Origin of the sequence: Niveispirillum fermenti (assembly GCF_048066175.1) — a bacterium.
GTDB classification, from domain to species: domain Bacteria; phylum Pseudomonadota; class Alphaproteobacteria; order Azospirillales; family Azospirillaceae; genus Niveispirillum; species Niveispirillum fermenti.
Genome location: NZ_JBLTXA010000004.1, coordinates 113245 through 170731 on the forward strand (window position 1 = coordinate 113245; position 57487 = coordinate 170731).

Sequence of the window (57487 nt, forward strand, 5' to 3'; positions counted from 1 at the left end):
GGGCTTTGCGGCCAGAGGCTTCGCGTTCAGGGAAGGTGTCGCCGGCGGGGAGTTCTGCCGGCCGGTATCCAACGGTGCGGTCACGGGGTGTCGGGCTCCAAAAACAGCAAGGGATGTCTTATAGCATGCCGTGGGCGTCAACCCTCGGGACAAATTCACGCGGGCATGCAGGCCGGGCCCCGTGGCCGGCGGTTCTTATGGTCAGGTCGGGTCCGTCACGGCCGCCGCTGCCGCCAGCCCGTGCCCGCCCAGCGGAACGGTTTCGGACCGGCTGTCGAACCCGGCGATCAGCGGCCGCCCGCGGGCGATGGCGGCCTGCACGGCCGGCAGCTTCAGGCTGGCGGCATGGCTTTCCCGGCTGTCCCAGGCCTCGGTGATCCAAAGGGCGTCGGCATGCGCCGGGTCGGCCGCGATGATATAGGACAGGCAGCCGGGCATGCCGCCCGTACCCTCCAGCAGGATGGCGGCCAGTTCGTCGCGCTTGCCCGGGGCCGCGATCATGCGGCCGATCAGACCATACATTCCTTGATCTCCCTTGTGTCCTGGCAGGGTTTGCTGGGCGGCCGCACCGGGGGCCAGGGCGAACAGCATGCCCGCCGCCATGAAGGCGCGCCTGTCGGGCAAGGCGGGCCGGTCCCGTGGCGGGGTGGGGATGTCGTCCGGTGCCATGGCTGGTGTCCTGTGCGATCGGAGGGCTGACAGATGCCGGCCCAGCATAGGTCCGCCCCTATCAATCCGGCCAGCGCCGATGCTGCCACATCCATTGTCCGGGTTGTTCGCGCACCCATTCGCCCAGCAGCGCATTCACCTGGGCCATGGCGTCCAGCGTGTCTGCCCGTGCATCGCCCGTGCGACGGAACATCAGGGGGGGCAGGGCTTCCACCCGGAACCGGGCCGGTCCCAGCCGCGTGACGCGGATCGGCACGGCCGGCGCGTCATAGCGCAGGGCCAGGTCGGCCAGCACGGTGCCCGTATGCGCCTGCCGGCCCAGAAAGGGCAGGGCCGGCCCCTCGTTCAGCTTCTGGTCCACCAGAAGCCCGACATGGCCGCCGGCCCGGATGGCGGCCATCAGGCCGCGTGCCGCCTCCCGCCCCTTGGGTACCATGGTGCCACCCAGCGGCGCGCGGGCGCGGGCCAGCATGTCGGCCACGAACGGGTTGTTGGGCTTGCGGAACACATAGGTCAGGTCCAGGCCCAGCCGGGCGCAGGTCATGGCGCACAATTCCCAGTTGGCGAAATGACCCGTGAAAACGATGCCCGGCCGCCCGTCATCGACCAGCGCCCGCAGATGTTCCGCCCCCAGCAGTTCGACATGGGCGTCGTATCGGGCGGCGATGCGGTCCAGATGGACATATTCGGCGAAGGTGCGGCCCAGATTGTCCCAGGCCTGCGTGATGATGGCGTCGATGCCGGCCGGTTCCAGATCGGGCAGGGCATGGGCGATGTCGCGGCGCATGCGGCGCGAGCGGGAAAGAAGCGGCCCCAGCCGGCGCAGCAGACCGCCGCCCAGGCCGGAGGCCCGCTCCACCGGCACAATCCGCATGGCGCGGATGAACAGCCACACCAGCGCCGCCTGCAGGCGGTACCCGATCAGGCGGTCGAACCGGCGACGCAGCCGGCTATGCCTGGCCATCGCCTGCCCCCGTTTCCAGCCGGTCCAGCAGGCGTTCCACCGCGTCCGGATCGTCCCAGTCCAGGGCGACGGGCAGGGCGGTGATCCCTGTCCGCAGGCCGGGGGGCAGGCGCATGGCGTCCTTTTCCGTTGTCACAAGGATGGCGTCCCTTTCATGCGCGCGGCGGGACAGCATCTCCAGCGCCGCTGCGTCATACACATGATGGTCGGGGAATGAATGTTCTTCCACCACCTGCGCGCCGATGCCGCGCAGGGTGGCAAAGAACTTCCCCGGCCGGCCGATGCCGGCGAAGCCCAGCACGCGCCGGCCGGCCAGGGCGATGGCTACGGCAGGGTCCGGCCGCAGCCGCGCCGTCAGCACAGCGCATTCACCGCCGGCGGCACGGGCGGCGTCCAGCCCCGGCCCCTCCCCGATGACCACCAGTGCATCGGCCCGCGCCATGCCCGCCGCCACGGGTTCGCGCAACGGGCCGGCGGGGATCAGGCGGCCATTGCCGAAGCCGCTGGCGCCATCGACGACGATCAGTGACAGATCCTTGCGCAGTCCCGGATTCTGGAAGCCGTCATCCATGACCACGACCTGAAGCCCGGTCCCTGCCATCGCGCGGGCCGCGGCCACCCTGTCGCGGCCGATCCAGGCCGGGTTGCGGGCTGCCAGCAGCAGGGGTTCGTCCCCCACGTCGCCGGCGCCGTGCCGTCCGGGGTCCACGGCGACGGGACCCGGCAGCCGGCCCCCATGCCCGCGTGACAGCGATGCCGCCGCCAGGCCGCGCGCCCGCAGCCGGGTCACCAGATCGATGACCACGGGTGTCTTGCCGCTGCCGCCGGCCACCAGGTTGCCGACGCACAGCACGGGCACGGACGCTGTGCGTGGCTTTGTCCGCCAGGCCCGCCACGCCGCACCGGCCCGCCACAGCAGGGCAAGGGGCGCCAGCAGGGTCGCAGCGGCCCCCGGCGGTTCGTACCAGAAGGAAGGTGTCCGCATCAGCCGATCCCCGCCTCGGCCAGAAGCGGGTCCAGCGCTGCCATCACCCTGTCCGCGGCCTGGGCATTCCGCCGGGCCACGGCCAGGGCGGCATCCGCCCGGGTCTGCCGGACCGTTGCGTCGGACAGCAGCCCCGCCACGGCCGGTGCGATGCCGGCCGGGCCGTCCACCTCCATCAGCCCGCCCTCGGCCTGCATGGCCTGCGTCACCTCGGCGAAGTTGAACATGTGGGGTCCGTGGATCACGGCGCTGCCCAGCAGGGCCGGCTCAATGGGATTGTGTCCGCCGACCGGCATGAAGGACCCACCCATGACGGTCACTGGCGCCAGCCGGAAGACCAGCCCCATCTCGCCCAGCGTATCCATCAGATAGACGGCGTCCCCCGGCCCCGGCAGGTCACCCGCGCGGCGGCGGGCGAAGGGCAGGGCGTCGGCGGCGGTGAGCAGGCCCGCCACCGCTTCCCCCCTGTCCGGGTGGCGGGGCACCAGCAGCAGCAAGGCTGCCGGCAGCCGGGTGCGCAGCGCCTGCTGGGCGGCGATGGCCATCGCCTCCTCTCCCGCATGTGTGCTGGCGAAGGTCCAGACGGGCCGGTCGCCGATGGCCTGGCGCAGTGCCGCCATGGCCTCGTCCGCGGCGGGCAGCGGCGCGCTTGAATATTTCAGGTTGCCGATGGCCCGGCAATCCGCGATGCCCAGGCGGTGCAGCCGTTCGGCCTCCACCGCCGTCTGGGCCAGCGCCAGGCGAAAAACGCGCAGCAGCCGCCGGGCCGTGTGCGGCACACGCCGCCAGTTCATGAAGCTTTTCTGCGACAGCCGGGCATTGACCAGGGCGCAGGGAATGGCGCGGTCGCGGATGCCGGCCAGCAGGTTGGGCCAGAATTCCGATTCGATCCACAGCACAAGGTCGGGGCGCCAATGGTCCAGGAAGCCATCCACCGCGGCGGGCAGGTCCACCGGCACATACTGGTGAAAGGCCGCCGGTCCCGGCAGCCGCCTTTCCATCAGTTCGGCCGATGTCACCGTGCCCGTGGTGACCAGCACCGACAGGCCCGGCCGGCCGGCCAGCAACCGTTCCACCAGCGGCAGCACGGCCAGCGCCTCCCCCACCGAGGCCGCATGCACCCAGACCAGCCGCCCGACGGGGCGCGGGCGGCGCGGCCGGCCCAGCCGTTCATGGCGGCGGGCGGGGTCTTCCTTCCCCCGCCGGGCGCGCCTGTCCAGCAGGCGGTCGATCGCGGGCCCGGCAAGGCGGGTCAGGCCACGGTAAAGGCTTTCCAGCATGAAGGGTCGGGCTGATGTTCGGTAGCGAGGTGATCATCCTACCTAGCATGCGGTCCGATCCGGCCGCCAGCATGCAGGCGCCGGATCGGACCGGGACCCGAGAAATGCCCAGCCCTTGCCCCAATCCGGCCTTGTTCGCCCAACAGGATCGCGTCCAGAAATGGTGCCGGCCCGGCCCGACAGTGCCGGCCCGCTCCCCGGATCAACATCAGGGATATCGACCCATGCGCAGTTCCCTGCCGCTCGCGGCCGTCACGGCCGTTCTTCTGGCCCTGGCGCCGGCCGGCGTGGCGCTGGCCGACCGGGACGACCATCGCGGCCGCCACGGCCATGATCGTGGGCGCGATCACGATCGGGGCCGCGGGCACGACCGGCATCATGACCGGGGCCGCAAGGACCACCGGCATGATCACCACCGGCCGGCCCCGCCGCCCAAGGTGCATTACCACCACCATCATTATCACAAGCCGTCGCCCCCGCCGCGCGTGGTGCATCGCCACTATCATCGCCCGCCGCCGCCCGTGGTGCATTACCATGTGGTCCAGCCACAGCATTGGCATGGCCATTACGGCCGTCGCTGGCACCGGATGCCTGAATTCTATGCCCTGAATGCCGGGATCGACCGGGGTCGCTGCGACCGCCGGCTGGTCGGCAACAATGTCGGCACCCTGCTGGGCGCCGTGGCCGGCGGGCTGGCCGGGTCGCAGTTCGGTGGTGGCAGCGGACAGGTGGCGGCGACGCTGGGCGGTGTGCTGGTTGGGGCGGCCATCGGCAACAGCCTGTCGGGCGGCTATGGCGCCGCCGACCATGGCTGCGTCGTGCAGACGTTCGAACGTGCCCCGACGGGCCAGCCGGTGGTCTGGCACAATCCGGACCTGAACACCCATTATACCCTGACGCCCACCCGCACCTATCAGGCCTCTCCCGGCCGCTATTGCCGGGAATATACCAGCCAGGCCGAAATCGGCGGGCGGCGCCAGTCCGTCCATGGCACCGCCTGCCGCCAGCCCGACGGCAGTTGGGAGATTGTGGGCTGATCGACCAAAGGGGCCTTGACGCGAGCGCCCGCAGGCATGACCTTATAGGCATGTGCGGGCACCTGCTGTGTGGCCCGGTCCCTCCTGTACGCGGCAGATGCCGCCTGGTAGTGGAGAATCCTGATGCGTAACGTTGCCTCCTGCTCCCGCTCCGCCGGTCTGGCCGCCCTGCTGGCCGTACCGCTGGTGGTGATGCCGGCCGCGGCGGCGGAAGCTGACCAGCCGGTGAACGGTTTCAAGCCGATCGCCCGCGAGATGACGCCCGGCGAACGTGCCGCGGCGCAGTCCTATGCCCGGCCCACCAGCGAGGTGAATGCCGCCGCCGCTCTGGCCCTGACCCAGGGCGGTAGCGGTGCCGCCAGCCGTTCCGGCGTGACCATGTCCGTGGGCGGCAACATGCCGGCCTTCAGCAGCGGCTATGGGGCCCGCCGGTCCAACCAGCTTCTGGGTGATGGACAACTCGGCTATGACGCGGAACCGTTCTATTCCAACAATCGCGGCTATTACACGCCCTATGGCTATTCCGCCGCCACGCCGCGCCTGAACTACAATGAAAGCTTCCTGCGCCACATGTATGACGGGAATATCGCCGGCCTGCCGTCGGTGTCGGCCCCGCTGCATTTCTGGGATGGCCGCCGCTGACCGGCCTTTCCCCGGATCGGTTGTGACGGGCCGGGGCGCCGCAGTCGGGCGCGGCCGGCCCGTGCCCTTCCCGGCGAATTACCATTCTTGATGGATTCACCTCGGGTTTCCGCTGTGCTAGACTCGTGCCCGGATTTTTGTTCGGCCCCGGTTTTCCGGCCGTCCTGGCGTTGGAGTTGCCACCATGGCGATGCGTGTCCGTGAGGATTATCGCGGTCTGACCGGACCCGAAAAGGCCGCCATCCTGATGCTGGCCCTGGGTGAGGAAATCGCATCCAAGCTCTTCTCGCTGATGGGCGATGATGAGATCAAGGAACTGTCCCAGACCATGGCCAACCTGGGCTCGGTCAGTTCCAACCTGGTCGAACGCCTGTTCGTGGAATTTGCCGAACAGATCAGTTCCACCGGCTCGCTGGTCGGCACCTTCGATTCAACCGAACGCTTGCTCACCAAGGTCCTGCCCAAGGACAAGGTCGACCAGATCATGGAGGAAATCCGTGGTCCCGCTGGCCGGACCATGTGGGACAAGCTGACCAATGTGAACGAGCAGGTGCTGGCCAACTACCTGAAGAACGAATATCCGCAGACCGTCGCCGTGATCATGTCCAAGATCAAGGGCGACCATGCCGGCCGCGTGCTGCAGCTTCTGCCGGAAAGCTTCGCGATGGAAGTCATCATGCGCATGCTGCGCATGGAGGCGGTGCAGAAGGAAGTCATCGACGATATCGAGCGCACGCTGCGCACCGAATTCATGTCGAACCTGGCCCGCACCAACCGCCGCGACGCGCACGAGATGATGGCGGAGATTTTCAACAGCTTCGACCGCAACACCGAAAGCCGTTTCCTGGCTGCCCTGGAAGAACGCAACCGCGACAGCGCGGAGCGCATCCGCGCCCTGATGTTCACGTTCGAGGATCTGTCCAAGCTGGACCCCAGCGGCATCCAGACCCTGCTGCGCAATGTGGACAAGCAGAAGCTGGCGACGGCCCTGAAGGGGGCGTCGGATACGCTGAAGGACCTGTTCTTCACCAACATGTCGGAACGCGCGGCCAAGATCATGCGCGAGGATATGGGCGCCATGGGGCCGGTGCGCCTGCGCGACGTGGACGAGGCGCAGATGTACATGGTCCAGCTTACCAAGGACATGGCGGCCCGCGGGGAAATCGTCATCGCCAGCGGCAAGGGCGAGGACGAACTGGTCTATTGATGCATCGATCCTGATGCAAAAATGCCAGGACCGGCCGGCGGTCCCGACAGGGGACAGAATCCCCCTTCCCAACACCCCCCGGCATGGCGCATAAAGAAGTGCAAACTCCAAGGAGCTTGCACAGTGATTTCATCCAACAATTCAAACGATGAACCGTCGGTGGAAAGCTTCGCCGACGCCGATACTGCTTATGCCCGCGTCCGGGCGCTGTATGATCAGGCCGTTGAATATCTGCGTGACCGGTTTTCAGCCTTTGCCCGTGGCGAGGATCTGGGGGGACGGGTTCGCGCCTTCTATCCCTTCGTGCAGATCCGCATCGATAGTGAGCCGCGCATCGACAGCCGGCTGGCCTATGGTTTCGTGCATGGCATGGGTACGTTCCGCACAACCGTGACGCGGCCGGACCTGTTCGATTACTATCTTCACCATCAATTGACCCTGCTGGTGAAGAACCATGGCGTCCCGCTGGAGGTCGGCGTCAGTGACACGCCCATTCCCATACAGTTCGCCTATCCGGAGGGCATGCATGTCGAAGGCGACCTGACGCCCGAGCGGCTCTACCAGCTTCGCGACCATTTCGACCTGCCCGATCTGGTCTATATGGATGACAGCATCGTGAATGGCACGCATATCACGCCGCCCGGTGCGCCGCGGCCGCTGGCCTTGTTCACGGCCCCGCGCGTCGATTACAGCCTGCATCGGCTGAAACATTACACGGCGACGAAGCCCGATCATTTCCAGAACTATGTCCTGTTCACGAACTACCAGTTCTATATCGACGAGTTCGTGCGCCGGGGCCTGGAGATCATGGAGCCGTCAGACGATCCCGCCACCCAGGCCTATCGCCGGCAGTACGAGGCGTTCATCGAACCGGGCGACCATGTCACCTGGAACCAGGCCGTGCATCCCGACCGTGGCCCGGAAGGCCAGAAGGTGGCCCGCCTGCCGCAGATGCCCGCCTATCACCTGAAGCGCCGGGACGGCAACGGCATCACCATCGTCAATATCGGCGTCGGCCCCTCCAACGCCAAGACGATCAGCGACCATATCGCCGTGCTGCGCCCGCATGTCTGGCTGATGCTGGGCCATTGCGCCGGACTGCGCGATACCCAGCGGCTGGGTGATTATGCCCTGGCCCACGGCTATGTGCGCGAGGACAAGGTGCTGGACGCCGATCTGCCCACCTGGGTGCCCGTCCCGGCCCTGGCCGAGGTGCAGGTGGCCCTGGAAGGGGCCGTGGAGCAGGTGACAGGGCTGAAAGGCTGGGAACTGAAATCGATCATGCGCACGGGCACGGTGGCCACCATCGACAACCGCAACTGGGAACTGCGCGACCATAGCGAGCCCGTGCAGCGGTTCAGCCAGTCGCGCGCCATCGCGCTGGACATGGAATCCGCCACGGTGGCGGCCAACGGCTTCCGCTTCCGCGTGCCCTATGGCACCTTGCTCTGCGTGTCGGACAAGCCGCTGCATGGCGAGATCAAGCTGCCCGGCATGGCCAATCATTTCTATCGGGCCCGGGTGGATCAGCATCTGGCCATCGGCATGCTGGCGATGGAGAAGATGCGCGACTATGGGCTGGAACGGCTGCATAGCCGCAAGCTGCGCAGCTTCGCGGAGGCGGCGTTCCAGTAGGAAGGAACAGGGGACGGGCCGGCCCCGCTGCGCCGCCCGTCCCCTGTCCGGCGCCATTCGACAGGGCGAAGAAAGCCCTCGCCGCCATGCCGGTGCCGGGATATGAAGGCGCCATGGAACAGACCGACGATCTTGAAATCTATGTCGTGACCACGCCGGGGCTGGAAATGCCCCTGGCGGCGGAGATGAAGGCGGCCGGCTTCACCAAGCCGCAACCCGGCAAGGGCGGGGTGACGACGCGCGGCACCTGGGCCGATGTCTGGCGCGCCAACCTGGAACTGCGCGGGGCGGCCCGCGTGCTGGTCCGCATCGGGGCCTTTCGTGCCCTGCACCTGGCCCAGTTGGACAAGCGGGCGCGCAAATTCCCCTGGGCGGACTTCCTGCGCCCGGACCAGCCGGTCCGGGTGGATGCAAGCTGCAACAAATCCCGCATCTATCATGCGGGCGCGGCGGCGGAGCGTATCGCCCGCGCCATCCAGGAGGAATTGGGGACCCCCATCGCCGATGATGCCGTGATCGTGGTCAAGGCACGCATCGATGATGATCTCTGCACCCTCAGCATCGACAGTTCGGGGGAGGCGCTGCACAAGCGCGGATACAAGGAGGCCGTGAACAAAGCCCCGATGCGCGAAAATCTGGCTGCCATGTTCTTGCGCCAATGTGGATACAAGGGGGGCGAGCCCGTGGTGGACCCGATGTGCGGGTCCGGCACCTTCGTGATCGAGGCGGCAGAGATCGCCGCCGGGCTGAAACCCGGCCGGGCCCGCGCCTTCGCGTTCCAGCAACTGGCCGGTTTCGATGAGGCCGCCTGGGTCGCCCTCCGCGACCGGGCGTCGGCGGTGGATGCGGCTCCCGCCCGCTTGCGCTTTTACGGCAGCGACCGTGACGCCGGTGCCATCCGCATGAGCCAGTCCAATGCCGACCGCGCCGGCGTGGCCGCCCTCACCGATTTCAGGGCGCATTCGATCAGCGACCTGAACCCGCCGGACGGCCCACCCGGCCTTGTCATCGTCAACCCCCCCTATGGCGGCCGCATCGGCGATACGCGCCAGCTCTATGCCCTTTACGGCACGCTGGGCAAGGTGCTGCTGAACCGTTTCGCCGGCTGGCGCGTCGGCATCATCACCAACGAGCCCGCCCTGGCCCGGGTGACCGACCTTCCCTTCCTGCCACCGACACCTGCCATATCCCATGGCGGCCTGCCGGTAACGCTGTACCGGACGGGGGTGCTGGGCGGGGGGTGAACCGCGTGGTCGCCTTGCCGGCCATTGGGGGGCCGGCCATTGGGGGGCGTAACGCGAATGAGGGGCGTAACGCAAAAACCCCGCCGGAATGCGGCGGGGTTTTTGAGGCGCTTGGCGTCCCCAAGGGGATTCGAACCCCTGTTACCGCCGTGAGAGGGCGGTGTCCTAGGCCTCTAGACGATGGGGACTAGAGCCGTGCGAGGCGCGCTTTGTAGGTGAGGGCGGTTTCAAGATCAAGCGGTTTTTTCATCCGGCCGACAATTTCGCCGCCGTTGCCACCAGGGCATCCACATGGGCCTGTTCGGTGTTCCAGGCGGTCACCAGGCGCAGGACGGAGCCATTCCAGCGGTAGAAGCCGAAGCCGGCCGCTTCCAGCCCGGCGATCACCGGTTCGGGCAGGGCGATGAACAGTTCGTTGGCTTCCACCGGATGCACCGGTTCGGCCCCGGGCAGGGCCGACAGGCCATCGGCCAGACGCCGGGCCATGCGGTTGGCATGGCCGGCAAGGTGCAGCCAGAGCCCGTCGGTCACATAGGCTTCCAACTGTGCCGACAGGAAGCGCATCTTGCTGAACAGATGGGCCGCCCGCTTGCGGCGATAGCCGAAATCCGCCGACAGGTCGCGGTCGAAGAACACCACGGCTTCCGCCCCCAGCGCCCCGTTCTTCGTCGCGCCGAAGGACAGCACGTCCACCCCGGCGCGCCAGGTTACATCGGCCGGTGAGCAGCCCAGCGAGGCCACGGCGTTGGCGAAGCGGGCCCCGTCCATGTGAACGCGCAGCCCGTGACGGCTGGCGATGGCCGACAGGGCGGCCACCTCGGCCGGGCTGTACACGGTTCCGGCCTCTGTCGCCTGGGTCAGGGACAGGGCGGCAGGCTGCACGGCATGCACGAAACCCTTGGGCGCCCGTTCCAGGGCGGCAGACAGCGTGTCGGGGGCCAGCTTGCCATCGATGCCGTCCAGGGGAACCAGCTTGGCCCCGCCCGTGTACATCTCCGGTGCGCCGCACTCATCGGCATGGATGTGGGCTTCTGCGTGGCAATAGATGCTGCCCCAGGGCGGGGCCAGCGCCGCCAGCGCCAGGGCATTGGCCGCCGTGCCCGTGGCCACGGGGAAGACCGCCACTTCGCGCTCGAACAGGGCCGACAGGCGGGCCGTCAGGCGCCGTGTCCATTCGTCGGCCCCATAGGACGGGGCGGTCCCCTGGCTGGCGGCGGTCAGGGCGGCCAGGATTTCCGGTGCCGCACCCGCCACATTATCGGACATGAAATTCATTTAACGTCCATTCCGCCTTGATTTGGGGTTTATTGTGACATGCATCACGGCAGCGTGGTCAGCAGGGCCCCATTCTCGCCCGTGGCCGGATCGATGAGAAGGACCTGTGTCCGGCCATCGGACAGCCGCACCTGTACGGCCAACCGCCCGTCGATGGCGGCGATGCCGGGTAGCAGCGCCGCCCCCGCCGGCAGGACCGCGGGGGTGGTGGGCAGTGGCGCCCGGACGGGTGCGCCCGGCAATGGTGCCTGGGCGGAGGCGCCGGCCGGGTGCGGTGCGACAGGCACATCCGCCGGCTTGGGTGCAGCGGTGCCGAAGCGATCGGCGAACTTGCGCGGATGGCTGGGGTCCGTGGAACGTTTGTAGACTTCATAGCCCAGGAAGGCGAAGCCGGCCGCGATGATCACGGCCCCCAGGATAAGGATGATTTTCAGTGCGCGCACGTTCGACATATCCCCAGTTGAAAGCCACCGGACGGACGGATACCCCGCCCGCCGGCCTGGAATTCGACCTGGATGACGATCTGTGCGACGAGGATTTCCTGTCCCCCGCCGCCGATGGTGCCGGCATGGGCCCGACGGCCGCCGCCCATCATCAGGTCGACATCGCCGCCCCCCAGGATGGCGACCGGCTGGACAAGGCGCTGGCGGATGCGCTGGCCGGTGCTGGCCTGTCACGCTCCCGCCTGCGCGCCCTGATCGACCAGGGCCATGTCAGCACAGGCGGACAGACCATAGACGACGCTTCCCGCCGGGTCAAAGCCGGCCAGCGTTACGACATCCATGTTCCGGCCAGCGCGCCGGCCCTGCCCGTGCCACAGGACATCCCGCTATCCATCATCCATGAGGATGCCGATGTGCTGGTCATCGACAAGCCGGCCGGCATGGTGGTTCATCCTGCTGCCGGCAATCCCGATGGCACGCTGGTCAATGCACTGCTGTTTCATTGCGGTGACCGGCTGTCGGGCATTGGTGGCGTGCGCCGGCCCGGCATCGTCCACCGGCTGGACAAGGATACCAGCGGCCTGATGGTGGTGGCCAAGACCGACCGGGCGCATCAGGCCCTGTCAGCCCAGTTTGCCGACCGGTCCCTGTCGCGGACCTATCAGGCCGTGGTCTGGGGCGTGCCCAATCCGCGTGCGGGGGAAATCGACGCCAATATCGGCCGCCATCCCAGCGACCGCAAGCGCATGGCCGTGCTTGAACGCGGCGGCAAGGTGGCCATCACCCGCTATGCCATGGTCCGCCCGCTGGGCCCGGCGGCGGCACTGATCGAATGCAAGCTGCTGACGGGCCGCACCCATCAGATCCGTGTCCACATGACCCATGCCGGCCATCCGCTGGTCGGCGACCCCGTCTATGGCCGTATCCGGCCTGGCCGCACCCGCGGGCTGGGCGACGGGCAGCGCCGTGCGTTGGAGGGTTTCCCCCGCCAGGCGCTGCATGCGGCCGCGATCGAGTTCATCCATCCGGCAACGGGCCGAAAGGTCGGTTTCACGACTGTGTTACCGGATGATTTCAAGGACTTAACGTCTGCGCTGGAGATGGTATGATGGCCATCGCGCATGACATCCGTGCCTTGATGGACGGGCGCCAGGCGCCTGTGTTCGTGAATTGCATGTCGTTGCCGGTGCCTGTCGGGCCGGTGGCGCTGACCAGCCTTATGTGAAGGGGGTAACCATGACCGCTTCTGTTCCCGCCATTCCCGTCGTCAGTTCGGAAAGCAGCCTCAGCCGCTATCTCCAGGAGATCCGCAAGTTCCCCATGCTGGAACCGGATGAGGAGTACATGCTGGCCAAGCGCTGGCGCGAGCATGAGGACACGAAGGCCGCGCACAGGCTGGTGACCAGCCATCTGCGCCTGGTGGCGAAGATCGCCATGGGCTATCGCGGCTATGGCCTGCCTGTGTCGGAACTGATCTCGGAAGGCAATGTCGGCATGATGCAGGCCGTCAAGCGGTTCGAGCCCGACCGGGGTTTCCGTCTGGCCACCTATGCCATGTGGTGGATCCGGGCTGCGATCCAGGAATATATCCTGCATTCCTGGTCGCTGGTGAAGATGGGCACGACGGCCGCGCAGAAGAAGCTGTTTTTCAACCTGCGCAAGCTGAAGGGCCAGATGCAGGCCATCGATGATGGCGACCTGCCGCCCGAGGTGGTGACGAAGATCGCCACCACGCTGGACGTGCCAGAGGCCGACGTCGTTTCCATGAACCAGCGCCTGGCCGCCGGCGACCATTCCCTGAACGCGCCGTTGCGCATCGATGGTGACGGGGAATGGCAGGACTGGCTGGTGGATGAGCGGGAAAGCCAGGAAATCCGCCTGGGCGAGGAACAGGAACTGGGCAAGCGCAAAGCCCTGCTGACCAACGCCATGAAGGGGCTGAACGAGCGGGAGCGGCATATCCTGATGGAACGCCGCCTGCGCGAGGAGCCGACGACCCTGGAAGACCTGTCGCAGCATTACGGCATCAGCCGGGAGCGCGTGCGTCAGATCGAGGTGCGGGCCTTCGAGAAGCTGCAAAAGGCCATCAAGTCGGCGGCCGTGGCCCAGCAACTCGCCTGACCCGTCCCGTCATCGGGGGGCGGCATGCGGCCCGTCCCCTGCCTCGCCTGCGGCAGGATGCTACCGGTCCGCGGAAAGCCGTGCGGCCAGGGCGCGGACATAGCTGTCATCGCCGGGGTCCAATGTTCCGGCCTCCGCCTCCTGCCGCATGTCCTGCAGGTCGATCCGCGTGTCGGTGGAGATTTCCGGATGGGCCAGCAGCCCGTCGATGATGGTGAGGATATCGCCTTCGACCGGCAGAACGGGGGCAGCGGATGCCGTTGATGCCGCCGCGGCTGGCGCGGCCGGTGCCGGCGCGGCTTCCGGCGCGGCGCCGACCAGCAGGTCGTTCCAGCCATAGCCGGAATCGCTGACGCGGGCATGGATCGTGCGGGCGGCGGCCAGCACCGCCTGATCATCCGCATCGCCCAGGCGGTTCAGCAATTCGATGAGAGTGTCGCGGTCCATGATGGGCATGGTTGTTCCAACTGCCTGATTTGTTGTCCTGTCCTGCAAAGATGGGGTCTGCGGGCCGTGCTGGCAACATCTGTGCGCAAGGGGGGCCTCCCTCTGTCGGGCGTCACTTCCAGATGGGCTTGCCGGTGCCGGGCAGGCCCAGCCGGTCCCACATCCCGCTGACCCGGTCCACCACCGCCGGGTCCATATAGAGTTTCTCCCCCCATTCGCGATGGGTTTCGGGGGGAAGCTTGTTGGTGGCATCCAGGCCGACCTTGCCGCCCAGGCCGCTTTCGGGGCTGGCGAAGTCGAGATAGTCGATGGGTGTGCCCTCGATCATCGTGATGTCGCGCACCGGGTCCATGCGGGTGCTGACGGCCCACATCACGTCCTTCCAGTCGCGCGCGTTGATGTCGTCATCCACGACGATGACCCATTTGGTGTACATGAACTGCCGCAGGAAGGACCAGACGCCCATCATCACGCGCTTGGCGTGGCCGGGATAGGCCTTCTTCATGGACACGACCGCGATGCGGTATGAACAGCCTTCCGGCGGCAGCCAGAAATCCACGATCTCGGGAAATTGCTGCTGAAGAAGGGGGATGAACACCTCGTTCAGCGCCTCGCCCAGCACGCTGGGTTCATCCGGCGGGCGGCCCGTGAAGGTGGACAGGAAGATCGGGTCCCGGCGCATGGTGATGGCCGTGACGGTGAAGACGGGGAACTGCTCGACCGAGTTGTAATAGCCTGTATGGTCGCCATAGGGCCCTTCATCGGCATATTCATCCAGGCTCACATAGCCTTCCAGCACGATCTCCGCCGTGGCCGGCACCTTCAGCGGCACGGTCTTGCATGCGACCAGATCCACCTTCTTCCCGCGCAGCAGGCCGGCGAACTGGTATTCCGACAGCGTGTCGGGTACCGGCGTCACGGCGGCCAGGATGGTGCCGGGGTCGGCCCCCAGCACGATGGCGGCCGGCAGCGGCTCGCGCTTGCCGGCCTGTTTCCAGCGCTGGTGATGCTGCGCCCCGCCGCGATGTTTCAGCCAGCGCATGATGGTCTTGTTCTTCCCCAGCACCTGCATGCGATAGATGCCCAGGTTGAAATTATCCTCCCGTGCCTCACCGGGGCCCCGGGTCACCACCAGGGGCCAGGTGATCAGGGGGGCCGGCTCCCTGGGCCAGCAGGACTGAATGGGCAGGGTGGAAAGATCGATATCATCCCCCGTCAGCACCACGTCCTGGCAGGGCGCCCTGGATACCGACCCCGGCCGCATGGCCATGACCTGCTTGGCCAGGGGCAGAAGCTGGAAGGCTTCCTTCAGGCCGCGGGGCGGTTCGGGCTGCTTCAGAAAGGCCAGCGTCTCCCCGACCTGGCGCAATTCATGCGGCTGGCGGTCCATGCCCCACGCCACACGCTCCACCGTGCCGAACAGGTTGATCAGGACGGGCATGGTGCTTTTGCTGCCATCGGCCCTGATCACATTCTCGAACAGCACGGCGGGGCCCTGTTCGGCCAGCAGGCGGGTATGGATTTCCGTCATTTCCAGCACGGTGGAAACGGGCTCCGTCACGCGCACCAGCCGCCCCTCCTGTTCCAGGCGGGCCATGAAATCGCGCAGGGAGGCATAGGGCATGATGGGCCTTCGGGGGTTCCGGGTCTGTGGGGCGTAAGATCGGGGGCCGCGGCGGCCGGGTCAAGCTTGCAGCCTGTCGCGGCCATCCCACATAAGGGTGCATTCTCGGACAAGGTACGCCCCATGCATCATCTGGCACAGGTCAATATCGCCCGTCTGCTGTATCCAATCGACAGTCCGCAACTTCTGGGATTCACGTCGCGCCTGGATGCGGTGAACGCCCTGGCGGAGGCGGCGCCCGGCTTCGTCTGGCGTCTGGTCGGCGATGGCAACGACGCCACCAGCCTGCGCCCCTTCCCCGATCCCGAATTGATCATCAACATGTCGGTCTGGGAAAATGTCGATGCGCTGTTCGATTTCACATATCGCCAGGCCGACCACACAGCCGTGATGCGCGGCCGGCGCGACTGGTTCGCCAGGCCCGACCGGGCGCACATGGCATTGTGGTGGGTGCCGGCCGGGCAGGTCCCCACCCTGGCCGATGCGCGCGAAAGGCTGGATCACCTGGAAGGTCATGGACCCACGCCGTTCGCTTTCACCTTCAAGCAGCGCTTTGCGGCACCCGCCACACATCCGTGACGCGGACCTCCCGGTCCTCCAGCTCGCGCGTGGTCGGCACGGCATAGGTGGCCAGCCTGTCCAGCCCCTGGGCGGGCAGGTAGGCCCGGCCGGGGTCGCCCACCAGCACGGTGGTGCCGGCCCGCGCCAGATCGCGGAACCAGGACAGGGCCGCTTCCGCAAAGGGACGTTCGTAGCAGACATCGCCGGCCAGCACGATGTCGATGCCGGGCAGCGGCCGGCCGATAATGTCGTCGGTGATGCCGGTGACGGCCACGCCGTTCAGTTCGGCATTCATCCGCGTGGCGGCAACGGCGAACGGATCGATCTCCACGGCCGTGGCGTGTGCGGCGCCCGCCTTCATGGCCGCGATGGCGATCAATCCCGACCCGGCCGCGAAATCCAGTATCCGCCTGCCGGCCACCAGCGACGGATCGTCGGCGATCAGATTTGCCACGGCCTGCCCGCCGGCCCAAGGAAAGGCCCAGAAGGGCGGGGGAACGCCGTTGCGTGCCAGCCATTCCTCCGTCGCCTGCCAGATAGGCGTGATCTCCGTGGCCTGCCACAGCAGGATATCGGGCCGCAGCGGCACCGGGGCCGGCGCGGTATGGGCGCGGATGAAGGCGGCCGGATCAGCGGCGGGGAAGGGGATCAAGATCGGCCATGCGCAGCATCTGCGGCTGCATGTAGGGTTTGGGGAGCAGGCGCATGCCATCCATCGGCCCGCCGCCGCCATGCATTGCCTTGGGCAGGCTGGCCACGCCGATGATGATGGCCACCAGCAGCGCCATGCCGATGAAGCGGGCCGCCTTGAAGGTGGCCAGGCTGTCGGCCGGGTCATTGATGTCCCAGCCGCGGACCTGCATGAACATCAGGGCACCCGTGGCGGCCAGCGGCACGGCGATGCCCCAGAACATGCCCCGCGGCTCCAGCGCCAGCAGCCACAGCACGAAGGCCCCGGCATAGAACATGCCGACCCAGCGACGCGAATCGTTACCGAACAGCAGGGCCGTGGACTTGATCCCGACATGGGCGTCGTCCTCCCGGTCCTGATGGGCATAGACGGTGTCATAGCCCAGGGTCCACAGGATGCCGCCGAGATAGAGCAGCACTGCCGGCCATCCCAGGTCCCCCCGCACGGCGGCCCAGCCCAGAAGCGCGCCCCAGTTGAAGGTCAGGCCCAGGAAAGCCTGCGGCCACCAGGTGATGCGCTTCATCAGGGGGTAGAGCCCCACCAGCACCAGCGATGCCGCCCCCAGCAGGATGGCGAATCCGTTCAACTGTATCAGGATCAGCAGCCCGACCAGCAATTGCGCCGCCAGGAACAGGATGGCCTGGCGCACACTGACCTGTCCGCTGGGGATGGGGCGCACGCGGGTGCGTTCCACCATGGCGTCCAGCTTGTGGTCCAGGATATCGTTGACGGTGCAGCCGGCGCCGCGCATGACCACGGCCCCGATCCCGAACAGGGCCATCAGCCACAGGTCAGGCCAGCCCCCGGCCGGTGCGGCCAGGGCGATGGACCACCAGCAGGGCAGAAGCAGCAGCCAGGTGCCGATGGGCCGGTCCAGCCGCATCAGCCGGGCATAGGGGCGCCACGCCGCCGGCAGGCGGCGGTCGATCCAATCGCCGGCCCTGATATCGGTATGGCCGGGGCCATCCGGGGCGGTGCTGGTCTGGGTGGCGTTCGTCATGGCAACGGATACTACCGGTTCGCCGGCTTCTGCGCAAAGGCCGGCATGGGCTGGTGGCGATACCCGGCTCCCCGTCCTGGGCGCTTGACCTGACCGGCGGGCGCGGTTATCCAGGGCCCTGCTCTGGCGGAGCCGACGGGTGCTTTCCCGCACCTCGCAAACTAAGTGCCCCGGATCGGGTCGGGAACCCGGAAGGGATGCACCGATGATCGACAGAAGCCGTCAGCTCGCCCTTTTCGACCGGTATGACCAGCCCGCCGTGAACATCACGGCCATGGCCGACTGCCCCGATTTCGTGCCGGCGGCCAAGGCGGCCGGCGTGCCGCCCTTTGCCCGTGTGTTGCACGCCATCGGCCGCGTCAGTCTGGAGATCCCGCATTTCCGCCTGCGCGTGCTGGATGGACGGGTGAGCGAGGTGGAGACGCTGGACCTGTCCTATACGGTGCTGGGCCAGGACGGGAACCTGAATTTCTCCACCATCCCGTACATGGCCGATTTCCAGGCGTTCCTGGATGCCTACCGGACGGACCGCGCACAGGCGCGCGTGGCGCTGGACCTGCGCCTTACACCCCTGGTCACGCGCGACTATATCTTTGCCACCTGCCTGCCCTGGCTGCGCTTCACGGCCATCCAGCATCCCATGGCCCGGTTCGGGGATTGTTCCATCCCCAACATCGCCGTGGGGCGGTTCCGCCACGAAGGCGGGCGGGTGGATTTTCCCGTCGCCATCCAGGCCCATCACGGGCTGGTCGACGGGATTCATATCGCCCGGTTCATCGCCCGGCTGGAAGAGGTGCTGGGCGACGCCGTCAACGACCCGGCCCGATAGAGGCCGGGCGCCAACGATAAGGAAGTTCAGCATGACCGACCGTCCCAACCGCCAGGGTTTCGCCACCCGCGCCATCCATGCCGGGCAGCAGCCGGACCCGACGACCGGCGCCATCATGGTGCCGATCTATGCCACCAGCACCTTCGTCCAGGAGAGCCCCGGCGTCCACAAGGGCTATGAATATGCCCGCAGCCAGAACCCGACCCGCATGGCCTACGAGGCCTGTGTGGCTGACCTCGAATCGGGCCATCGCGGCTATGCCTTCGCCTCTGGCCTGGCGGCGGAGGCGACGATCCTGGAATTGCTGGATGCCGGTTCCCATGTCATCGCGTCCGACGACCTGTATGGCGGCACCTATCGCCTGCTGCACCGGGTCCGGTCACGCACGGCCAACCTGTCCGTGACGACGGTGGATCTGGCGGATCTGGCAGCCGTGGAAGCGGCCATCCGGCCGGAAACGCGCATGCTCTGGGTGGAGACGCCCACCAACCCGCTGCTGAAGCTGGCCGATCTGGAGGCGCTGGCCGATCTGGCGCGGCGGCGCGGGCTGATTTCCGTCGCCGACAACACCTTTGCCAGTCCCTGGATCCAGCGGCCCCTGGAGCAGGGCTTCGATATCGTGGTCCATTCCGCGACCAAGTATCTGAACGGCCATTCCGACATGGTGGGCGGCATTGCCGTGGTGCGCGAGGCGGGGGAGATCGCCGACCGCATGGCCTTCCTGCACAATGCCGTCGGGTCCATCCAGGGGCCGTTCGACAGCTTCCTGGTCATGCGCAGCCTGAAGACGCTGGCCCTGCGCATGGAGCGGCACTGCCAGAACGCCGTTCAGGTGGCCGAATGGCTGGAAAGGCATCCTGCCGTGGCCCGGGTCCGCTATCCGTTCCTGCCCAGCCATACACAGCACGATCTGGCCCGGCGCCAGATGCGGGCCGGCGGCGGCATGGTGACCATCCACCTGAAGGGGGGGCTGGAACCGGCACGGCGCATGCTGGAACGCACCGAGCTGTTCAGCCTGGCGGAAAGCCTGGGCGGGGTGGAAAGCCTGATCGAACATCCGGCCATCATGACCCATGCCAGCATCCCGCCCGAACAGCGCGCCGCCATCGGCATCGATGACGGTCTTGTCCGCCTGTCGGTCGGGGTGGAGGATGTGGCCGACCTGATCGCCGATCTGGACAGCGCGTTGCGGTAAACGCACCCATCCGCCTCACCCGACAGGGGTGGCGCTTGAAAGGGTCGCGCCTGCCGGGACGGGGGCAGGGCCGTATGGGGCGGGAACGAAAAAATGGCGCCCGGATTGGGGCCGGGCGCCAGTTGTTCAGCAATCCATACACATACCGCCTACATGGCGACTTGCCATACCGGGTTCAGGGTCGGACTTCCCAAGCGAACTCGACATGGCAAGGGGTGTTCGGCATGGCCGCGATGGGATTCATCTGCAACCATGTCCAGAATTCCTTGAACGCCAACTGGGGACGGGCCTGCGCATATGCGCCAAGATGATCGGCGACCCGGGCGCTCAGCGTGCGCGTTACTTCCTCGTAGGCGATTTCCGGTACGCCATGGGCAACCTGGATATCACCTGTACGGGGATCGGCAGCCCGAAAGGAATGGGCGCCGTCACGAAACGCATATGCAACTCTGATCGGCTCGTTGTGATACATCCTGTCCGTCCTCCGCCGGAGCACGCAGTTTATGTACCAAATACCCCTTCCGACGGAAAGGAAAAATCCATTGCAGGATACGCAGTGCAGCAATCCGTCTTTTGGCGGGCTTGCCGGGAAAGGGTGTTTCAAACATTCATTTGTATTGTGACCAGTTGCGGACCGGCCCCGGCCCGGGCTGGATTACAGCCTTTGCCGGGGCCGGCGGCCGTCCGGATCAATCGATCACGATGCGGGGTGCCGCGCGCACCGCCGCGCCGCCGCCCGCCTTGTCCCAGACCTTTGCGGCGATCGTGCGATAGACCTTCGCATGCTCGCTGTCGGGCTGGGACATGACGATGGGGGCACCGCCATCGCTGGTCTCCCGGATGGCGATGTCCAGCGGGACCTCGCCCAGAAACTCGATGCCCAGCTTGCCGGCTTCGGCGCGGGCGCCGCCATGGCTGAAGATGTCGCTGCGATGGCCGCAATTGGGACAGCAGAAATAGGACATGTTCTCCACGATGCCCAGCACGGGCACATCCACCCGCCGGAACATGTTCAGCCCCTTGCGGGCGTCCAGCAGGGCGATGTCCTGGGGGGTGGAGACGATGACGGCCCCGGCCAGCGGCACGTTCTGGGCCAGGGAAAGCTGGGCATCGCCCGTGCCGGGCGGCATGTCGACGACCAGCACGTCCAACTCGCCCCAGGCCACGTCGCGCAGCATCTGCTGGATGGCGCCCATCACCATGGGGCCGCGCCAGATCATGGGCGTGTCCTCGGCCACCAGGAAGCCCATGGACATGACCTTCACCCCATGGTTGACCAGCGGGCGCAGAACCTTGCCGTCCACCGTCTCCGGCTTGCCGGACAGGCCCATCATGCGGGGCAGGGAGGGGCCGTAGATGTCGGCGTCCAGCAGCCCGACGCGCAGCCCGTTGGCTGCCATTCCCAAGGCCAGGTTGACGGCGGTGGTGGATTTGCCGACCCCGCCCTTGCCGGAAGCGACCGCGACAATGGCACGCACGCCCGGCACGCCGGTCCGGGCCGGGCGCTGCTGCGGGGCTGGCTTGGCGTGCCCGTGTCCGGCGTGCCCGTGCCCGGCATGGTCATGCCCGCCGGCGCGTGCGCCCATGCCGGGCGGCGGCCGGTGGGCCGTCAGCATGGCGGTGACGGAGGTGACGCCCGGCAGCGCATCCACCGCGCGTTCCGCCGCCTGGCGCAACGGTTCCAGGGCCGCACCCCGTGCGGGGTCCACCTCGATGGCGAAGGCGATGTTGCCGCCTTTCACGACCAAGCCGGAAATCATGCCCAGGGTGACGATGTCCTTATCGCGGTCCGGGTCCCTCACATTGCGCAGGGCGTTCAGAACCTGCTCCTCACTCACCATGGCCATGGTTGAAAACCCCGCTTTTTTCCCAATATCTGCAAGCACCGCCGGGCCAAGGGCCTTTCGCTGGCGCGTCGCGATATATAGGGTGGCGACAGCAAGCATGAAAGCGTCCTGTCCCTGGTGGACAGGCCGGTCGGTTTGGCAGTTATCGGGACCAATCACCAAAGGGTCGGAAATATGCCCTGGAATAATCAAGGTGGCGGCAATGGCGGCGGGCCCTGGGGCCCGCCCCCGGGTGGCGGCGGTGGCGGCGGGAACAATCCCTGGGGCCGTCCACCGGGCGGCGGCGGCGGTGGCGGACAGCCACCGGGCGGGCCCGACCTGGAGGAGCTGCTGCGCAAGGGGCAGGAGCGGTTCAAGAACCTGACGCCGGGCGGATTCGGCGGCGGCCGGACCATCATGTTCGGCGTGCTGGCCCTGGCCGTTCTCTGGGGCCTGTCGGGCATCTATCGCGTCGAACCCGATGAGCAGGGTGTCGTCATGCGATTCGGCCAGTATGTGCGGACCGAGCAGCCGGGCCTGCGCTATCACCTGCCGGTGCCCATCGAACGGGCGGTGACGCCCAAGGTGACGCGCGTCAACAGGCTGGAGATCGGCTATCGCTCGGCCGGGGACAACCGCCGGGCCGGCGGCGACGTGCCCGACGAAAGCCTGATGCTGACCGGTGACGAGAACATCATCGATATCGATTTCACCGTCCTGTGGGTGATCAAGGACGCCGGCGACTATCTGTTCAAGATCCGCGATCCGGAACAGACGGTGAAGAAGGCGGCCGAAAGCGCCATGCGCGAGGTGATCGGGCGCACCGACATCCAGCCGGCCCTGACCGAGGCCCGCCAGGATATCGAGCAGCAGACCCGCCAGTTGCTGCAGACCATGCTGGACGAATACCAGTCGGGTATCGAGATCAGCCAGGTCCAGCTTCAGAAGGTGGACCCGCCCGGACCCGTCGTCGATGCCTTCAACGACGTGCAGCGCGCCCGCCAGGACCGCGAGCGGCTGCGCAACGAGGCCGAGGCCTACCGCAACGACATCATTCCCCGCGCCCGCGGCGAGGCGGAACAGTTGATCCAGCAGGCATCGGCCTACCGCGAACAGGTGGTCAGCCTGGCCCAGGGTGACGCGCAGCGCTTCTCGCAGGTGCTGTCGGCCTATTCGCTGTCGCCGGAAATCACCGCACGGCGCATGTACCTGGAAACCATGCAGGAAGTGCTGGGCGGGACCAACAAGATCATCATCGACCAGGGCAAGGGGACGGGTGTCGTGCCCTTCCTGCCGCTGAACGAACTGACCAACCAGCTCCGACAGCAGACGCCGGTCACCCAGACCGCGCCGCGCCAGTAAGGGGGACTGGATATGAGCCGCAAACTCGTCGCTTTGGGCATTGTTGCCGCCGTCGCCCTGATCCTGGCGTCCACTTCCCTGTTCACCGTTGCCCAGACCCAGCAGGCGCTGGTGCTGCAATTCGGTGAATGGAAGCGCACCATCAAGGAACCGGGGCTGCATGCCAAGATACCGTTCATCCAGGATGTCGTCCTGCTGGATGCCCGCGTGCTGGACGTTGACCCGCCCGTGGAACAGGTGATCCTGGCCGACCAGAAGCGCCTGGAAGTGGATGCCTTCGCCCGCTACCGCATCACCGAGCCGTTGCAATTCTACCAGTCGGTGGGCAACGAGATGGTGGTGGAGCAGCGTCTGGCCGCCACCGTGAATTCCGCCCTGCGCCGCGTGCTGGGCAATGCCACGCTGCTGGCCGTGCTGTCGCAGGAGCGCGCCCGGGTCATGGCCGACATCAAGGCACAGGTGAACCAGGAGGCCCGCCGGTTCGGCGTGGAGATCGTGGATGTGCGCATCCGCCGCGCTGACCTGCCGGAGGCCACCTCGCAGGCTGTCTATGACCGGATGCGCTCGGAGCGTGAGCGCGAGGCCCGCGAGGCCCGCGCCCAGGGCAACGAGCAGGCGCAGCAGATCCGCAGCCGTGCCGAGCGTGAACGCACGGTGATCCTGGCCGAGGCACAGCGCGACAGCCAGGTGCTGCGGGGTGAGGGCGACAATCAGGCGATCCGCATCGTGGCCGAATCCGCATCCAAGAACGCGGATTTCTATGCCTTCTATCGCTCGCTGGAAGCCTACCGTGCCTCTGTCCGGGGTGAGAACACCCAGATGGTGCTGTCGCCGGACAGCGAATTCTTCCGGTATTTCAACAGCATGGGTAATGCACAGCGGCGCTGAGCCGCTGGCACCCGCCTGATCGCCGCATCAAGACTGCCCCGGTTGCGCCCAAGCGCCGGGGCAGTTCTGTTTCTGCCTCCCGTGCCGGACCCGACCCGTGACCGATTTCCTGACAGCGCTGGCCCTGGTCTTCGTCATCGAAGGGCTGCTTTATGCCATAGCACCGGTATCCATGCGGGACATGGCCACCCGCATCATCGGGATGGAACCCGCCCTTCTGCGGCGTATCGGGCTGGGTGTGGCGGTGCTGGGCGTGCTGGCCCTGGCCATCATCCGCGGCTGAAACCCCTGATGACAGGGTGTCCGCCGGGTGCCGGTACGGGGATTTACCCCCTATACCCGTATAAACCGCGCCTGCTTCGCGCGCGGACAGTGAAGGAATGCTTCGCAGCCGGCATTTCGCATCCTATATTCCCTGGCATCGGCGTGTCCCAGAAGGGCCGGGACGCCGATGCGCGCCGCCTTCCGGTGGCCGCTGGCCGGCCCCTGGAGATTGACGTGATCGAAGCCCCCCGTTCCCGTCCCGCCTGCCCCGCCGCGCCTGCCGGTGCCGGGGCCCCGGCCCGGGAAGGCCGCCTGACCGGCTGGCTGTCGCTGTTGTCGGTGCTGCCGCTGGTTGCCGCCCTGTTCGTCGCCCCGCCCGCGCTGGCCCAGCGCGGCGCGCCGGAAAGCTTCTCCGCACTGGCGGAAAAGACACTGCCGGCGGTGGTCAACATCTCGACCAGCCAGACGATCCAGAATCGACCCGGTGGCCGGTCCCCCGTGCCGATGCCGGACTTCCCCCCCGGTTCCCCGTTCGAGGAATTCTTCCGCGACTTCTATGAGCGTCAGCAGCAGAACCCCGGCACGCCGCGTCGGGCGCAATCGCTGGGCTCGGGCTTCGTCATCGATCCGGCCGGCTATATCGTCACGAACAATCACGTGATCGAGGGGGCGGACGAGATCACCGTCATCCTGCAGGATGAGGACCAGACCGAGCTGAAGGCCAAGCTGATCGGCACGGACAAGGAAACCGACCTGGCCCTGCTGAAGATCGACACCAAGCTGCGGCTGACGGCCCTGAAATGGGGCAACAGCGACGTGCTGAAGGTCGGCGACTGGGTCGTGGCCATCGGCAACCCGTTCGGCCTGGGCGGTACCGTCACGGCCGGCATCGTGTCGGCCCGCGCCCGCGATATCGGCGCCGGCCGCTTCGATGATTTCATCCAGACCGATGCCGCCATCAACCAGGGCAATTCGGGCGGCCCGCTGGTCAATCTGGCGGGTGACGTGGTGGGCATCAATTCCGCCATCTACAGCCGCACGGGCGGTTCGGTCGGCATCGGCTTCGCCATCCCGTCCGGCATGGCCCGCACCGTGATCGAGGAACTGCGCAAGAACGGCAAGGTGCGTCGCGGCTGGCTGGGTGTGCAGATCCAGTCCGTGACACCGGAGATCGCGGAAAGCATGGGGCTGGCCCATCACAAGGGTGCTCTGGTCGGCACCGTCACCGATGGCAGCCCCGCCGCGGAGGCAGGCCTGCGTCCCGGCGACGTGATCCTGACCTTCAACGGCAAGGAAGTGCTGAACAATCGCACCCTGCCCCGCATGGTGGCCGGCACGCCGGTCGGCACGAAGGTGTCCGTCGGCATTTCCCGCAAGGGTGAGGCGCTGACCGTTCCCATCACCCTGGCCGAATTCCCGGAGGACCCGACCGCCGCGGAAACCCCGGCGCAGCCGGAAGAAAGCGTGACCGACGGCGCACAGCAGCAGGTGGATGCGCTGGGCCTGACCGTGTCCGCCATCACCCCCGACCTGCGCCGGCAATTCACGCTGGCCGACGGGGTCAAGGGTGTGGTCATCACCCGCGTCAACCCCGATGCCCCGCCGCAGAGCCGGCAGTTGCGCCCCGGCGACGTCGTGCTGGAGGTCAGCCAGCAGCCCGTCGCGGCACCAGGCGATGTACAGGAGCGGGTGGATGCCGCACGGCAGGCCGGCCAGAAGGCCGTACTGCTGCTGGTCGATCGCAAGGGTGAGCAGACCTTCCTGGCGCTGGCCCTGGAAGAGGCGAAGTAGTACCGGGGGGCGGTCCACCCTGACAGGCTGCGGTGCGTGGAACGCATCACAGCCTGCTTCGTGCATCGAGCGTCCGTGCCCTGGTGGGCGCGCAAGCCGAAGCTGCCGGACGGCCGGCTTCCGGCCGTTGCCATCGTGTCGGGCACGCGGGCCGCGCCCGGCACGATGGGTAGAAGGGTATTTGCGTCTGCCGGCGGTTCCCGGCACACTCCGCGCCTTGTTGCGTTACAGGGCCGGAAGGAAGGGTGCCGGGATGACGGATGGGCGTTGGCAGTTCTGGATCGACCGTGGCGGCACCTTCACCGACATCGTGGCCCGCCGCCCCGACGGGACTTTGCTGACCCACAAGCTTTTGTCGGAAAATCCCGAACGTTATCGTGACGCCGCGGTCCAGGGTATCCGCGACCTGCTGGGCCTGTCGCCGCAGGACCCCGTTCCGGCTGATGCCGTGGAACAGGTCCGCATGGGCACGACGGTGGCCACCAACGCCCTGTTGGAACGCAAGGGAGAGAAGACCCTGCTGGTCATCACGGCCGGCCTGGGGGATCAGTTGCGCATCGGCTATCAGGCGCGGCCGAAGATATTCGCCCGCCGCATCGACCTGCCCGAGCAGCTTTATGACCGGGTGCTGGAGGTGCCGGAACGGGTGATGGCCGATGGCGCCGTCCGCCGGCCGCTGGATCCGGACGCGGCACGGGCCGGATTGCGGGCGGCTTTCGATGCCGGCTACCGCGCCTGCGCCATCATCTTCATGCACGGCTACCGCTATCCCGAACATGAGGCGGCGGTGGCCGCCCTGGCGCGGGAGGTCGGGTTCACGCAGGTGTCGGCAAGCCATCAGGTCAGCCCCCTGATGAAGCTGGTGGGCCGTGGTGATACGACGGTGGCCGATGCCTACCTGTCGCCCATCCTGCGCCGTTACGTGGCGCAGGTGGCCGGGGCGCTGCCGGGCATTCCGCTCTATTTCATGCAATCCAATGGCGGCCTGACGGAGGCCGGACGTTTCCAGGGGCGCGATGCCATCCTGTCCGGCCCCGCGGGCGGTATCGTCGGTGCCGTGCGGACGGCGGCGGCCGAAGGGTTCGACCGCATCATCGGCTTCGACATGGGTGGCACCAGCACAGACGTGTCGCATTATGCCGGCACCTATGAACGGTCGCTGGAAACCGTCGTGGCCGGGGTACGGCTGCGCGTGCCCATGCTGCGCATCCATACGGTGGCGGCCGGCGGCGGGTCCATCTGCCGGTTCGACGGGGCGCGGCTGCGCGTCGGTCCGCAATCGGCCGGGTCCGATCCGGGGCCCGCCGCTTATCGCCGCGGCGGCCCGCTGACGGTGACCGACTGTAATATCATGGTCGGCAAGCTGCATCCCGACTTCTTCCCGGCCGTCTTCGGCCCCGATGGCGAACAGAAGCTGGACGCCGACCGTGTGCGCGCCGGGTTCACGGAGATGGCGGCGGCGGTGGCGGCGGCGACGGGTCGCGACATGGGGCCGGAGGCGCTGGCCGACGGTTTCCTGAAGATCGCCGTGGAGAATATGGCGAACGCCATCAAGCATATCTCCGTCCAGCGCGGATATGACGTCACCCGCTATGCCCTGAACTGTTTCGGCGGGGCGGGGGGGCAGCATGCCTGTCTGGTGGCCGATGCCCTGGGCATGAAGACCGTGTATCTGCATCCGTTCGCGGGCGTGCTGTCGGCCTATGGCATGGGGCTGGCCGATCTGGGGGCCTTGCGTGACCGGTCGGTGGAATGCCCGCTGGGGGCGGAGATGATGGATGAATTGTCGGCCGTGCTGCAGGCGCTGGGCGCGGAGGCGGCGGCGGAATTGCAGGCGCAGGGCGTTGCCGATCACGCCATCCGCCGGACCTGCACGGCCCGGATGAAGGTGGCCGGCACCGATGCGGCGTTGGAGGTGCCGTTCGGATCGCCGGCGGAGATGCGGGCCGCCTTCGCCGCGGCCCACCGCCAGCGCTTCGGCTTCGATGTTCCCGACCGGCCGCTGGTCGTGGAAAGCCTGTCGGTGGAGGCCGTGGCCGCCAGCGCGCCCGCAGCGGCCGGGGATATGCCGGAGGAACCCGCCATCCTGGCGGCACCGTCCCCGCGCGCCACGGTGCCGGTCTGGACCGGCGGGGCCACGCAGCCCGTGCCCGTGCATGACCGCGCTTCCTTGCCCCCCGGCACCGTGATCGACGGGCCGGCCATCCTGACGGAGGCGACGGGCACCACCCTGGTGGAACCGGGCTGGCAGGCCCGCGTGACGGCCCGCGGCGGGCTTGTCCTGCGCCGGGTCGTGGCGCTGCCGGCCCGCGTGGCGGTCGGCACCGACGCCGACCCCGTGATGCTGGAAGTGTTCAACAATCTGTTCATGTCCATCGCCGAGCAGATGGGTCTGGCGCTGGAAAACACCGCCCATTCGGTCAATATCAAGGAGCGGCTGGATTTCTCCTGCGCCCTGTTCGATGCCTGCGGCAACCTGATCGCCAACGCCCCGCACATTCCCGTGCATCTGGGTTCCATGGGTGACAGCGTGCGCACCATCATCGCGGCCCGCCGCGATACGCTGCGCCCCGGCGACGCCGTGATGCTGAACAACCCCTATCGCGGTGGTACGCATCTGCCCGACGTGACCGTGGTGACGCCCGTGTTCGACACGGCCGGCAGCACCATCCTGTTCTGGGTGGCCAGCCGCGGGCATCAGGCCGATATCGGCGGGATCACGCCGGGTTCCATGCCGCCCGACAGTGTCCATATCGACCAGGAAGGCATTCTGATCGATGATTTCCTGCTGGTCCGTGATGGTGTCCTGCTGGAACAGGCGGTGGTGGACCTGCTGTCCGGCGGCCCCCATCCGGCCCGCAACATCGCCCAGAACCTGGGCGACCTGCGTGCCCAGATCGCTGCCAACGCGCGCGGTCGGGACGAGCTGATGAAGATGGTCGATCTTTTCGGGCTCGAAACGGTTCGTGCCTATATGGGGCACGTCCAGCGCAATGCGGAAGAACAGGTGCGCCGCGTGATCGGCGTGCTGAAGGATGGACATTTCGATATCGAAATGGATAACGGCGCGCATATTCGTGTGGCCGTATCCATCGACCGGCGGGCCCGGTCGGCCCGGATCGATTTCACGGGCACATCGGCGCAGCAGCGGGGTAATTTCAACGCCCCGTCCGCCATCGTGCGGGCCGCGGTGCTCTATGTCTTCCGCACCCTGGTGGATGACGACATTCCGCTGAATGATGGCTGTCTGGCGCCGCTGGATATCGTGATCCCCGATGGCTGCATGCTGAACCCTGCCTATCCGGCCGCCGTCGTGGCCGGGAATGTGGAGGTCAGCCAGGCCGTGACCAACGCCCTGTACGGGGCGTTGGGTGTCATGGCGGCGTCGCAGGGGACGATGAACAATTTCACCTTCGGCAACGAGACCCATCAATATTACGAGACGATCTGCGGCGGGTCCGGCGCCGGTCCGGATTTCGACGGGACCGATGGTGTCCATACCCACATGACCAACAGCCGCCTGACCGATCCGGAGGTGCTGGAATGGCGCTTCCCCGTGATGCTGGACGGTTTCCGCCTGCGCGCCGGGTCTGGCGGGGCCGGCCGGCACCGGGGTGGGGAGGGGGTGGAGCGCCGTATCCGTTTCCTGGCCCCGATGACGGCGGCCATCCTGTCCAACAACCGGCGTATCCGGCCCTATGGCCTGTCCGGCGGCGGCGACGCGCAGCCGGGCGGCGCGCGGGTGGAACGGGCGGATGGCGGGGTAGAGGTCCTTTCCGCCACGGCCAGGGCCGCCATGGGGGCCGAAGATGTGTTCGTGATCGAGACCCCGGGCGGTGGCGGCTTCGGCCCACCTGCCTGAGCAGCTTTTCCGAACGCCGCCCACACATGGGCGGGCCCGGACGATCGGCAAACCTGTAGAGTCCGGCAGGTTCCTCCAGGCCAGGCCAAGTGTGGCCCGATCTGGAGGAACCTGCCTAGCTGTGCTGTGAAAAATCGTCTCGCCAGGAACGACCCTTCATGCGAACAGGGAACCAACGACGTGTCCGTATCCGAAGGGCACCACCGGCCGGGCCATCGTGCCCGCCCGCCTCTCCCAGGAGACAGCATCCATGACCGCCCTGCCGCGTGCCCTGCCCATCAGCCCGTCCGACATCAAGCAGGCGGCCGGCGCCCTGTCCGGTCACGTGCTGGAGACGCCCTGCGTCCCATCCCACACCCTGTCGCAACTGACGGGGGCCGAGGTGTGGGTGAAGTTCGAGAATTTGCAGTTCACGGCCAGCTTCAAGGAACGCGGCGCACTGAACAAGCTGCGCAAGCTGACGGCGGCGGAGCGCGCGCGGGGGGTTGTCGCCATGTCGGCCGGCAACCATGCGCAGGGGGTCGCCTATCATGCCGGCCGCCTGGGCATCCCGGCCACCATCGTGATGCCTGAGGGCACCCCCTTCACGAAGGTGGAGCGGACCGAGGAGCATGGTGCCCGCGTCCTGCTGAAGGGGGCCGTCCTGGCCGAGGCGGCGGCCGAGGCCGAGCGGTTGTCGCAGGAAGACGGGCTGGTCTTCGTCCATCCCTATGACGATCCCGACGTGATCGCCGGGCAGGGGACCGTGGGGCTGGAGATGCTGCTGGCCGTGCCCGAGCTGGACACGCTGGTCGTGCCGGTGGGCGGTGGCGGCCTGATCAGCGGCATCGCCATCGCCGCCAAGGCGATGAAGCCGGAGATCCGCATCATCGGGGTGGAGGTGGAAGCCTATCCCGCCATGGAGCAGGCGCTGAAGGGGGAGCCCGTGACGGTTGGCGGCGACACCATCGCCGAAGGCATCGCCGTCAAGAATGTGGGCGCCAACACGCTGGAAATCTGCCGCGCGCTGGTCGATCGCGTGCTGCTGGTGCCCGACGTGGCGGTGGAGGAAGCCGTCGCCCTGTTCCTCAATATCGAAAAGACGGTTGCGGAGGGGGCCGGCGCCGCGGGTCTTGCCGCCCTTCTGGTCCATCCGGAACTGTTTCGCGGGTCGAAGGTCGGCCTGGTGCTGACGGGCGGCAATATCGACAGCCGCATGCTGGCGCAGGTGATCATGCGCCAGCTTGTCCGCGAAAGCCGGCTCATCGCCATCCGCATCGCCATCCCGGACCGCCCCGGCGTGCTGGCCAAGATCACCGGTCTGGTCGGCGATGCCGGCGGCAACATCATCGAGGCCAACCACCAGCGCCTGTTCACCACCACCACCGTCAAGGCCACCGACATCGACCTCACCATCGAATGCCGGTCCAGGCGCCATGCCGAACGGGTGCTGGAAGCCCTGCGCACCAGGGGTGGACTAAAGGTGCAGGTTCTGGCCGGCGGGGTGGAGTGACGGACCGATCGTCGCGCGGTTGGGTGGCGACACCGGCCCAACCGTTGGGCCCCAAGGGCTTGTGTGCGGTCAGGCCGCTCGCACGATTTCCACGCCCACCGCCTCGCATTCCGCGAAGGCGTCCAGTTTTTCCAGGCGGACCAGGGCGGTGCGGGCGCGGTCATTGGCCAGGATGGCGGCGGCCAGCCGTTCGGCCAGGCATTCCAGAAGGTTCGTATGGCCAGCCGTGACCAGGGCGGCGGCGGTTTCGGCCAGGGCGGCATGGGTCCAGGGCGTGGTCGATGGAGCCAGGTCCACTTCCAGGTTGACGCGCAGGCGCTGCGGCTTCACATGCTCGTAATCATAGATGCCGATCAGCGTGGTCACCACGAGGTCGCGAACCACCAGCACGACCTGGGCGCCTTCACGGGCCGGCGGATCGGGTTGGGGGCTGGAAAGCGGGCGCAGCATGGTCTGGAGCATGCGCTGCTGTATCATCGGCACGGCCCGGCGGGCAAGCCGTCCGCGGCGCGCGGCTGCCCCCAGCCAAACGGCGTTGCAGCCGTTTGGCCCTGCCCGTTCGCCATAGTGGCGGGCTGGCGCCGCTGCGTCTAGAGTGCGCGTCGGTTGGTATACATGTCGATCCGGGTCGGGAGGAAAGGGATCTTCCATGCGTTATGAACAGGAAGCGGCGCAAAGGGCGACGGTCTTGCGGCATCTGTCGCAGTCGCTCGCCGGTGCCGTCAGCCTGTTCGAGAAGCAGGAGAGCGTGAAGCTGTCCACCTTCCCGGACTACAAGAAGGCGCGTGCCCGTTACCTTGAAATCCAGGCCATGATCTTCACGATCACGGACAAGGCGGAAGAGGCGCCCAACCGGGGCGTGCCGGCCGAGTTGAAGGGCTGGCTGGTGCGCATGCGGCTGCGGGCCATCACCACGTTCACCCGCCTGTCTCTGGCCTTTTTCCGCGACCCGCCCGACCTGCTGATCCACGCGCTGGGTGCCTATGACCTGTTGCAGGATGAGCGGGTCAGCCTGCTCAGCCTGCTGAACGATTTCGACATGATGCTGATGGAAGCGGCCCTGGACGACAAATCCTCCATGGAACTGGACAAGGTGCGCGTCCAGATCGAGGAGATCGTCAGCCTGCTGGACAATCTGCTGAAGACCGCACCGGCCCCCTTGCGGACCTTCGACTAGCCCGCCCGATGCTCTGCGGCGCTGCCCCTGGCGGCCGGTATCCCCGCTCAGCCGGTGGCGCGCACGCCGCCGCCGGCCAGAAAGCGCGCCTCGAAATCGGCGGCCGGCACGGGGCGGGAGATCAGGAAGCCCTGGATCGTCTGGCAGTCCATGGTGCAGAGCCATTCGCGCTGCGGCTCCGTCTCCACCCCCTCGGCCACGATCTCCAGCCCCAGGCGCTGCCCCAGTTCCAGGATCGTGGCGGCGATGGCCACGTCGTGGGGCACGGATTGCATGAAGCCCCGATCGATCTTCAGCACCGTCAGCGGGATGCGGCGCAGATGCGACAATGAGGCGTAGCCCGTGCCGAAATCATCAATGGCGATGCCCACGCCGATATCATGCAGGATGCGCAGCATGGCGAAATCACCCGTGGCCTGCGTCATGGCCACCGTCTCGGTGATCTCCAGCGTCAGCAGATGCGCCGGCAGGCCCGAGGTGGCCAGGGCCGCACGCACGCGGTTGGGAAACTCCCCATCGGCCAGTTGCCGCGGGCTGACATTGATGGCCACGGGCAGGTCGCCATGCAGGCGGCGCCAATGGGAAGCCTGCCGGCAGGCTTCCCCCAGAACCCAGTCACCGATGGGGCCGATCAGGCCCGTTTCCTCCGCCACGGGGATGAAATCACCGGGGGCGATATAGCCATCCTCCGTCTTCCAGCGCAGCAGCGCCTCCGCCCCTCGCAGGGCCAAGCTGCGCGGATCGACCTTGGGCTGATAGAACAGTTCGAACTCGCCCCGCAACTCCGCGGCGCGCAGCCGTGCCTCCGTGCGCAGCCGCGTCATGGCCTGTTCCGACATCTCGGCGGAGAACATGCGCCAGCAGCCGGTGCCGGCGGCCTTTGCCGCGTACATGGCGACATCGGCACAGCGCAGGATCTGGCGCGCATCCTGTCCGTCGGCCGGCCACAGGGAGATGCCGATCGAGGCGCTAGGATGCAGGATATGCCCATCCAGTTCCAGCGGCCGGGCCAGGGAGGCCAGGACCCGGTCGGCGACCTGGATCGCCTCCTTCGGCTCGCCCACATCCTCCACCACGACCAGGAACTCATCCCCACCCAGGCGCCCCACCGTGTCGGAATGGCGCAGCGTGCCGTCCAGGCGCTGGGCGATGGCCTGCAGCATCTGATCACCCATGTCGTGGCCCAGGCTGTCATTGACATGCTTGAACCGGTCCAGGTCCAGGAACAGCACGGCCACACCGCGCCGCGTGCGCCGGGCCCGGGCCAGCGCGTGATCCAGGCGTTCCAGCAGCAGGGCGCGGTTGGGCAATTCCGTCAGCGGATCGCGGGTGGCGAGCTGGCGCAACTGCCCCTGGCTGTCATCCAGCCGGTCCAGCGTCTCGTTGATGCGCAGGGTCAGGCGGCCCAGCTCATCTTCCTCATGCCCGCGCGGCAGGGGCAGCCGCGTATCGCGGGGGTTGTCGGGGTCGATATCGGCCACGGCCTGTTCCAGCTCGACCAGCGGGCGGGTCAGGAAGCGGTGGAAGACCCAGGTCAGCATCAGCCCCAGCAGGATGTTGCGCAACAGGCCGCCCAGCAGCGAGGTGCCGACGAAGGCGATGTAGTCGGCGGAGATGCGCGCCATGTCCAGGTCGATGCGCAGCAGCCCGATGGGCGGCTTTTCCCGCCCGTCGGGAAGGGGGCGGTAAAGCAGGCGGGTGCCGCGCGCCAGATCGCCGAATACCAGCCGGCCGATCATGCTGTCACCCTGGCCGGTCTGCTCCGTCGGGCGCCGGCGGGACCATAGCGACTGCTGTTCGGAAATGCGGATATCGATACCGGCAATGGCGCCGATGGACAGGGCGGAGGTGCCGATCTGCTGGGCCAGCGCCTCGTCCACGTTCCAGGCGGCCGCCGCGGCGCTGCCCTCCATCAGGTCCAGCACCTGTTCGACCAGCACGCTGGCCTTTCCCCGTTCGCGCCACGTGGCCCATGCCACCTCCAGCCCGCTGAGGAACAATCCGATCAGGCAGGCGGCCAGTACGGCGCGCGCCGCCTGCTTGGCCGCCAATGAACTGCCCAGGCCCTTCAGCATAGCCCTCCCCGGTGGCTTGCGTCCGGCTGCCTATCGCCACCGTTCCGGCCTCCTTGGGGGGGGCGAGGTGCGATATGCAGTCGCGGTCATCATGCCTGAAAACCGCGACGGTTGCACAAGCATTTATCAGTCGCGCGCCCGGTGTCCGAAAAGGGCAGGCGGCTTGTTTTCGGGGATGGATAAGGATAATCGGGCATGAAAAAGGGCCGGCCCCCGCAGCGGGGACCGGCCTTTGGCCAACTTGGTGCTGTCATCGGGCCGGATGGCGGCAGGCACCCCGGGCATGCACCCCCGGGTGGGCACCCCCAGTAGGCACCCCCAGTATGCACCCGGTGGCCCGCGGGGCCGTCGCCGGTCAGGCGCGCTTCAGCTTGCGGAATTCGGCCCACATGGCGGAGGGGTTCTTGTCCAGGTCGAAGGCGCGGGTCTGCCTCGGGTCCAGTCCCTGGCGGCGGCATTCCAGGGCGAACACGTTGGTATTGGCAGGGTCCAGTCCCAGCTCGGCGCAGGCGGCATTGAAGCTGTTCTGGAAATCGGCGCTGTGCATCTTGTCACCTTCGCAGGTTGGACGTTTGTCACGATCGGGGACCATCGTGGTCGGACCGGTAACGGTTGCGGGCCGAAAAGCCCTTGCCTTCACGCATCGCAGCATCGCCGGCCATTGCGGCCAAATTGCGAAGCTGTTGATCCAAAACGATGGCTTTCGCCTATCCAGAACAAATCAAAGGCTGATCTGTTGCAACAGCGAACAACGCATGGCCGATCTTCCGCAGCGCAGGTGAGGGTTGCAGGCCGCCGCCCCTTCCGCCCGAGTCCCCCCCTCTCGTCCGGCCCCGCGACTTGTCGGGGGATCGGGTTTGCCGCGGCGGGTATCGCCCGCCAGCATCCGCGATGGCCTTACGGCAGGCCTGTTCGCGGTGGTGGGTCCCCTGAATTCTCTTTCGGCACCTCAAGCGCCGGGCGCCGCCATCCGTCGGCTTGGGCTTGCGGCGCAGGGGCGCCGGGCCGGCAGTCGCCGGCCTTACCAGGGACATGAATCATAAATTCATGTCCCTGGTATTAGGCCAAAATTAAAGCCTTCCCCTGTATGTTTGACCGATGGGCTGGTTCAGGTCATGCTGCTGTGACCGCATCGCTGCTGGATGGGCGGTGTGCCGGAACGGGTGGACAAGGCCCGAAGGACAAGGGTGGCGGAATGCCACCGGGAGGGGCAGGGGCCGAAAACGGACCTGTGCCATTGGTCTGCCCCAATCGGGGAAGAGACTCCGATTTGTCGGTACGTTGAATGTTGTAGTTCGGTGCCAGGACTTGATTGCCGATTGACCCCCTTGGAATGCACGGGAGGACGCGGTGATGGGTGACGGTGAAGCCAGCGAAACAGGGGGCCCTGCGGCCGGTGCGGCTGGGTGCCTTCGTGCGGCCGGCCGCCGGTGCCGCCCCGGTACTTCCGGAACGATTGTCCCGGCGGACCGTTTCAATACGGCTGTTACGGGTGGAGGCTGGGGAGGCCTCGCACAAGGATTTGAACGCCACCGATTTCCAATGCCCCCCGCCGGCGGGCAAGCATGGCGCATGGCCTGCCCATGCCCTCCCATCCGCCCGCCGACCGGCCGCCAGGAAGGAGAGTGCCCATGACCAGTCTGGTCACAGACCTTTTTGCCAGTTACGCCAGTTCGTATGAAAGCCGCCGCGACGTGGAGATGTCGCTGCTGGATTATCTGGAAGGGTGCCGCGACGATCCGCTGATGTATGCCAGCGCTGCGGAAAGGCTTCTGTCGGCCATCGGTGAGCCGGAGATCATTGACACGGCCAGGGATTCGCGTCTGGCGCGCATCTTCATGAACCGCACCATCAAGATCTATCCTGCCTTCGCCGAATTCTACGGCATGGAAGAAACGATCGAGCGAATCGTCGGCTTCTTCCGCCATGCCGCCCAGGGGCTGGAGGAACGCAAGCAGGTCCTGTACCTGCTGGGCCCCGTGGGGGGCGGCAAATCCTCGCTGGCCGAGCGGCTGAAGGCACTGATGGAGGACAAGCCCATCTATGCCCTCAAGGCCGGGGACCAGATCAGCCCCGTCTTTGAAAGCCCGCTGGGCCTGTTCGACCCCGTTACCATGGGGGCCGCCATCGAGGAGAAATACGGCATCCCCCGCCGCCGCCTGACCGGGCTGATGAGCCCCTGGGCACTGAAACGGCTGGATGAGTTCGATGGCGACATCCGCCGGTTCAAGGTGGTCAAGCTGCGTCCGTCGCGCCTGCGCCAGGTCGGCATTTCCAAGACCGAGCCGGGGGACGAGAACAACCAGGACATCTCCTCGCTGGTCGGCAAGGTGGATATCCGCAAGCTGGAGCTTTACAGCCAGAACGATCCCGACGCCTACAGCTATTCCGGCGGCCTGAACCGGGCGAACCAGGGCATGCTGGAATTCGTGGAGATGTTCAAGGCGCCCATCAAGATGCTGCATCCCCTGCTGACCGCCACGCAGGAAGGCAATTACATCGGCACCGAGAATATCGGCGCACTGCCCTTCCAGGGCGTCATCATGGCGCATTCCAACGAGGCGGAATGGCAGAGCTTCAAGAACAACAAGAACAACGAGGCCTTCATCGACCGCATCTGCGTGGTCAAGGTACCCTATTGCCTGCGGGTGATGGAGGAACAGCGCATCTATGAGAAGCTGATCAAGACCTCTGAATTGTCGGGCAGCCCCTGCGCGCCCGCAACGCTGGAGATGCTGGCCAGGTTCACGGTGCTGTCACGCCTGCGCGACCATGGCAATTCCAACCTGTTCTCCAAGATGCGCGTCTATGACGGCGAAAGCCTGAAGGAGACGGACCCCAAGGCCAAGACCCTGCAGGAATACAAGGACGCGGCCGGTGTGGATGAGGGGATGAACGGCATCTCCACCCGCTTCGCCTTCAAGGTTCTGGCCAGCACCTTCAATTACGACAATACGGAGGTGGGGGCCGATCCCGTTCATCTGATGTACATCCTGGAACAGGCCATCAAGCGGGAGCAGTTCCCCGACGACACCGAAAAGAAATACATGGAGTTCATCAAGGCCGAACTGGCCCCGCGCTATGCGGAGTTCATCGGCAACGAAATCCAGAAGGCCTATCTGGAGAGCTACCATGATTACGGACAGAACCTGTTCGACCGCTATGTCGATTATGCCGACGCCTGGATCGAGGACCAGGACTTCAAGGACCCCGACACGGGCCAGTTGCTGAACCGCGACCTGCTGAACCAGGAACTGACCAAGATCGAAAAGCCCGCCGGCATCGCCAACCCCAAGGATTTCCGCAACGAGGTGGTGAAGTTCGCGCTGCGCATGCGGGCATCCAATGGCGGGCGCAACCCGTCCTGGACCAGTTACGAGAAGCTGCGCGACGTCATCGAGAAGCGGATGTTCAGCCAGGTGGAGGAACTGCTGCCCGTCATCAGCTTCGGTTCCAAGAAGGACAGCGAGACGGAGAAGAAGCACAGCGAGTTCGTCGAGCGCATGATGGAACGCGGCTATACCGAGCGGCAGGTTCGCCGGCTGGTCGAATGGTACATGCGGGTGAAGCAGGCGGGGTGAGGGGGTTATAATGGACAGTGAGCGAGTCTCAGTTTCATTCGATGGTAGAGACTGGGTGGTTCGTAGAAATGGGACTTCGCTCACTGCATGTTCAACAAAGCAGGAAGCTCTCCAATTTGCACGGCAACTCTCCACATTCGTTCCTTCGGCTGAACTTAGCGTTCGTAACAAGGGCAACGGAATGGAGAGGTCGCAATTTTATTCAGATGGGAAGGTTTCCAGGCACAGAAAATAGGCCCTCTCCACCGTCATTCCCGCGAAAGCGGGAATCCAGACGACGGTGCTAAATGCGTCTCCGGCTGCTGGACCTTCACCCTGGTTCTGGCTTCCTGCTTTCGCGGGAATGACGGTGGAGGAACGGTGACCGGAAGGGCCATCGAAAGGACGGTGCAACCTTGTTCACCATTGTCGACCGACGTCTCAACCCTTCCGGCAAGTCGCTGGCCAACCGCCAGCGGTTCCTGCGCCGCGCCAAGGAACAGGTGATGCGGGCCGTGCGCGATGCGTCGGCCAAGCGCGGCATCCGCGACATCGATATGGGCGGCGATATCGCCATTTCCCCTGACGGCATCCGGGAGCCGACGCTGCATCGCGCATCCTCGGGCGGGCGGCGTGACCATGTCGTCCCCGGCAACAAGGAGTTCCTGTCCGGCGACAAGATCAAGCGCCCGCCATCCGGCGGCGGCGGTGCCGCGGGCAGCGAGGGGGCCGAGGATGGTGATGGCCAGGACGAGTTCCGCTTCGTCCTCAGCCGGGAGGAATTCATCGACCTGTTCCTGGAAGACCTGGAACTGCCGGACCTGGCCAAGCGCAAGCTGGCCGTGACGGACGCCATGGACTGGCACCGGGCCGGCTATTCGGTTTCCGGCTCGCCCGCCAACCTCAACCTTGTGCGCACCATGCGCAACTCGCTGGCCCGGCGCATGGCCCTGAACCGTCCCACGGGCGACGAGATCAAGGCCCTGCGGCAGGAGATCGATGATCTGGAGCGGACGGGCCGCGACCGGGACCGTCTGGCCCTGGCCAGGGAGGAACTGGAACAGGCGCTGCGGCGGACCCAGCGCATCCCCTATATCGATCCGGTGGACGTGCGCTACAACCGGTTCGCGGCCACGCCGCGCCCGGCGGCCCAGGCCGTGATGTTCTGCCTGATGGACGTGTCGGGCAGCATGACCGAGCATATGAAGGACCTGGCCAAGCGTTTCTACATGCTGCTCTACCTGTTCCTGTCACGGCGGTACAAGCATGTGGACGTGGTCTTCATCCGCCACACCCACCGCGCACAGGAGGTGGACGAGGAGACTTTCTTCTACAGCCCCGAGACGGGTGGCACCGTGGTGTCCACGGCGCTGGAGGAGATGGCGCGGGTGGTGAAGGAACGCTACCCGCCCGCGGAATGGAACATCTATGCCGCACAGGCCAGTGACGGCGACAATGCCCTGTCCGACAATACCCGGACGGCGGAACTGATGGGCGGGACCATCCTGCCCGTCTGCCAGTATTATGCCTATCTGGAAGTGGGGCAGGAGGGGATCAGTCCCGGCCTGCCCTATGGTGGCGGATCGCGGGAAACCGACCTGTGGCGCACCTACAAGACCATCGAGGCCGGCGGCGCGCTGGCCATGCGGCGGGTGACGGAACGGCGTGAGATCTATCCCGTGTTCCGTGAACTGTTCGCCAGGGACAAGGCCGGCCAGCCGGCGGAGGTGAGCGCATGACCCTGACAGCCTTCGACGGCAACCCGCTCTATACCGGTGCCGATTGGGATTACGACAAGGTCCGCCGCGTCTATGACGCCATCGAGAAGGTGGCCGTGGGCGAAATGGGGCTGGATGTCTATACCAACCAGATCGAGGTGATCACGTCGGAGCAGATGCTGGATGCCTATTCCAGCATCGGCATGCCGCTTTTCTACAAGCATTGGTCGTTCGGCAAGCATTTTGCGCGTGACGAGGCCATGTACCGCAAGGGCCAGCGCGGCCTGGCCTATGAGATCGTCATCAATTCCAACCCCTGCATCAGCTACATCATGGAAGAGAACACCATGACGATGCAGACGCTGGTCATCGCCCACGCCGCCTTCGGCCATAATCATTTCTTCAAGAACAATTATCTGTTCCGGCAGTGGACGGATGCCGACGGCATCCTGGACTATCTGTCCTTCGCCAAGGCCTATATCACCCAGTGCGAGGAACGGTATGGCCATGCCATGGTGGAGCGGGTGCTGGATGCCGCCCACGCCCTGATGAACCACGGCGTCCACCGCTATCCCCGCCGCCGCGGCCCCGACCTGCGCAACGAGGAAAAACGCGCACGCGAGCGGCTGGAACATGCCGAGCGCACCTTCAACGACCTGTGGCGCACCGTGCCGACCAAGGCGGGCGGGGCCAGCCCCCTGTCCGACCGCGACCGCCGCCGTGCCGTGCTGGAACTGCCGGAGGAGAATATCCTCTATTTCCTGGAAAAGAAGGCGCCGCGCCTGCAGGGCTGGCAGCGGGAAATCCTGCGCATCGTGCGCCATGTGGCGCAGTATTTCTATCCGCAGCGCCAGACCAAGGTGATGAATGAGGGCTGCGCCACCTATTGCCATTACCGCATCCTGTCCACCCTGCATGAACGGGGGCAATTGACGGACGGCGCCTGGATGGAGGCGATGCACAGTCACACCAACGTGGTGTTCCAGCCCGATTTCGATGACCGGCGCTATGGCGGGATCAATCCCTATGCCCTGGGCTTTGCCATGATGCAGGATATCGAGCGCATCGCGACCCGGCCCACCGACGAGGACCGGGTCTGGTTCCCGGACCTGGCCGGGAAGGGCGATGCCATGGGTGCCCTGCGCGACGCCTGGGCCAATTTCCGGGATGAAAGCTTCATCCTGCAATATCTGTCACCGGCCATCATCCGCAAGTTCCGGCTGTTCCATGTGGCCGATGATGCCAGCGATCCGGAAATGAGGGTGGCCGCCATCCATGACGAACGCGGATACCGGGCCGTGCGTCAGGCACTGGCGCGGCAATATGATATCGCCTGGGCGGAGGCCGATATCCAGATCGTCGATGTCGACCTGGTCGGTGACCGCAAGCTGATGCTGGAACATCACGTGATGAACCAGATCCTGCTGGACGAGGAGGAGGCGCGGCCCGTCATGCAGCATCTGGCCGACCTGTGGGGGTACGAGGTCGTGCTGGCCGAGGTGGAGACGCCCGGTGGCACCCCGCTGCGGCGCATCGCGGTCAGCCCGCGCGTGGTGCTGGGGGGAGGGTGACGCCGTCCTCCCTCCCCGTATCCGCCCGGCACCGGCCGCCAGGGGCAGCCCGGTCAGGCTGCCGCCTTTTTCTGCCCGTCCTTGCCGGCGGCCAGGATTTCGCGGGCCATCTCATCGGCCACGGCGCTGGTCGGCCGCGCCTCGCGGTCGGCGCGCCGGAAAATCTCCGACAAGGTGGCGGGGATACGCTCGACCTGGCGCAGCACGGATTCGCGGTCGTAGGCGTGCGTCACTTCGGCGGACACATTGATGATGCCGCCGCCATTGATGACATAATCCGGCGCGTACAGCACGCCGGCACTGCGCAGGGCCTCGCCCATGGCGTCGGTTTCAAGCTGGTTGTTGGCGCCCCCGGCCACGACCGTGGCCTTCAACTCGGCCAGGGTCCGGGGGTTGATCACAGCCCCCAGGGCGCAGGGCGCATAGACATCGACCTCGGCCGCATGGATGCGCTCCGGGGCCACGGAAACGGCTGCGAACCGGTCGACGGCGCGCTGCACATTGTCGGCGTGGATGTCGGTGACCGTCAGCACGGCGCCGTCATCGGCCAGATGCTGGCACAGATGGCTGCCGACATTGCCCAGTCCCTGCACCGCGACACGCACGCCCTTCAGGCTGTCGGCGCCCAGCTTGTGCCGGGCGGCGGCCTTGATACCCAGATAGACGCCATAGGCGGTGAAGGGCGAGGGGTCGCCGGAGGCGTCATGTCCGCCGGTAAGGCCGGCGACATGCCGTGTGGTCTGGCCCATGGTCATCACGTCGGCAACGGTGATGCCCACATCCTCGGCTGCGATATATCTGCCGCCCAGGCTGTCAATGACGCGGCCGAAGGCACGGAACAGGTCGTCGGACTTGTCCGTGCGGCTGTTGCCGATGATGACCGATTTTCCCCCGCCCAGCGGCAGGCCGGCCATCGCGTTCTTGTAGCTCATGCCGCGCGACAGGCGCAGCGCGTCACGCATGGCCTCCGTGTCGTTGGCATAGGGCCACATGCGACAGCCGCCGCAGGCCGGACCCAGCGCCGTGGAATGCACGGCGATGATGGCCGACAGGCCGGTCGCCGTGTCGCGACCGAAAAGAACCAGCTCGTGATCATCGAAATCGGGGAAATCGAACAGCATGGAAAGGGTCTCCGGCCTGGGGATCGCTGTCACCGCCTCTGCCGTGGGCGGCTTTTACAGCGAAAGTCTAGGCTTGGACGGCTTTCCAGGTCGATTTCGTTGTTCGGCGGGGTTCCGCACGAAACGCACACCGGACAGGGGTTTCGGAAAATTTCCTGTCGCGGGTCCGTTCACATGCCGATCTTGCGTCAGCGTGTGCGGTGCGGATCGCGGCTGGGGGCCGTCAGGACAGGGTCGCGGCGCCCATCCTGCCGGGCGGGATCGCCACCCAGCGTCGGCTCACGGCGGGGCGCCCCCGTGCCTTGCGGCCGGCCCTTGGGTGCGGCGGCGCGGGGGGCGGGCTTCGTGGCGCGCCGGCCGCTGCCCCACCAGAACCCCAGCATGCCGATCAGCAGCGCGCCGACACCGCCGATCAGGCCGTAGCGGACCCAATCGGGGGCGGCGGACAGGCTGAAACCATCCTCGCCCTCCTGCCTGTCCATCATCACCTCGGTCTCGACCCCGCTGGCAGGCGCGGCCGTGGGGCCGTCAAAGCGGCCGGCGATGGTCGTGCCGACATCCCCCCGGTCGACGCCCGAAGCCGGGGCGGGCGTGCTGGCGGCGGGTGGTGCGGCGGTGCGCGGCGGCGACGTTTCCGCCGCCCCGCGCGACACGCCCAGCAGGGTGCTTTCCGTGCCGCCGCCGCGTTCGACGCCGGCGGTGACGGGTGCCGCCTGGGGCCGCACATCCTCTTCCCGCAGGTTCAGCGGCTGGCTGGCGCGGGCCCGGCTGTTAGGGTCGGCCAGATTGCCGACGCCTTGCCGCTCGGGCCTGCTTTCCAGCATGCGGTCGATGGTGGTCTGATCGAGCCGGCCCGTGGCCTTCAGCCCGTTCTTGCGCTGGTAATTGGCGATGGCGGCGGCCGTGGCGCTGTCCATCCGGCCGCTGGCGCGCCCCTGGTAGAAGCCCTGCTGGTCCAGAATCTGCTGCGCCCATTGGATGGTCGCGGCATTCGGCTGGTCCTGCGCGCCGGCCACCGGCACCGCGACAGTCAGCAGCAAGGTCAGGGCCGTGGCGCCGGCCGCGTGACGGAGAAGGGAACGGGCGGAACGGAAACGAACCGGCACGAACACGTCTATGCACCCCTGAGGCGGAACCGACCGAGGACGCCCTTCCTGTGGCGTCGCAGCAAAGGGATGACACCCCGGCCGGTGGATGGCAAGGAAAGAGTGGTCATTCGGCCGGCATGTACCGGAAGGATGGACCGCCCTTCGACCCGATCCTATAATCAGCGGCGATCTTGTCCTTTCGAAGGCCGATTTGTCCGCATCGCCCCCACCTCATCAAGACAGCCACGCTTTGCCGCCGGACCTGATGGTGGCCGGCGGCGCGTGGCTTCTGATCATGACGCTGCTGGACATCCTGCTGCTGGGGCCGTCGCCGACCCTGCTGGGGATGCGGCTGCTGGGCGTCGTGGCGCTGTCCTTCTGGTCCTGGCGTGGCGGGCGGGGGCCATCCTGGCTGGGCCCGCTCTGGCTGGCGGTTACCATGCTGGGCCAGGTTTGCGCTGCCTATATGTGGGCCCGCGGGGATGCGGGCGCGCTGGTCATGGGCGGCGGCATGCTGGCGGGCTTCCTGCTGCTGCCGGTGTCCGCGCCGATCATCCGCGGCTTCGGTGCGGCCGGCCCGGCCCGGGCCGGGGCGCCAGCCGAAGCGGGCGTGCCGGTCGCCATCCTGCATCTGACCGCCGACAGCCTGTCCAGCCGACTGACCGGCATGGAAGTGGAGCTGGAGGCGCTGGCGGCGGCGCCGGGGACCCCGGCCCAGGCCATTCAGCTTCGCCTGTTGCGCAACGAGGTGGCTGAGATGCGGGCCCTGGTCCGGCAACGGCTTGGTGAGCGGGGGGGGGAGGCCGCCCCGCCGCCGGCACCCGAGCCGCCGCCCGCCGTCCAGGCCCGGCCGGCACCCGTCGCCCCCAACGGCCTCTCGGCCCTGGTCGTGGATGACGACCCCGTGGGGCGCACGCTGGTGCGGTTGTTGCTGGAACGGGCCGGCTATTGGGTGGAGGAGACCGACGATGCCAAGATGGCGCTGGAGATGGCCCTGATGGAAGGGCCGGATGTAGCGCTGATCGCCGCGCGCATCGGCCGGCACAGCGGCCTGGCCCTGTCCTGGTGCATCAGGCGCGGCGGCGGACCGCCCGTGATCCTGATGCGCGCCCGCGTGGATATCGTGCCGGACCGGCTTCGCGCACGGGCCGGGCTGTCAGGCATGCTGACCAAGCCCGTGACGCCGGAGGGGCTGGCCGAGCGCCTGGGCGCCATTCTGGAAAGGCGGGGGCAGGTGGCGGCATCCCCGCCGCCGGCATCATCATCGGCACCGCCATCCGTGCCGTCCTCCCCGCAAAGGGGCCCGGCCGTGCTGGACCTCGCCGTGCTGGATGAGCATCTGACCCTGCTGGGGGCCGAGCGGGTGGCGCAGATCATCGACAGTTTCACCCGCAACGCTCCGGCCACCCTGGACCAGATCGACCAGGCATTGCAGGATGGGGATGTGCCGGCCCTGGGCCGTGCCGCACACAAGCTGGCGTCCGGCGCCCTGACGGTGGGCCTGCCGGCGCTGGCCACCCTGGCCAAGGCCGCCGATACGGCCGCCAAGCGGCAGGACGGTGCCGCCGCCCGTGATCATGCCGGCCAGATCAGGTCGGCCTTCACCGCCGGCATGGCGGGCCTGGCCGCCTTCCGGCGGGACAGGCTGTCGCGATGATGACGGGCCGCGACGGACCGGTCAGGCCTGGTCCGTGACCTCGGCCGCCAGGCGATAGCCCAGGCCCTTTTCCGTCAGGATGACATCCATCGAGCCGCTATCCTGCATCTTGCGGCGCAAGCGGCTGACCAGCACATCGATGGTGCGGTCGTTGGGATTGCGGTCGGTGCCGCTGACCGCGTCGATCAACTGGTCGCGCGTCACGACCCGCCCGCCGGAGCGCACCAGCAGGCCCAGCAACTCGAACTCCCCGCGCGTCACGCGCACTTCCAGGCCCTGCGGATCGACCAGACGGCGGCGGGCCAGATCCATGGTCCAGCCCGCGAAATAGCGCACCGTTCCTTCGGCCTTATGCATCTTGCTGGGATGGGTCCGGCGCAGAAGGTTGCGGGCGCGGGCCAGCAATTCCCGCGGGTTGGGCGGCTTGGTCACATAATCGTCGCCGCCTGTTTCCAGGCCGAACACGCGGTCGCCGTCATTGGCACGCTGGGTGACGATGATGATGCCGACATTCGATATCTCGCGGATGCTGCGCGCCAGGCTGAACCCGTCCTCGTCCGGCAGTTCGATGTCCAGCAACACCAGATCGGGCGGCTGGCGCTGCATCACCTCCCGCGTCTGCTTTCCATTCTCGGCTTCTGCCACCAGGAAGCCGGCCTGATGGAAATACCCGGCCAGCAATGCGCGGGTTGCGGGCTCGTCCTCAACGATCAGGACCAGCGGGGCATCGGCGATCTCGGCCATCCGGAAAAGGCTCCATAAAGGGGACAAGAAGCGTCGGTCACGACACGCAGGCCCTTCGCCTATACCCGGTTTTGTCTGAAAAATGAAGCCGTTGGACGGTGCTACACCTTCTTTGGGGCAGCCTTTCCAACGGCGTGGCAGATGGGTTTGCTATCTTAAATTGTTCATATTCGGCATAAATAAAACCGCAATGGGTTGCCCCTTCCCCTCTATGGGCTCGCCATGGATGGCAGGAAGGGGCGAGGCCTCAGGCCCCCAGTTCCAGAAGGGAGGCATTGCCGCCGAACGCCGTGGTGTTGACCGTCAGCGTCTTTTCCGTCACGAAACGATGCAGGTAGTGCGGGCCGCCGGCCTTCGGCCCCGTGCCCGACAGGCCTTGGCCGCCGAAGGGCTGCACGCCCACGACAGCACCCACCATGTTGCGGTTGATATAGGTATTGCCGACCGGCAACGCCTTGAACAGGTTGTGGGCGCGTCCTTCCAGCCGGCTATGCACGCCGAATGTCAGGCCATAGCCCGTGGCCGCGATCTCCGCCACCACCTTATCCAGGTCCGACGCCTTGAAACGGACAAGGTGCAGGATGGGGCCGAACACCTCCCGTTTCAGGCGTGACAGACCGTCGATCTCGTAAAGGCGCGGTCCGAAGAAGGTACCGTCGCGCAGGATTTCCGGGACGGAAACGGCCTTGACCAGCCGGGCCTCGCCATCCATCCGGGTGGCATGCTTCACCAGGATGTCGCGGGCGTCGTCATCGATGACGGGGCCGATATCGGTCGTGATCTCCATCGGATCGCCCAGCCGGATCAGGTCCATGGCACCGGCCAGCATGTCGGCCAGCTTGTCGGCGATCTCTTCCTGCGCGAACAGGACGCGGGTGGCGGAACAGCGCTGGCCCGCCGACAGGAAGGCGGAGGTGATGCAATCATCCACCACCTGTTCCAGCAGGGCGGTTGAATCGACGATCATGCAATTCTGGCCGCCCGTTTCGGCGATCAGCGGCACGATGGCCCCCTCGCGGTCGGCCAGGCTGCGGTTGATGGCGCGGCCCGTTTCGGTCGAACCGGTGAAGCAGACGCCGGCCACGCGCCGGTCGGCCACCAGCGGTGCGCCCACCGTTTCACCGTCGCCCGGCAGAAGATGCAGCACGTCACCCGGCACACCGGCCCGGTGCAGCAGGCGCACGGCTTCGGCGGCGACCAGCGGCGTCTGCTCGGCGGGCTTGGCGATGACGGCATTGCCGGCGACCAGCGCCGCCACCACCTGGCCCGTGAAAATGGCCAGCGGGAAGTTCCACGGGCTGATGCAGGCGAAGACGCCGCGGCCGGTCAGATGCAATTCGTTACGCTCCCCCGTCGGGCCGGGCAGCAGGACCGGCTTCAGCCCGGTGCGGGCCTGGACGGCATAATAGCGGCAGAAATCCACGGCCTCCCGCACCTCCGCCACGGCGTCGGGCAGGGTCTTTCCAGCCTCGCGCGACAGCAGGGCCAGCAGGGCCGGCATGTCCTCTTCCATCAGGTCGGCAGCGCGTTCCAGGCAGGTGGCCCGGTGGTCGGCGCCGGCCCGGTCCCAGCCGGGCTGGGCCGCTGTGGCCAGCGACAGGGCCTGTTCCACCGCCTGCGGACCGGCCGACACGACCGTGCCGACCTGGCGGGTAGGCCTGGCCGGGTCGGACACGGGCAGGACCGGCCCGTCCAGCGTCTGCCCGCCCACGATGGGACCGGCCGTCCAGGGGCGGGTCAGCGCGGCTTTCATGCTGGCCTGCAACGCTTCCACCTTCTCCGGTGCGGTCAGGTCGAAGCCCTTGGAATTGGCGCGTTCCGCACCATAGATGTCGGCGGGCGTGGGGATGCGCGGGTGACGCAGCATGCCTTCTCTCTCCAGGAAAGCGGCCGGATCGGCCACGACGTCGGACACGGGTATGTCCGGGTCCATATAGGCGTTGACGAAATTGCTGTTGGCGCCGTTCTCCAGCAGGCGGCGGACCAGATAGGGCAGCAGGTCCTCATGCGTGCCGACGGGCGCATAGATGCGCACGCGCGGCATGTCCGGGAACACCTCCCGCGTCGCGGTATAGAGCAGTTCGCCCATGCCGTGCAGGCGCTGGAACTCCAGGTCGCGATTGTCGCCGGCCAGATGCAGGATGGCGGCGATGGTATAGGCATTGTGGGTGGCGAACTGCGGATAGATGGCGTCCTGCGCGGCCAGCATCTTGCGCGCGCAGACAAGATAGGACAGGTCCGTGGCCGCCTTGCGGGTGAAGACCGGATAATCATCATGGCTGGCGATCTGCGACAGCTTGATTTCGGTATCCCAATAGGCCCCCTTGACCAGCCGCACCATCAGACGGCGGCCGGCCGACCGGGCCAGCGCCACCAGCCAGTCGACCAGGATATGGGTGCGCTTGGAATAGGCCTGGATGGCCAGCCCCAGCCCGTTCCACCCGGCCAGGTCCGGATCGTGGGACAGCGCGGACAGGACGTCCATCGACAGGTCCAGGCGGTCGGCCTCTTCCGCATCGATGGTCAGGTTGATGTCCCAGCACCTGGCCTGCTGCGCCAGCCCTTTGACGGCCGGTACCAGGCGTGCCAGCACATCGGCCTTCTGCGCCTGCACATAGCGCGGGTGCAGGGCCGACAGCTTGATGGACACGCCCGGCGCCGCCACCGGCCCGCGGCCCGCAGCCTCCGCCCCGACGGCGTCGATGGCCTTGACATAGGCATCCAGATACCGGTCGGCCTGTTCCCAGGTGCGGGCGCCCTCGCCCAGCATGTCATAGGAATGGACGGTCCCGGCCGGCCTGGCCTTGCGGGCCTCCGCCATGGCTTCCCGAATGGTGCGGCCCAGCACGAAATGGCCGCCCATGACGCGCATGGCCCGGCCCATGGCCGTGCGGATGACGCTTTCGCCCGACCGGGCGACCAGACGTTTCAGGAAGCTGCCGGCGTCGCGTTCCCCGCCGCGCTCCAGGTCGGTGATCTTGCCCGTCAGCATCAGGCCCCAGGCGGCGGCATTCACAAAGGCACTGTCGCTGCGGCCCAGATGGGCATCCCACTGGCCCTGCGCGATCTTCTCGGCGATCAGCCGGTCGGCCGTATCGGGATCGGCGATGCGCAGCAGGCATTCGGCGATGCACATCAGGGCGATGCCCTCATTGTTCGACAGGCCGAATTCCTGCAGGAAATTATCCAGCGGCCCCAGTTCCCGGCGGCGCTTGCGGGCGGCGTTCACGATGGCCACGGCACGCTCATGCACGCCCTGGCGCTCGGCCGCGGACAGCCCGTGCGCCCGCAAAAGCCGCGAGACGGCGGATACCTCGTCGGCATGTTTGGTGGCGCGCAGGGCCGCGCGCAATTCGCCCAGGCTGGCGGTGGTCATCGCCGTCACTCCGTTGGCCGTTCGTGTGGTGAAAGTCACCGCATTATGGCAAGAAAGCTGTGTGATTTTTCTCCAAATATAGGGAATATGCAGGATATAATATGGATAAAGCGCCAATTTGCCGGACGAAATGATGACAAGCGATCCAGGGGCCGCGAAGCTCGACCGCATCGACCAGAACATCCTGCGCATCCTGCAGGAAGAGGGCCGGATATCGAATGTGGAACTGGCCCGCCGCATCCACCTGTCGCCCACGCCCTGCCTGGAACGTGTGCGCCGGCTGGAGCGCGAGGGTTATATCCGCCAATATGTGGCCTTGCTGGACCCCGACCGGCTGGAACGGCCGCTGGCCGCCTATGTCGAGGTGCGGCTGGATCACACCACGTCCGATGCGTTCCGGATCTTCGCCGATGCCATGCGCCGTTTCGATGATGTGCAGGAAGCGCACATGGTGGCGGGCGGCTTCGATTACCTGATCAAGGTGCGGGTGGCGGACATGGCCGATTACCGCGCCTTCCTGGGTGAACTGACATCCATCAAGGGGGTATCGCAGACCCATACCTATATGGTGATGGAAGAGGTCAAGAACACCCATGTCCTGCCCGTGCCGGGGCGGTGACAATCAGGAATTCCCCACCCAGGTAAGGATTCAATCCAGTATTTTCAGCACCTTGCGGATGCCTAGCGCGTTGGTCAGCACATAATCGTCGGCCCGGTGCAGGTCTTCCACGCTGACGGGCCGCTCCTGCGCCCGCCAGTTGCGGACCAGGGCGGCGCGCATGGTGCCGGGCAGGGCACCGTCGGAAACCGGCGGGGTGACCCAATGGCCGTCCAGCGAAAGAAACAGGTTGGCGGCCGTGGCTTCCGCCACGCGGCCCTGGCTGTTCAGCAGGATGGCATCGTCGGCCCCGCGGGCCGTTGCTTCGCGCCGGGCCAGGATGCTGTCCAGATAATTGAGTGTCTTCAGCCGCGAGAGGGGCGATTTCTCGTTGCGGCAGGTGGTGCGGGCAATCACCAGCCGGGCCGGCGGCGCCTCTGCCGGGATGCGGCCGGCGGCCAGCATCAGGGTGGGTGCCGGCACCTCCGGCCGGGGCAGGCCGCGCGGGCCGGGACCGGCTGTCAGCGTCAGGCGAACCGCCGCTTCCGTCAGGCCGTTGGCGCCGGCCAGACCCAGGATGGCGTCATGCAGGCCCGTATCGTCCAGCGGCACGGGCAGGCCCAGGAAATCCGCCCCTTCGCGCAGGCGCTTCAGATGGGCGTCCAGGCGCAGCGGTACGCCGGCCTTCACGGCGATGGTCTCGAACAGCCCGTCGCCCAGCGTCAACCCCCGGTCATGGGCCAGCAATGCCGGCTTGTCGGCGGCCAGGAACGCCCCGTTCAGCCAGATGACGCTCATGCCGCTTCCTCCTGTTCCCGGCTGGCGACCGGGGGCCAGGCCATGGCCGGGTCGAAGGCGGTCAGCAGCGCGCGCGCCTTGGTCAGGCTTTCCTGATATTCCTCTTCCGGGTCGCTGTCGGCCACGATGCCGCCGCCCGCCTGCACCTGCACCCGGTCGCCGGCCAGGGCGGCGGTGCGGATGACGATGGAACTGTCCATCGCCCCGTCCCAGCCGATCCACATGACCGACCCGCAATAGGGGCCGCGCCGTGCGGGTTCCAGTTCGTGGATGATCTCCATGGCGCGGATCTTGGGCGCCCCCGTGATGGATCCGCCGGGGAAGGTGGCGCGCAGGAGGTCCAGGGGCCCCAGGCCGGACCGCAGCTGCCCGGTCACCACCGATGTCAGGTGATGCACCGTGCGGTAGCTTTCCAGTTCCCACAGGCCGGGCACCCTGACGCTGCCGATATCGGCCACGCGAGAGAGATCGTTGCGCAGCAGGTCGACGATCATCAGGTTTTCCGCCCGGTCCTTTTCCGAGGCCAGCAGTTCGGCGGCGAGGTTCGCGTCACGGACGGGATCGGCATGGCGGGGCCGGGTGCCCTTGATGGGCCGTGTCTCGATCGCGCCACCGGCCGACAGCGACAGGAACCGTTCCGGGGAGCCGGAGGCCACGGCCCGCCCGCCGCCCAGATCCAGGAAGGCCGAAAACGGGGCGGCCATGCGCGGGCGCAGGCGGCGATAGGCATCCCAGGCCGTGACACCGGGGCGCAGCCGGCCCAGGAACCGCTGGGTCATGTTGGCCTGGTAGATGTCGCCGGCGCGGATATAGTCCAGGATGCGGGCCACCCGGTGGCGATAATCCGCCGGGTCCAGTTCCGCCTGCCAGCCGGGCGGGCGCATCAGCCCGTCACCCGTGTCCGGCGGCAGGGCGGGGGCGGCGGCCAGCCGGTCCGCCAGATCCCGGGCCAGACGTCGCGCCAAGGCGGGCCGGGCGGCGGGATCGGCCTCGCGCTCCCCCCCGCTGATCACCCACCCCGTTCCCGTCGCGTGGTCGAGCACGGCGACGGTGTCGTACAGCCCGAAAGCCATGTCAGGCAGGTCCAGGCCCATGGCATGCGGGGGTGGCAGCCGTTCCAGATGGCGGCCCAGCTCATACCCCATGAAGCCGATGGCACCGCCGGTGAAGGCGGGCAGTTCCCCGCCCGCGGCCGGACGCGCGAAAGGGCGCAGGGCCTGTTCCAGGGCCGTGAACGGATCGGCGGCCAGGGGACCACCGTCGCGCAGCACCCTCCCGTCCCCGGCCGCTTCGATCCAGGCGAAGGGATCGGCGGCCAGGATGCTGTAGCGGGCCCGCCCGGCATCGGCGGCCCCGCCATCCAGCAAGACGGCACCGCGCCGCCCGGCCAGCGCACCGAAGGCCGCCATCGGGTCGGACAGGCAAAGGGGCAGGACATGGGGCAGGGCGGGGCTGGTCATGCGCGCCACGTTAGCGGCAGGCGGGGCGTTCAACAATGCCCTTGCGCGGCATCGATGCTCCCCCGTCTGTCATCGCTTCTCGTCCAGCAGCCTTTCCATCTGGTCCATGATGGTGTTCATCCGGCGCATCAATGCCTCATAGGGGGCGGGGGTGGCCAGGTCCACGCCCGCCTTCTTCAGAAGCTGATAGGGATATTCCGCCCCGCCGGCCTTCAGCACGGCCAGGTAATTGTCACGTTCCCTGGCGCCGCCCTTTGCGATCTGCTCGCTGAAATAGGCGGCCGCCGCGATGGAGGTGGCATACTGGTAGACATAGAAGGGCCGGTAGAAATGGCTGACCATCTGCCATTCGGCGCAATATTTCGGGTCGATCTTCATCACGCCCTGTTCGTCGCCCTGATAGCGCTTCAGCAGGTCGCAATAGATCGCCGTCATCCGTGCGCCTGACAGCGCCTCTCCCCGCTCCGCCGCGTCATGGGTGGCCAGTTCGAATTCGGCGAACATGGTCTGACGGAAATAGGTGCTGCGCAGGCTGTCCAGGGCATGGCCCAGATAGAACAGCTTCTCTTCCCTGGTTTTGGCCCCTTTCAGCATATGGTCGGCCAGCAGCATCTCGTTCGTCGTCGATGCAACTTCCGCCACGAACAGGGAATAGCTCGCGGTCTCGAATGGCTGGCTGGCGTTGGCAAGCTTGGTGTGCATGCCGTGGCCCCATTCGTGGGTGAATGTCGAGACGCTGTCGAACGTGTCCTGATGGTTCAGGAAGACATAGGGGTGCACGCCATAGACGCTGGTCTGATAGGCACCCGGCCGCTTGCCGTCGGCCGGGTACACATGCATCCAGCGGCCGTCCAGCGCTTCCTCCAGCCCCTTCACATAATCCTGGCCCAGCGGTTTGGCCGAGGCCAGTGTCAGGCGGCGCGCCTCGTCGATGGGGAAGCTGCGGTCCAGATGCACCAGCGGCGGATAGATATCGTAATAATGCAGGTCCGGCAGGTCCAGCATCCGCTGGCGCAGCTTCAGATACCGGTGGAGCGTGGGCAGGGCCTTGTTGGTTTCCGTCACCAGCGTGCGATAGACCGTTTCCGGAATGTCGTTGGCGGCCAGCGACGCCGCCACGGCGGTGGGATAGTGGCGCAGCCTGGCCATCGCCGTGCCAGCCTGGATACGGTTGGCCAGCAGGCTGCCATTGGTGTTGCTGTACTGGCCGAACCTGGTCCAGAACGTGTCGAAGGCCTGCTTGCGCACGGCGCGGTCCGGGCTCTCCCGCAGCCGGGAATAGCCGATCTGGTTGATCTTGACGCTGGACCCGTCGGCCAGCGTGATGCTGGGCCAGTCGATGTCGGAACTGGTCAGAAGCTGGAAGGTGGTGCCGGCGCCGTACATGGCCGGGCCGACGGCGGCCAGGGCCGCCTCCGTATCGCGGGTCAGCGTATGGGGTTTGTTGCGCAGCGCGTCACGCAGGGCGAAGGCGTGCTTCTGCAACCCCTTGTCCAGGCGGATGAAGGCTTCGATCTTGTCATCGCCGATATCCTGGATTTCAGGGTCCAGCCAGGCCGTGGCGGCCCCGATGTCGGCGCCCAGTTGCCGGATCACGCTGCTGCCTTCCTGGGCAGCATTATCGCGGGCATCCGTGCTGAACTGCGTCGACATGTAGACGGCCAGCCGGTAGAAGCGCAGCCGCACCGCGGAAATCTGATCCAGCCCGGCCCGCAGGCTGGCGGCGTCATTGCCCAGCGTGCCGCGCAGCGCCAACAGGCGCGGGATGGCGTCGGCCACCGACTGGCGCTCGGCATCCCAGGCGGCGCGGTCCTTGAAAAGCGGGGTCAGGTCCCAGACATCACGGTCCGGGGCCGGGACGCCGGCGGCCGGTCGGGACTGGGCCTGTGCCATGGCGGCGGCGGGGATGATGGCGGCGGCGGCCAGCGCGATGGCGGCCGCACCGGCCAGGCGGGTGCGGAAGACAGACAGGGTCATTTCTCGGCCTCTTGATTTTGCCGTGAGGTATCGCAACGGACGGGCATGGGCAACGGTTCCCGAGAACCTGGGCGCAAGCCTGGGGCGTGGCGGGTGCGGAGGACCCGCCCGGCACCGGCGGGGGGGCCGGTACCGGGCGATTGCCAACGGCTTTATACCAAGGTGCGGTGAGTTGAACTCATCGCAACCTGGTTGGCGCGCCCATGCGCGCGCAAGCCCAGCCGCCGGATGGCGGCGCCCGGCGCATGAGGGATGCATTGATCAGGCCATAGGGTCTGATCAATGCAGATACGTATTACGGGGCCAGCAGCTTTTCCATCTGGTCGATTGTGGCGTCCATGCGCCGGATCAGCGCCTGATAGGGCGCGCCGGACGCCATGTCCAGCCCGGCCCTGGCCAGCAGCGGCACCGGATATTCCGACCCGCCGGCGCGCAGCACGTTCAGATAATTCTCCCGTGCCTTGGCCCCGCCCTTGACGACCTGTTCGGCGAAATAGGTGCCGGCCGCGATGGAGGTGGCGTACTGGTAGACATAGAAGGGGCGGTAGAAATGCGGGATGAAGGCCCATTCCGCACAATATTTCTCGTCGATCTGCATCACGCCCTGGTCGTGGCCGTGATACTTCTTCAGCAGGCCGCAATAGATTTCGGTCATCTTGGCGCCCGACAGCGCCTCGCCCCGTTCCACCGCATCATGGGTGGCCAGTTCGAATTCGGCGAACATGGTCTGGCGATAGAAGGTGGCCCGCAGATTCTCCAGCGACTGGCCCAGATAGAACAGCTTCTCTTCCTTGCTCTTGGCCTTCGACACCAGGTAATCGGTCAGCAGCATTTCATTCGCCGTGGACGCGATTTCCGCCACGAACAGCGAATAGCCGGCCAGTTCATAGGGCTGTGCCGCCTGTGCCAGGGCCGAATGCATGCCGTGGCCCCATTCATGGGCATAGGTGGACATCGAGTTGTAATCGTCCTGATGGTTCAGGAAGACATAGGGATCGACGCCATAGGTGCCCCAATGGTAGGCACCGCTGTCCTTGCCCTCGGCCGGCAGCACATGCATGGTGCGCCGCGATGTCAGTTCCGCCAGCCGGTCGGTATAGGCCTTGCCCAGCGGCTTGGTGGCGGCCAGCGTGATGGCCCGCGACTCATCCAGCGTGTATTTCTTGTCCAGCGACACCATGGACGGATAGATGTCGTAATAATGCAGGTCGGGCAGGCCCAGCATCTTCTGCCGCAGCTTGAAATAGCGGTGCAGGGTGGGCAGGCCCTTGTTCGCCTCTGCCACCAGGGTGCGGTAGACGGATTCGGGAATGTCGTTGGCGGCCAGCGACGCGGCCACAGCCGTCGGATAGGAGCGCAGCTTGGCATCGATGGCGCCGGCCTGGACGGCGGCGTTCAGCGTGTTGCCCATGCTGGTCGCATACTGGCCGAACTTGGTCCAGAACGTGTCGAACACCTGCTTGCGCACGGCGCGGTCGGCATGCTGGCGCAGCGCCTGATAGCCGGCCTGGTTCAGCTTGCGTTCCGTCCCGTCTGGCAGGGTGATCTGGGGCCAGTCGATATCGGCATTGGCGAGCGCGGAATAGGTGTTGCTGGCGGCCCCCATCACGGGGCCATAGGCGGCAAGCGCCGCCTCCGTCTCCGCTGACAGGGTGTGCGCCTTCAGGCGCAGGATGTCGTGCAGGCGGAAGGCGTGCTTCTCCAGCCCCTTGTCGGCCTTGATGAAAGCTTCGATCTTCTCAGCGCCGATGGTCTGGATTTCGGGCGACAGCCAGGCGATGGCGGCCTGCCCCTGGGCGGCGAGCGACTGCGAAAGGCTCCAGCGTTCCTGGAAGGTGGGATTGCGCGTATCGGTCGAATATTGGAAATAGGCGTAGACCATCACCTTTTCCACCATGTGGCCCACGGTGGACATGCGGTCCAGGGCGGTGCGCAAGGTGGCGGCGTCGGTGCCCAGTGTGCCCTTCAGCCCCGAAACCCCCGGCAACTCAGCCAGCGCCTGCTGGCGCCCGGCCTCCCAGGCGGCGTCATCCTTGAATATCGGGGTCAGATCCCAGACATAGCGCGGATCGACGGCCGGCTTCGCGTCGGCCGCGGCGGCCGGCGTTTCCTGGGCACCCGCCACGGCCACGGGGGCCAGGGCGGCGACCAGCGCCAGCGCCGTGGCGCCCAGCAGGCGGCGGGTGGCGGCGGTGAGGGTATGGCTGTTTGGCATGTGCATGCTGTTCCCTGTTCGGCTGCTTTGCTTTTCCCGTGGGGCCGTCCTTATTCGGGGGGCCGGCACGGTTTGATTGCTGTGCGGTCTTTTATAGGCCGGGTCCGGGCCCATAGGCGCGGAATTTTGTAACGGGGTGGTTTCAGGAGCCGGCCCCGCCCTGTTATGCTGCGCGTCTGCATTGTAACCGCCGGACATACTGCCCATCATGACCGTCATCCGCGCCGTGGCCGCCGCGAAGCTGAACCTCTACCTGCATGTGCTGGGCCGGCGCGAGGATGGGTACCACCTGCTGGACAGCCTGGTCGGATTCGCCACGGCCCATGACGTGGTGGAGGTCGAAAGCACCCCCTATTTCAGCCTGTCGCTGCATGGACCCAATGCCCTGACCCTCCTGATGGAGGATACGGACAGCAATCTGGTGACGCGGGCCGCCAAGGGCCTGGCCGCCGCCCTGGGCCGCCGGCCGGAGGTGACGGTCAAGCTGACCAAGAACCTGCCGCTGGCATCGGGCATCGGCGGCGGGTCCGCCGATGCGGCGGCCACCCTGCGCGCCCTGTGCGCCTTGTGGGATGTGCCCCCGGATAGTCCCGCCGTGCTTGACCTGGCTGCGCGGCTGGGGGCCGATGTGCCTGTCTGCCTGCACGCGCGCACGGCCCATTTCGGCGGCACGGGCACCGATCTGGCGCCGGCACCGGCCCTGCCGGAGGAATGCTGGGTCGTGCTGGTCAATCCCGGCGTGGCCGTGCCCACGCCCGCCGTGTTCCAGGCCCGCGACGGCGCCTTTTCCGCGCCGGCGCGGCTGGAGATGGAAGCGGCCGACGCCGCGGAACTGGCGGGCCTGTTGAAAGACGGGCGGCGGAACGATCTGGCCCCGGCGGCCGAACGGTTGAACCCCGTCATCGGGCAGGTGCTGGCGGCCCTGGAATCGACGACGGGCTGTCATCTGGCCCGCATGTCGGGCAGTGGGGCCACCTGCTTTGGCCTTTATACCTGTGCCGACCGCGCCGTGGCGGCG

47 protein-coding genes and 1 tRNA gene (2 of these 48 running past the window's edge) are annotated in these 57487 nt (G+C 67.0%); 23 read left to right on the forward strand and 25 right to left on the reverse strand.

Annotated elements, in window-relative coordinates; all coding sequences use genetic code 11:
* From ACM9LZ_RS05645 to ACM9LZ_RS05665, 5 genes are all read right to left on the reverse strand, one after another.
* Positions 1–84, reverse strand: the 5' end (the start) of a protein-coding gene (locus tag ACM9LZ_RS05645; protein ID WP_416618372.1) for an acyl-CoA desaturase. The gene continues 1143 nt to the left of window position 1, outside the view; 84 of the gene's 1227 nt are visible here — the first part of the coding sequence; the start codon lies at positions 82–84; the stop codon falls past the left edge of the window.
* 117 nt (positions 85–201) lie between these two features.
* Entirely contained in the window at positions 202–669 is a 468-nt protein-coding gene (locus tag ACM9LZ_RS05650; RefSeq protein ID WP_416618373.1) for a putative quinol monooxygenase, read from the reverse strand.
* A 61-nt stretch (positions 670–730) separates the two neighbouring features.
* On the reverse strand, positions 731–1633 hold the full coding sequence (locus ACM9LZ_RS05655) for an LpxL/LpxP family acyltransferase (RefSeq protein WP_416618374.1): 903 nt from the start codon (positions 1631–1633) through the stop codon (positions 731–733).
* The gene (gene lpxK / locus ACM9LZ_RS05660; protein WP_416618375.1) at positions 1620–2618 is read right to left on the reverse strand and encodes a tetraacyldisaccharide 4'-kinase; all 999 of its coding nucleotides are present in this window, start codon (positions 2616–2618) and stop codon (positions 1620–1622) included. The genes ACM9LZ_RS05655 and lpxK overlap by 14 nt, the downstream gene beginning before the upstream one ends.
* Positions 2618–3898 carry a 3-deoxy-D-manno-octulosonic acid transferase gene (locus ACM9LZ_RS05665; RefSeq protein WP_416618376.1) on the reverse strand — a complete coding sequence of 427 codons (1281 nt, stop codon included), beginning with the start codon at positions 3896–3898 and terminating at the stop codon, positions 2618–2620. Before ACM9LZ_RS05665 ends, lpxK begins: the two co-directional genes overlap by 1 nt.
* Before the next feature lie 224 nt (positions 3899–4122).
* On the opposite strand from ACM9LZ_RS05665, the gene ACM9LZ_RS05670 reads away from it, so the two are divergent.
* From ACM9LZ_RS05670 to ACM9LZ_RS05690, 5 genes are all read left to right on the forward strand, one after another.
* On the forward strand, positions 4123–4935 hold the full coding sequence (locus ACM9LZ_RS05670; protein ID WP_416618377.1) for a glycine zipper 2TM domain-containing protein: 813 nt from the start codon (positions 4123–4125) through the stop codon (positions 4933–4935).
* A 123-nt stretch (positions 4936–5058) separates the two neighbouring features.
* Entirely contained in the window at positions 5059–5577 is a 519-nt protein-coding gene (locus tag ACM9LZ_RS05675) for a hypothetical protein (RefSeq protein WP_416618378.1), read from the forward strand.
* 184 nt (positions 5578–5761) lie between these two features.
* A complete protein-coding gene (fliG, locus tag ACM9LZ_RS05680) occupies positions 5762–6784 on the forward strand; it encodes a flagellar motor switch protein FliG (RefSeq protein ID WP_416618379.1) in 1023 nt (340 codons plus the stop codon).
* A gap of 123 nt (positions 6785–6907) precedes the next feature.
* Positions 6908–8419, forward strand: coding sequence for an AMP nucleosidase (locus ACM9LZ_RS05685; RefSeq protein WP_416618380.1), 1512 nt, complete (start codon positions 6908–6910; stop codon positions 8417–8419).
* A 113-nt stretch (positions 8420–8532) separates the two neighbouring features.
* Positions 8533–9663 carry a THUMP domain-containing class I SAM-dependent RNA methyltransferase gene (locus ACM9LZ_RS05690; RefSeq protein WP_416618381.1) on the forward strand — a complete coding sequence of 377 codons (1131 nt, stop codon included), beginning with the start codon at positions 8533–8535 and terminating at the stop codon, positions 9661–9663.
* A gap of 112 nt (positions 9664–9775) precedes the next feature.
* Here the strand turns inward: ACM9LZ_RS05690 and ACM9LZ_RS05695 are convergent.
* The 3 genes from ACM9LZ_RS05695 to ACM9LZ_RS05705 all read right to left on the reverse strand — a co-directional run bounded on the left by ACM9LZ_RS05695 (position 9776) and on the right by ACM9LZ_RS05705 (position 11381).
* Positions 9776–9851: transfer RNA gene (locus tag ACM9LZ_RS05695), tRNA-Glu, on the reverse strand.
* A 58-nt stretch (positions 9852–9909) separates the two neighbouring features.
* A complete protein-coding gene (locus ACM9LZ_RS05700) occupies positions 9910–10938 on the reverse strand; it encodes a threonine aldolase family protein (RefSeq protein WP_416618382.1) in 1029 nt (342 codons plus the stop codon).
* A gap of 44 nt (positions 10939–10982) precedes the next feature.
* The gene (locus ACM9LZ_RS05705; protein WP_416618383.1) at positions 10983–11381 is read right to left on the reverse strand and encodes a hypothetical protein; all 399 of its coding nucleotides are present in this window, start codon (positions 11379–11381) and stop codon (positions 10983–10985) included.
* A gap of 125 nt (positions 11382–11506) precedes the next feature.
* Here ACM9LZ_RS05705 and ACM9LZ_RS05710 point away from each other — a divergent pair, with 125 nt between their 5' ends.
* Entirely contained in the window at positions 11507–12490 is a 984-nt protein-coding gene (locus tag ACM9LZ_RS05710) for an RluA family pseudouridine synthase (RefSeq protein ID WP_416618549.1), read from the forward strand.
* Positions 12491–12617: 127 nt separating this feature from the next.
* On the forward strand, positions 12618–13502 hold the full coding sequence (gene rpoH, locus ACM9LZ_RS05715; RefSeq protein ID WP_416618384.1) for an RNA polymerase sigma factor RpoH: 885 nt from the start codon (positions 12618–12620) through the stop codon (positions 13500–13502).
* Positions 13503–13562: 60 nt separating this feature from the next.
* Here the strand turns inward: rpoH and ACM9LZ_RS05720 are convergent, their stop codons facing one another.
* Together ACM9LZ_RS05720 and ACM9LZ_RS05725 are read right to left on the reverse strand one after the other, a co-directional pair.
* On the reverse strand, positions 13563–13958 hold the full coding sequence (locus ACM9LZ_RS05720; protein WP_416618385.1) for a hypothetical protein: 396 nt from the start codon (positions 13956–13958) through the stop codon (positions 13563–13565).
* Between the two features lie 103 nt (positions 13959–14061).
* Positions 14062–15573, reverse strand: coding sequence for a UbiD family decarboxylase (locus ACM9LZ_RS05725; RefSeq protein WP_416618386.1), 1512 nt, complete (start codon positions 15571–15573; stop codon positions 14062–14064).
* Positions 15574–15696: 123 nt separating this feature from the next.
* Here ACM9LZ_RS05725 and ACM9LZ_RS05730 point away from each other — a divergent pair, with 123 nt between their 5' ends.
* On the forward strand, positions 15697–16152 hold the full coding sequence (locus tag ACM9LZ_RS05730) for a DUF3291 domain-containing protein (RefSeq protein ID WP_416618387.1): 456 nt from the start codon (positions 15697–15699) through the stop codon (positions 16150–16152).
* On the opposite strand, the gene ACM9LZ_RS05735 is transcribed toward ACM9LZ_RS05730, so the two are convergent.
* Both ACM9LZ_RS05735 and ubiA read right to left on the reverse strand, forming a co-directional pair.
* A complete protein-coding gene (locus tag ACM9LZ_RS05735; RefSeq protein WP_416618388.1) occupies positions 16115–16786 on the reverse strand; it encodes a class I SAM-dependent methyltransferase in 672 nt (223 codons plus the stop codon). The two genes, ACM9LZ_RS05730 and ACM9LZ_RS05735, sit on opposite strands and share 38 nt — an antisense overlap.
* Positions 16764–17825 (reverse strand): 4-hydroxybenzoate octaprenyltransferase, encoded by a 1062-nt coding sequence (gene ubiA / locus ACM9LZ_RS05740; RefSeq protein WP_416618389.1) that lies wholly within the window; start codon positions 17823–17825, stop codon positions 16764–16766. The genes ACM9LZ_RS05735 and ubiA overlap by 23 nt, the downstream gene beginning before the upstream one ends.
* A gap of 205 nt (positions 17826–18030) precedes the next feature.
* On the opposite strand from ubiA, the gene ACM9LZ_RS05745 reads away from it, so the two are divergent.
* Together ACM9LZ_RS05745 and ACM9LZ_RS05750 are read left to right on the forward strand one after the other, a co-directional pair.
* Positions 18031–18654 carry a CatA-like O-acetyltransferase gene (locus tag ACM9LZ_RS05745; protein WP_416618390.1) on the forward strand — a complete coding sequence of 208 codons (624 nt, stop codon included), beginning with the start codon at positions 18031–18033 and terminating at the stop codon, positions 18652–18654.
* A gap of 31 nt (positions 18655–18685) precedes the next feature.
* A complete protein-coding gene (locus ACM9LZ_RS05750) occupies positions 18686–19849 on the forward strand; it encodes a cystathionine gamma-synthase (RefSeq protein ID WP_416618391.1) in 1164 nt (387 codons plus the stop codon).
* 175 nt (positions 19850–20024) lie between these two features.
* On the opposite strand, the gene ACM9LZ_RS05755 is transcribed toward ACM9LZ_RS05750, so the two are convergent.
* The gene (locus ACM9LZ_RS05755) at positions 20025–20321 is read right to left on the reverse strand and encodes a hypothetical protein (protein ID WP_416618392.1); all 297 of its coding nucleotides are present in this window, start codon (positions 20319–20321) and stop codon (positions 20025–20027) included.
* Between the two features lie 217 nt (positions 20322–20538).
* A complete protein-coding gene (gene apbC / locus ACM9LZ_RS05760; protein ID WP_416618393.1) occupies positions 20539–21696 on the reverse strand; it encodes an iron-sulfur cluster carrier protein ApbC in 1158 nt (385 codons plus the stop codon).
* 174 nt (positions 21697–21870) lie between these two features.
* Here apbC and hflK point away from each other — a divergent pair, with 174 nt between their 5' ends.
* From hflK to ACM9LZ_RS05790, 6 genes are all read left to right on the forward strand, one after another.
* Positions 21871–23037: an FtsH protease activity modulator HflK gene (hflK, locus tag ACM9LZ_RS05765; RefSeq protein ID WP_416618394.1), complete on the forward strand. Its 1167-nt coding sequence runs from the start codon at positions 21871–21873 to the stop codon at positions 23035–23037.
* A 12-nt stretch (positions 23038–23049) separates the two neighbouring features.
* Complete coding sequence (gene hflC, locus ACM9LZ_RS05770) at positions 23050–23925, forward strand: protease modulator HflC (RefSeq protein WP_416618395.1); 876 nt, start codon at positions 23050–23052, stop codon at positions 23923–23925.
* A 97-nt stretch (positions 23926–24022) separates the two neighbouring features.
* Entirely contained in the window at positions 24023–24208 is a 186-nt protein-coding gene (locus ACM9LZ_RS05775; protein ID WP_416618396.1) for a DUF2065 domain-containing protein, read from the forward strand.
* 215 nt (positions 24209–24423) lie between these two features.
* Positions 24424–25980, forward strand: coding sequence for a DegQ family serine endoprotease (locus ACM9LZ_RS05780; RefSeq protein ID WP_416618397.1), 1557 nt, complete (start codon positions 24424–24426; stop codon positions 25978–25980).
* A gap of 253 nt (positions 25981–26233) precedes the next feature.
* Complete coding sequence (locus ACM9LZ_RS05785; protein WP_416618398.1) at positions 26234–29842, forward strand: hydantoinase B/oxoprolinase family protein; 3609 nt, start codon at positions 26234–26236, stop codon at positions 29840–29842.
* A 250-nt stretch (positions 29843–30092) separates the two neighbouring features.
* Positions 30093–31334 carry a threonine ammonia-lyase gene (locus ACM9LZ_RS05790; protein WP_416618399.1) on the forward strand — a complete coding sequence of 414 codons (1242 nt, stop codon included), beginning with the start codon at positions 30093–30095 and terminating at the stop codon, positions 31332–31334.
* Between the two features lie 69 nt (positions 31335–31403).
* Here ACM9LZ_RS05790 and ACM9LZ_RS05795 read toward each other — a convergent pair whose 3' ends face one another.
* Complete coding sequence (locus ACM9LZ_RS05795; RefSeq protein ID WP_416618400.1) at positions 31404–31796, reverse strand: dihydroneopterin aldolase; 393 nt, start codon at positions 31794–31796, stop codon at positions 31404–31406.
* Between the two features lie 187 nt (positions 31797–31983).
* Between ACM9LZ_RS05795 and ACM9LZ_RS05800 the strand changes: the two genes are divergently transcribed.
* The gene (locus ACM9LZ_RS05800) at positions 31984–32511 is read left to right on the forward strand and encodes a hypothetical protein (RefSeq protein ID WP_416618401.1); all 528 of its coding nucleotides are present in this window, start codon (positions 31984–31986) and stop codon (positions 32509–32511) included.
* A 47-nt stretch (positions 32512–32558) separates the two neighbouring features.
* On the opposite strand, the gene ACM9LZ_RS05805 is transcribed toward ACM9LZ_RS05800, so the two are convergent.
* Both ACM9LZ_RS05805 and ACM9LZ_RS05810 read right to left on the reverse strand, forming a co-directional pair.
* Positions 32559–34586, reverse strand: a complete 2028-nt coding sequence (locus ACM9LZ_RS05805; protein WP_416618402.1) for a putative bifunctional diguanylate cyclase/phosphodiesterase — start codon at positions 34584–34586, stop codon at positions 32559–32561.
* A 355-nt stretch (positions 34587–34941) separates the two neighbouring features.
* Complete coding sequence (locus tag ACM9LZ_RS05810) at positions 34942–35133, reverse strand: hypothetical protein (protein WP_416618403.1); 192 nt, start codon at positions 35131–35133, stop codon at positions 34942–34944.
* A 1084-nt stretch (positions 35134–36217) separates the two neighbouring features.
* Between ACM9LZ_RS05810 and ACM9LZ_RS05815 the strand changes: the two genes are divergently transcribed.
* From ACM9LZ_RS05815 to ACM9LZ_RS05825, 3 genes are all read left to right on the forward strand, one after another.
* Complete coding sequence (locus ACM9LZ_RS05815) at positions 36218–38167, forward strand: PrkA family serine protein kinase (protein ID WP_416618404.1); 1950 nt, start codon at positions 36218–36220, stop codon at positions 38165–38167.
* Between the two features lie 395 nt (positions 38168–38562).
* A complete protein-coding gene (locus tag ACM9LZ_RS05820) occupies positions 38563–39885 on the forward strand; it encodes a YeaH/YhbH family protein (protein WP_416618405.1) in 1323 nt (440 codons plus the stop codon).
* A complete protein-coding gene (locus ACM9LZ_RS05825; RefSeq protein WP_416618406.1) occupies positions 39882–41435 on the forward strand; it encodes a SpoVR family protein in 1554 nt (517 codons plus the stop codon). The genes ACM9LZ_RS05820 and ACM9LZ_RS05825 overlap by 4 nt, the downstream gene beginning before the upstream one ends.
* A gap of 53 nt (positions 41436–41488) precedes the next feature.
* Here ACM9LZ_RS05825 and ACM9LZ_RS05830 read toward each other — a convergent pair whose 3' ends face one another.
* A complete protein-coding gene (locus ACM9LZ_RS05830; RefSeq protein ID WP_416618407.1) occupies positions 41489–42556 on the reverse strand; it encodes a Glu/Leu/Phe/Val family dehydrogenase in 1068 nt (355 codons plus the stop codon).
* A gap of 188 nt (positions 42557–42744) precedes the next feature.
* Positions 42745–43668, reverse strand: coding sequence for a peptidoglycan-binding domain-containing protein (locus ACM9LZ_RS05835; RefSeq protein ID WP_416618408.1), 924 nt, complete (start codon positions 43666–43668; stop codon positions 42745–42747).
* Between the two features lie 226 nt (positions 43669–43894).
* On the opposite strand from ACM9LZ_RS05835, the gene ACM9LZ_RS05840 reads away from it, so the two are divergent.
* Positions 43895–45301, forward strand: coding sequence for a response regulator (locus tag ACM9LZ_RS05840; RefSeq protein ID WP_416618409.1), 1407 nt, complete (start codon positions 43895–43897; stop codon positions 45299–45301).
* Positions 45302–45322: 21 nt separating this feature from the next.
* Here the strand turns inward: ACM9LZ_RS05840 and ACM9LZ_RS05845 are convergent, their stop codons facing one another.
* Both ACM9LZ_RS05845 and putA read right to left on the reverse strand, forming a co-directional pair.
* Complete coding sequence (locus ACM9LZ_RS05845) at positions 45323–46045, reverse strand: response regulator (RefSeq protein ID WP_416618410.1); 723 nt, start codon at positions 46043–46045, stop codon at positions 45323–45325.
* 247 nt (positions 46046–46292) lie between these two features.
* A complete protein-coding gene (gene putA / locus ACM9LZ_RS05850; protein ID WP_416618411.1) occupies positions 46293–49421 on the reverse strand; it encodes a bifunctional proline dehydrogenase/L-glutamate gamma-semialdehyde dehydrogenase PutA in 3129 nt (1042 codons plus the stop codon).
* 133 nt (positions 49422–49554) lie between these two features.
* On the opposite strand from putA, the gene ACM9LZ_RS05855 reads away from it, so the two are divergent.
* Positions 49555–50040, forward strand: a complete 486-nt coding sequence (locus tag ACM9LZ_RS05855; RefSeq protein WP_416618412.1) for an Lrp/AsnC ligand binding domain-containing protein — start codon at positions 49555–49557, stop codon at positions 50038–50040.
* A 30-nt stretch (positions 50041–50070) separates the two neighbouring features.
* Here ACM9LZ_RS05855 and ACM9LZ_RS05860 read toward each other — a convergent pair whose 3' ends face one another.
* From ACM9LZ_RS05860 to pepF (ACM9LZ_RS05875), 4 genes are all read right to left on the reverse strand, one after another.
* Positions 50071–50817, reverse strand: coding sequence for an aminotransferase class IV (locus ACM9LZ_RS05860; protein ID WP_416618413.1), 747 nt, complete (start codon positions 50815–50817; stop codon positions 50071–50073).
* Positions 50814–52277 (reverse strand): aminodeoxychorismate synthase component I, encoded by a 1464-nt coding sequence (gene pabB, locus ACM9LZ_RS05865; RefSeq protein ID WP_416618414.1) that lies wholly within the window; start codon positions 52275–52277, stop codon positions 50814–50816. The genes ACM9LZ_RS05860 and pabB overlap by 4 nt, the downstream gene beginning before the upstream one ends.
* A 69-nt stretch (positions 52278–52346) precedes the next feature.
* Positions 52347–54254 carry an oligoendopeptidase F gene (gene pepF, locus ACM9LZ_RS05870; RefSeq protein WP_416618415.1) on the reverse strand — a complete coding sequence of 636 codons (1908 nt, stop codon included), beginning with the start codon at positions 54252–54254 and terminating at the stop codon, positions 52347–52349.
* Between the two features lie 295 nt (positions 54255–54549).
* On the reverse strand, positions 54550–56469 hold the full coding sequence (gene pepF / locus ACM9LZ_RS05875; RefSeq protein ID WP_416618416.1) for an oligoendopeptidase F: 1920 nt from the start codon (positions 56467–56469) through the stop codon (positions 54550–54552).
* Between the two features lie 208 nt (positions 56470–56677).
* Here pepF (ACM9LZ_RS05875) and ACM9LZ_RS05880 point away from each other — a divergent pair, with 208 nt between their 5' ends.
* Positions 56678–57487: the 5' portion of a 4-(cytidine 5'-diphospho)-2-C-methyl-D-erythritol kinase gene (locus ACM9LZ_RS05880; protein WP_416618417.1), read on the forward strand. 114 nt of this gene lie beyond the right edge of the window; 810 of the gene's 924 nt are visible here — the first part of the coding sequence; the start codon lies at positions 56678–56680; the stop codon falls past the right edge of the window.

Excerpts from the sequence above, each read along its gene's own strand:
- ACM9LZ_RS05650 (WP_416618373.1), bottom strand. The coding sequence starts at position 669 with ATGGCACCGGACGACATCCCCACCCCGCCACGGGACCGGCCCGCCTTG.
- ACM9LZ_RS05655 (WP_416618374.1), bottom strand. The coding sequence starts at position 1,633 with ATGGCCAGGCATAGCCGGCTGCGTCGCCGGTTCGACCGCCTGATCGGG.
- lpxK (WP_416618375.1), bottom strand. The coding sequence starts at position 2,618 with ATGCGGACACCTTCCTTCTGGTACGAACCGCCGGGGGCCGCTGCGACC.
- ACM9LZ_RS05665 (WP_416618376.1), bottom strand. The coding sequence starts at position 3,898 with ATGCTGGAAAGCCTTTACCGTGGCCTGACCCGCCTTGCCGGGCCCGCG.
- ACM9LZ_RS05670 (WP_416618377.1), top strand. The coding sequence starts at position 4,123 with ATGCGCAGTTCCCTGCCGCTCGCGGCCGTCACGGCCGTTCTTCTGGCC.
- ACM9LZ_RS05675 (WP_416618378.1), top strand. The coding sequence starts at position 5,059 with ATGCGTAACGTTGCCTCCTGCTCCCGCTCCGCCGGTCTGGCCGCCCTG.
- fliG (WP_416618379.1), top strand. The coding sequence starts at position 5,762 with ATGGCGATGCGTGTCCGTGAGGATTATCGCGGTCTGACCGGACCCGAA.
- ACM9LZ_RS05690 (WP_416618381.1), top strand. The coding sequence starts at position 8,533 with ATGGAACAGACCGACGATCTTGAAATCTATGTCGTGACCACGCCGGGG.
- ACM9LZ_RS05700 (WP_416618382.1), bottom strand. The coding sequence starts at position 10,938 with ATGAATTTCATGTCCGATAATGTGGCGGGTGCGGCACCGGAAATCCTG.
- ACM9LZ_RS05710 (WP_416618549.1), top strand. The coding sequence starts at position 11,507 with ATGGGCCCGACGGCCGCCGCCCATCATCAGGTCGACATCGCCGCCCCC.
- rpoH (WP_416618384.1), top strand. The coding sequence starts at position 12,618 with ATGACCGCTTCTGTTCCCGCCATTCCCGTCGTCAGTTCGGAAAGCAGC.
- ACM9LZ_RS05720 (WP_416618385.1), bottom strand. The coding sequence starts at position 13,958 with ATGCCCATCATGGACCGCGACACTCTCATCGAATTGCTGAACCGCCTG.
- ACM9LZ_RS05725 (WP_416618386.1), bottom strand. The coding sequence starts at position 15,573 with ATGCCCTATGCCTCCCTGCGCGATTTCATGGCCCGCCTGGAACAGGAG.
- ACM9LZ_RS05730 (WP_416618387.1), top strand. The coding sequence starts at position 15,697 with ATGCATCATCTGGCACAGGTCAATATCGCCCGTCTGCTGTATCCAATC.
- ubiA (WP_416618389.1), bottom strand. The coding sequence starts at position 17,825 with ATGACGAACGCCACCCAGACCAGCACCGCCCCGGATGGCCCCGGCCAT.
- ACM9LZ_RS05745 (WP_416618390.1), top strand. The coding sequence starts at position 18,031 with ATGATCGACAGAAGCCGTCAGCTCGCCCTTTTCGACCGGTATGACCAG.
- ACM9LZ_RS05750 (WP_416618391.1), top strand. The coding sequence starts at position 18,686 with ATGACCGACCGTCCCAACCGCCAGGGTTTCGCCACCCGCGCCATCCAT.
- ACM9LZ_RS05755 (WP_416618392.1), bottom strand. The coding sequence starts at position 20,321 with ATGTATCACAACGAGCCGATCAGAGTTGCATATGCGTTTCGTGACGGC.
- apbC (WP_416618393.1), bottom strand. The coding sequence starts at position 21,696 with ATGGCCATGGTGAGTGAGGAGCAGGTTCTGAACGCCCTGCGCAATGTG.
- hflK (WP_416618394.1), top strand. The coding sequence starts at position 21,871 with ATGCCCTGGAATAATCAAGGTGGCGGCAATGGCGGCGGGCCCTGGGGC.
- hflC (WP_416618395.1), top strand. The coding sequence starts at position 23,050 with ATGAGCCGCAAACTCGTCGCTTTGGGCATTGTTGCCGCCGTCGCCCTG.
- ACM9LZ_RS05785 (WP_416618398.1), top strand. The coding sequence starts at position 26,234 with ATGACGGATGGGCGTTGGCAGTTCTGGATCGACCGTGGCGGCACCTTC.
- ACM9LZ_RS05790 (WP_416618399.1), top strand. The coding sequence starts at position 30,093 with ATGACCGCCCTGCCGCGTGCCCTGCCCATCAGCCCGTCCGACATCAAG.
- ACM9LZ_RS05795 (WP_416618400.1), bottom strand. The coding sequence starts at position 31,796 with ATGCTCCAGACCATGCTGCGCCCGCTTTCCAGCCCCCAACCCGATCCG.
- ACM9LZ_RS05800 (WP_416618401.1), top strand. The coding sequence starts at position 31,984 with ATGCGTTATGAACAGGAAGCGGCGCAAAGGGCGACGGTCTTGCGGCAT.
- ACM9LZ_RS05805 (WP_416618402.1), bottom strand. The coding sequence starts at position 34,586 with ATGCTGAAGGGCCTGGGCAGTTCATTGGCGGCCAAGCAGGCGGCGCGC.
- ACM9LZ_RS05810 (WP_416618403.1), bottom strand. The coding sequence starts at position 35,133 with ATGCACAGCGCCGATTTCCAGAACAGCTTCAATGCCGCCTGCGCCGAG.
- ACM9LZ_RS05815 (WP_416618404.1), top strand. The coding sequence starts at position 36,218 with ATGACCAGTCTGGTCACAGACCTTTTTGCCAGTTACGCCAGTTCGTAT.
- ACM9LZ_RS05825 (WP_416618406.1), top strand. The coding sequence starts at position 39,882 with ATGACCCTGACAGCCTTCGACGGCAACCCGCTCTATACCGGTGCCGAT.
- ACM9LZ_RS05830 (WP_416618407.1), bottom strand. The coding sequence starts at position 42,556 with ATGCTGTTCGATTTCCCCGATTTCGATGATCACGAGCTGGTTCTTTTC.
- ACM9LZ_RS05845 (WP_416618410.1), bottom strand. The coding sequence starts at position 46,045 with ATGGCCGAGATCGCCGATGCCCCGCTGGTCCTGATCGTTGAGGACGAG.
- putA (WP_416618411.1), bottom strand. The coding sequence starts at position 49,421 with ATGACCACCGCCAGCCTGGGCGAATTGCGCGCGGCCCTGCGCGCCACC.
- ACM9LZ_RS05855 (WP_416618412.1), top strand. The coding sequence starts at position 49,555 with ATGACAAGCGATCCAGGGGCCGCGAAGCTCGACCGCATCGACCAGAAC.
- ACM9LZ_RS05860 (WP_416618413.1), bottom strand. The coding sequence starts at position 50,817 with ATGAGCGTCATCTGGCTGAACGGGGCGTTCCTGGCCGCCGACAAGCCG.
- pabB (WP_416618414.1), bottom strand. The coding sequence starts at position 52,277 with ATGACCAGCCCCGCCCTGCCCCATGTCCTGCCCCTTTGCCTGTCCGAC.
- pepF (WP_416618415.1), bottom strand. The coding sequence starts at position 54,254 with ATGACCCTGTCTGTCTTCCGCACCCGCCTGGCCGGTGCGGCCGCCATC.
- pepF (WP_416618416.1), bottom strand. The coding sequence starts at position 56,469 with ATGCCAAACAGCCATACCCTCACCGCCGCCACCCGCCGCCTGCTGGGC.